This is a genomic window from Pseudomonas sp. UBA5666, assembly GCF_002420785.1.
GTDB classification, from domain to species: domain Bacteria; phylum Pseudomonadota; class Gammaproteobacteria; order Pseudomonadales; family Pseudomonadaceae; genus Aquipseudomonas; species Aquipseudomonas fulva.
This window is the reverse complement of record NZ_DIIQ01000003.1, coordinates 1-52,503: the sequence shown is the minus strand read 5'-3', so window position 1 is coordinate 52,503 and position 52,503 is coordinate 1. Positions and strand designations below refer to the sequence as shown.

General features: G+C 62.4%; 37 protein-coding genes and 1 pseudogene. 11 read left to right on the top strand and 27 right to left on the bottom strand.

Features of this window, described 5'->3' with window-relative positions; genetic code table 11:
* Window positions 1-37: 37 nt before the first annotated feature.
* Window positions 38-1,942, bottom strand: coding sequence for a molecular chaperone HtpG (gene htpG, locus B2Y33_RS03195; RefSeq protein WP_028686595.1), 1,905 nt, complete (start codon window positions 1,940-1,942; stop codon window positions 38-40).
* A gap of 432 nt (window positions 1,943-2,374) precedes the next feature.
* On the opposite strand from htpG, the gene B2Y33_RS03190 reads away from it, so the two are divergent.
* Window positions 2,375-2,650 (top strand): hypothetical protein, encoded by a 276-nt coding sequence (locus B2Y33_RS03190; RefSeq protein WP_027916291.1) that lies wholly within the window; start codon window positions 2,375-2,377, stop codon window positions 2,648-2,650.
* 66 nt (window positions 2,651-2,716) lie between these two features.
* On the opposite strand, the gene B2Y33_RS03185 is transcribed toward B2Y33_RS03190, so the two are convergent.
* From B2Y33_RS03185 to sdhC, 11 genes are all read right to left on the bottom strand, one after another.
* Window positions 2,717-3,466 carry a DUF599 domain-containing protein gene (locus B2Y33_RS03185; RefSeq protein ID WP_028686596.1) on the bottom strand — a complete coding sequence of 250 codons (750 nt, stop codon included), beginning with the start codon at window positions 3,464-3,466 and terminating at the stop codon, window positions 2,717-2,719.
* Window positions 3,467-3,702: 236 nt separating this feature from the next.
* A complete protein-coding gene (gene brnQ, locus B2Y33_RS03180) occupies window positions 3,703-5,016 on the bottom strand; it encodes a branched-chain amino acid transport system II carrier protein (RefSeq protein WP_027916293.1) in 1,314 nt (437 codons plus the stop codon).
* A gap of 406 nt (window positions 5,017-5,422) precedes the next feature.
* Complete coding sequence (gene sucD / locus B2Y33_RS03175) at window positions 5,423-6,307, bottom strand: succinate--CoA ligase subunit alpha (RefSeq protein ID WP_206406005.1); 885 nt, start codon at window positions 6,305-6,307, stop codon at window positions 5,423-5,425.
* A complete protein-coding gene (sucC, locus tag B2Y33_RS03170) occupies window positions 6,307-7,473 on the bottom strand; it encodes an ADP-forming succinate--CoA ligase subunit beta (protein WP_023533614.1) in 1,167 nt (388 codons plus the stop codon). Before sucC ends, sucD begins: the two co-directional genes overlap by 1 nt.
* Window positions 7,474-7,645: 172 nt before the next feature.
* Window positions 7,646-9,082 (bottom strand): dihydrolipoyl dehydrogenase, encoded by a 1,437-nt coding sequence (gene lpdA / locus B2Y33_RS03165; RefSeq protein WP_027916294.1) that lies wholly within the window; start codon window positions 9,080-9,082, stop codon window positions 7,646-7,648.
* A gap of 94 nt (window positions 9,083-9,176) precedes the next feature.
* Window positions 9,177-10,397, bottom strand: coding sequence for a 2-oxoglutarate dehydrogenase complex dihydrolipoyllysine-residue succinyltransferase (gene odhB, locus B2Y33_RS03160; RefSeq protein WP_027916295.1), 1,221 nt, complete (start codon window positions 10,395-10,397; stop codon window positions 9,177-9,179).
* A gap of 42 nt (window positions 10,398-10,439) precedes the next feature.
* The gene (locus tag B2Y33_RS03155; protein WP_023533567.1) at window positions 10,440-13,271 is read right to left on the bottom strand and encodes a 2-oxoglutarate dehydrogenase E1 component; all 2,832 of its coding nucleotides are present in this window, start codon (window positions 13,269-13,271) and stop codon (window positions 10,440-10,442) included.
* A 238-nt stretch (window positions 13,272-13,509) separates the two neighbouring features.
* A complete protein-coding gene (locus B2Y33_RS03150) occupies window positions 13,510-14,214 on the bottom strand; it encodes a succinate dehydrogenase iron-sulfur subunit (protein WP_023533615.1) in 705 nt (234 codons plus the stop codon).
* Window positions 14,215-14,225: 11 nt separating this feature from the next.
* Window positions 14,226-15,998, bottom strand: a complete 1,773-nt coding sequence (gene sdhA / locus B2Y33_RS03145) for a succinate dehydrogenase flavoprotein subunit (RefSeq protein WP_023533625.1) — start codon at window positions 15,996-15,998, stop codon at window positions 14,226-14,228.
* 3 nt (window positions 15,999-16,001) lie between these two features.
* Window positions 16,002-16,370: a succinate dehydrogenase, hydrophobic membrane anchor protein gene (gene sdhD / locus B2Y33_RS03140; protein ID WP_023533603.1), complete on the bottom strand. Its 369-nt coding sequence runs from the start codon at window positions 16,368-16,370 to the stop codon at window positions 16,002-16,004.
* Entirely contained in the window at window positions 16,364-16,750 is a 387-nt protein-coding gene (sdhC, locus tag B2Y33_RS03135; protein WP_088523617.1) for a succinate dehydrogenase, cytochrome b556 subunit, read from the bottom strand. Before sdhC ends, sdhD begins: the two co-directional genes overlap by 7 nt.
* Window positions 16,751-17,102: 352 nt before the next feature.
* Between sdhC and gltA the strand changes: the two genes are divergently transcribed.
* Window positions 17,103-18,392, top strand: a complete 1,290-nt coding sequence (gene gltA, locus B2Y33_RS03130; protein ID WP_023533602.1) for a citrate synthase — start codon at window positions 17,103-17,105, stop codon at window positions 18,390-18,392.
* Between the two features lie 108 nt (window positions 18,393-18,500).
* Here the strand turns inward: gltA and B2Y33_RS03125 are convergent, their stop codons facing one another.
* The 9 genes from B2Y33_RS03125 to B2Y33_RS03085 all read right to left on the bottom strand — a co-directional run bounded on the left by B2Y33_RS03125 (window position 18,501) and on the right by B2Y33_RS03085 (window position 25,532).
* Window positions 18,501-19,106: an START domain-containing protein gene (locus B2Y33_RS03125; protein WP_027916296.1), complete on the bottom strand. Its 606-nt coding sequence runs from the start codon at window positions 19,104-19,106 to the stop codon at window positions 18,501-18,503.
* 33 nt (window positions 19,107-19,139) lie between these two features.
* On the bottom strand, window positions 19,140-19,394 hold the full coding sequence (locus B2Y33_RS03120) for a YkgJ family cysteine cluster protein (protein ID WP_027916297.1): 255 nt from the start codon (window positions 19,392-19,394) through the stop codon (window positions 19,140-19,142).
* Window positions 19,395-19,520: 126 nt separating this feature from the next.
* On the bottom strand, window positions 19,521-19,985 hold the full coding sequence (locus tag B2Y33_RS03115) for a hypothetical protein (RefSeq protein ID WP_023533622.1): 465 nt from the start codon (window positions 19,983-19,985) through the stop codon (window positions 19,521-19,523).
* 64 nt (window positions 19,986-20,049) lie between these two features.
* Entirely contained in the window at window positions 20,050-21,492 is a 1,443-nt protein-coding gene (locus tag B2Y33_RS03110; protein WP_027916298.1) for a PLP-dependent aminotransferase family protein, read from the bottom strand.
* Between the two features lie 292 nt (window positions 21,493-21,784).
* Entirely contained in the window at window positions 21,785-22,597 is an 813-nt protein-coding gene (locus tag B2Y33_RS03105; protein ID WP_027916299.1) for an OmpA family protein, read from the bottom strand.
* On the bottom strand, window positions 22,594-22,947 hold the full coding sequence (locus B2Y33_RS03100; RefSeq protein WP_027916300.1) for a DUF4398 domain-containing protein: 354 nt from the start codon (window positions 22,945-22,947) through the stop codon (window positions 22,594-22,596). The genes B2Y33_RS03105 and B2Y33_RS03100 overlap by 4 nt, the downstream gene beginning before the upstream one ends.
* Before the next feature lie 9 nt (window positions 22,948-22,956).
* Window positions 22,957-23,778 carry a substrate-binding periplasmic protein gene (locus B2Y33_RS03095; protein ID WP_027916301.1) on the bottom strand — a complete coding sequence of 274 codons (822 nt, stop codon included), beginning with the start codon at window positions 23,776-23,778 and terminating at the stop codon, window positions 22,957-22,959.
* Between the two features lie 74 nt (window positions 23,779-23,852).
* Window positions 23,853-24,782, bottom strand: coding sequence for an electron transfer flavoprotein subunit alpha/FixB family protein (locus tag B2Y33_RS03090; protein ID WP_028686599.1), 930 nt, complete (start codon window positions 24,780-24,782; stop codon window positions 23,853-23,855).
* Window positions 24,783-25,532: an electron transfer flavoprotein subunit beta/FixA family protein gene (locus B2Y33_RS03085; protein ID WP_027916303.1), complete on the bottom strand. Its 750-nt coding sequence runs from the start codon at window positions 25,530-25,532 to the stop codon at window positions 24,783-24,785.
* Between the two features lie 574 nt (window positions 25,533-26,106).
* Here B2Y33_RS03085 and B2Y33_RS03080 point away from each other — a divergent pair.
* Window positions 26,107-27,771 (top strand): electron transfer flavoprotein-ubiquinone oxidoreductase, encoded by a 1,665-nt coding sequence (locus B2Y33_RS03080; RefSeq protein ID WP_027916304.1) that lies wholly within the window; start codon window positions 26,107-26,109, stop codon window positions 27,769-27,771.
* Window positions 27,772-27,864: 93 nt separating this feature from the next.
* Here the strand turns inward: B2Y33_RS03080 and B2Y33_RS03075 are convergent, their stop codons facing one another.
* From B2Y33_RS03075 to B2Y33_RS03065, 3 genes are all read right to left on the bottom strand, one after another.
* Window positions 27,865-29,184: an MFS transporter gene (locus B2Y33_RS03075; protein WP_049695673.1), complete on the bottom strand. Its 1,320-nt coding sequence runs from the start codon at window positions 29,182-29,184 to the stop codon at window positions 27,865-27,867.
* 73 nt (window positions 29,185-29,257) lie between these two features.
* On the bottom strand, window positions 29,258-29,731 hold the full coding sequence (locus B2Y33_RS03070) for a response regulator (RefSeq protein ID WP_028686601.1): 474 nt from the start codon (window positions 29,729-29,731) through the stop codon (window positions 29,258-29,260).
* A gap of 152 nt (window positions 29,732-29,883) precedes the next feature.
* A complete protein-coding gene (locus B2Y33_RS03065) occupies window positions 29,884-30,360 on the bottom strand; it encodes a sigma-70 family RNA polymerase sigma factor (RefSeq protein WP_023533586.1) in 477 nt (158 codons plus the stop codon).
* 211 nt (window positions 30,361-30,571) lie between these two features.
* On the opposite strand from B2Y33_RS03065, the gene B2Y33_RS03060 reads away from it, so the two are divergent.
* From B2Y33_RS03060 to B2Y33_RS03050, 3 genes are read left to right on the top strand one after another with little or no spacing between them, the layout of a single operon-like run.
* Complete coding sequence (locus tag B2Y33_RS03060; protein WP_049695671.1) at window positions 30,572-31,738, top strand: efflux RND transporter periplasmic adaptor subunit; 1,167 nt, start codon at window positions 30,572-30,574, stop codon at window positions 31,736-31,738.
* Window positions 31,739-33,703 carry a MacB family efflux pump subunit gene (locus B2Y33_RS03055; protein WP_049695670.1) on the top strand — a complete coding sequence of 655 codons (1,965 nt, stop codon included), beginning with the start codon at window positions 31,739-31,741 and terminating at the stop codon, window positions 33,701-33,703.
* Between the two features lie 3 nt (window positions 33,704-33,706).
* Entirely contained in the window at window positions 33,707-35,122 is a 1,416-nt protein-coding gene (locus B2Y33_RS03050) for an efflux transporter outer membrane subunit (protein WP_049695669.1), read from the top strand.
* A 79-nt stretch (window positions 35,123-35,201) separates the two neighbouring features.
* Here B2Y33_RS03050 and B2Y33_RS03045 read toward each other — a convergent pair whose 3' ends face one another.
* Window positions 35,202-36,830, bottom strand: a complete 1,629-nt coding sequence (locus B2Y33_RS03045; RefSeq protein ID WP_181074435.1) for a PvdJ/PvdD/PvdP-like protein — start codon at window positions 36,828-36,830, stop codon at window positions 35,202-35,204.
* A gap of 211 nt (window positions 36,831-37,041) precedes the next feature.
* Here B2Y33_RS03045 and B2Y33_RS03040 point away from each other — a divergent pair, with 211 nt between their 5' ends.
* The 5 genes from B2Y33_RS03040 (at window position 37,042) to B2Y33_RS03020 (ending at window position 44,869) form a co-directional block, all read left to right on the top strand.
* A complete protein-coding gene (locus B2Y33_RS03040; RefSeq protein WP_027916311.1) occupies window positions 37,042-38,388 on the top strand; it encodes a dipeptidase in 1,347 nt (448 codons plus the stop codon).
* A gap of 16 nt (window positions 38,389-38,404) precedes the next feature.
* A complete protein-coding gene (locus B2Y33_RS03035) occupies window positions 38,405-39,691 on the top strand; it encodes an aminotransferase class V-fold PLP-dependent enzyme (protein ID WP_049695666.1) in 1,287 nt (428 codons plus the stop codon).
* 37 nt (window positions 39,692-39,728) lie between these two features.
* Complete coding sequence (locus tag B2Y33_RS03030) at window positions 39,729-40,631, top strand: formylglycine-generating enzyme family protein (RefSeq protein WP_033736625.1); 903 nt, start codon at window positions 39,729-39,731, stop codon at window positions 40,629-40,631.
* Between the two features lie 27 nt (window positions 40,632-40,658).
* On the top strand, window positions 40,659-42,308 hold the full coding sequence (locus tag B2Y33_RS03025) for a cyclic peptide export ABC transporter (protein WP_088523612.1): 1,650 nt from the start codon (window positions 40,659-40,661) through the stop codon (window positions 42,306-42,308).
* Window positions 42,309-42,418: 110 nt separating this feature from the next.
* Window positions 42,419-44,869: a TonB-dependent siderophore receptor gene (locus B2Y33_RS03020; protein ID WP_241194998.1), complete on the top strand. Its 2,451-nt coding sequence runs from the start codon at window positions 42,419-42,421 to the stop codon at window positions 44,867-44,869.
* A gap of 448 nt (window positions 44,870-45,317) precedes the next feature.
* Here B2Y33_RS03020 and B2Y33_RS03015 read toward each other — a convergent pair whose 3' ends face one another.
* Window positions 45,318-46,286, bottom strand: a complete 969-nt coding sequence (locus B2Y33_RS03015) for an alpha/beta hydrolase (protein ID WP_027916316.1) — start codon at window positions 46,284-46,286, stop codon at window positions 45,318-45,320.
* A gap of 36 nt (window positions 46,287-46,322) precedes the next feature.
* Window positions 46,323-52,448, bottom strand: a pseudogene (locus tag B2Y33_RS03010) (amino acid adenylation domain-containing protein); the annotation flags it as partial.
* Window positions 52,449-52,503 lie beyond the last annotated feature (55 nt).

The window sequence follows — 52,503 nt, the reverse complement described above, 5'->3', positions numbered from 1 at the left end:
AAAAGCCCGCCGAAGCGGGCTTTAGCCATACGTCAATTCAAGCAGACAACTCGACCAACAGCTTGTTCAGGCGCCGCACATAGGCTGCTGGATCCTTCAGGCTATCACCGGCTGCCAGCGCGGCCTGGTCGAACAGGATGTGCGACAGCTCGGCGAAGCGGTCCTCACTCTGTTCGTGATCGAGCTTCTCGATCAGCGGGTGGGTTGGGTTGAACTCGAAGATAGGCTTGGAATCGGGCACTTTCTGGCCGCTGGCTTCCAGAATCTGGCGCATCTGCAACCCCAGGTCCTGCTCGCCGATGGCCAGGATGGCTGGCGAATCAGTCAGGCGATGGGAGACACGCACTTCGGCGACGTTTTCGCCCAGTGCGGTTTTCAGGCGCTCGACCAAGCCTTCCTTATCCTTGGCGACTTCTTCCTGGGCCTTCTTGTCCTCTTCGGTATCAAGTTTGCCCAGGTCCAGATCGCCACGGGCCACATCCACGAACGCCTTGCCGTCAAATTCGTTCAGGTAGCTCATCAGCCACTCGTCGATGCGGTCGGTCAACAGCAACACTTCGATGCCTTTCTTGCGGAAGACTTCGAGGTGCGGGCTGTTCTTGACCTGCGCGTAGGACTCGCCGGTGAGGTAGTAGATCTTGTCCTGCCCTTCCTTGGCGCGGGCCAGGTAGTCAGCCAGCGACACACTCTGCTCGCCGCTTTCGTCCTGGGTGGACGCGAAGCGCAACAGGCCAGCGATCTTTTCCTTGTTGGCAAAGTCTTCGGCCGGGCCCTCTTTCAATACCTGACCGAAGTTTTTCCAGAAACTCTTGTACTGCTCGGGTTCGTTCTTGGACAGTTTTTCGAGCATGTCCAGCACGCGCTTGGTCAACGCGGTCTTCATCGAATCGATGATCGGGTCTTTCTGCAGGATTTCCCGCGACACGTTCAGCGACAGGTCGTTGGAGTCCACGACACCCTTGATGAAGCGCAGGTAAAGCGGCAGGAACGACTCGGCCTGATCCATGATGAATACGCGCTGCACGTACAGCTTCAAGCCGCGCGGGGCTTCGCGCTGGTACAGGTCGAACGGTGCACGGGCAGGCACGTACAGCAGCGAGTTGTATTCGAGCTTGCCTTCGACCTTGTTATGGCTCCAGGCCAACGGGTTTTCGAAGTCATGGCCGATGTGCTTGTAGAACTCCTGGTATTCCTCGTCCTTGATCTCGGTACGCGGACGGGTCCACAGGGCGCTTGCACGGTTGACGGTTTCCCACTCTTCGGCTGGCTGCTCTTCGCCTTCGGCGGCTGCCTGCTCCTTGGGCAACTGGATTGGCAGGGCAATGTGATCGGAATACTTTTTGACCACGTTGCGCAGGCGCCAGCCATCGGCGAATTCCAGCTCGTCTTTTTTCAGGTGCAGGACAATGCGGGTACCGCGCTCAGGCTTGTCGACGGTCGCAACTTCGAACTCGCCCTCGCCCTTGGACGACCAGTGCACGCCTTCGCTGGCAGGCTGGCCTGCACGACGGCTGTAGACATCGACCTGATCGGCCACGATGAATGCCGAGTAGAAGCCCACGCCGAACTGACCGATCAGGTGCGAGTCTTTCTTCTGATCGCCGGTGAGGTTCTTCATGAAGTCGGCAGTGCCGGATTTGGCAATGGTGCCCAAGTGAGCGATGACGTCATCGCGGGTCATACCGATGCCGTTATCCTCGAGGGTGACCGTACCGGCCTCCTTGTCGAAGCTCAGGCGAATCTTCAGGTCGGCATCGCCTTCGAGCAGTTCAGGCTTAGCCAGCGCCTCGAAGCGCAGCTTATCGGAGGCGTCGGAGGCGTTGGAGATCAGTTCGCGCAGGAAGATCTCCTTGTTCGAGTACAAGGAATGGATCATGAGGTGCAGCAGTTGCTTTACCTCGGTCTGGAAGCCCAGCGTTTCTTTTTGAGTCTCCACGCTCATGTTCTTCAAACTCCGATCAGATGACAGTGGTCGCCAAGCGGCGCAATGGCTGCGTTGGCGGCGGATGTCATGCAGATGGGGGCTGCCAAATCGATTTCAAGGGCCTGCATGGTTCGATCTTCAAATCCGAGCGGGTCATGGCGAGCCGCTGTGCCGCCCTGCTTGCCGCGGGCGGTGTAACGTTTCCGGGTTAGGACGGGCGTCGATACAGACACAGCAAAGAGCCATGCATGTTCGTACCTCGCGTACATTGTGATACCGGCTAAGTGGCAGTTGCCCGCAACGGATAACCCACCTTAGTGCGAAACACTCGCCAGGGCCGGAAGTTCAGTTTCAAGATATTTAATATCTGTGTACTGACGGTGGAACTAATCCAGCAGGCCCCGACTCGAAGCATCAAGTCAACTTATTCCACCAAGGAGAGACACCCTCATGCGTAAACCATTTGCTTTTGCTCTGATGCTGGCTGCTGCCATGGGCCTGGCTGCTTGCGATAAAGCGAGCGAAGACAAAGCCCAGGACGCACAAGAACACCGTGAAGAAGCCCAGGAGAAGATGGGTGACGCACAGGACAAGATGAACGACGCTGCCAAGGAAAACGCCGAAGCTGCCCAAGACCAGGCCGAAGCCAATCGTAAGGCTGCCGAAGAGGCTTCCCCAGCCACTCCAGCAACCACCACGACTCCGGCCGATCCTGCCAAGCAGTAATCGAACCGATCAAAAAACCCGACAATGTCGGGTTTTTTTATGCCTGTCATTCATGGACTAATCGTTTCAGTTAGGCACAGTGGACTGGGAGGCATGCACCTCACCTGTCGAACTTTCGGTGGGGGTGAATACCATGACGTCAAGCACGTCCGAGTGGAACTCGCGGCGATAAAGAATCAGCACAACCCCTACACTTACCGCCATGAACAACCAGGGGTTGATAAACCAGCTCAACATGGCCATGCCGAAGTAATAGGCGCGCAGCCCGAAGTTGAATTGGTTGGCAGCCAACGACAACACCCTGGCCGCCCTCAAGGCAAAGGCCTTGCGTTCTAGTTCGCTGACCTGGCGCTCGCCGATCATGGGCGCCGAGCCCACCAAGACAGCAGCGAAGTTGTATTGACGCATGCACCAGCTGAACGTGAAGAAGGCATACACGAACACCGTGGCCAGGCACAGCAACTTGATCTCCGACATCCCTTGGGAGGCCTGCTGTACCAACGGCAGGTCGGCCAGCAACGACAACGCGCGGTCGGAAGCTCCCAGCACCGTCAGGATACCGGCGAGAATGATCAGGGTGCTGGAGGCAAAAAACGAGGCGTTGCGTTCCAGGTTGCCGATCACGCTGGCATCGGCAATGCGGTTGTCACGCAGCAGCATCCTGCGCATCCAGTCCTCGCGATACAAATGCAGCACGCTGGCCAGGCATGCAGTGTCCCGCCCCTTCCAGATGGCATAGCGCGTATAACCGCCCCAGCACAGCACGAACCAGCATGCCGCTATGAGGTTATTGAGATTACTCAGGATGAAGTTCATGCAGAGATCCGTAGGTGCCATGTGCCGAAAGCATAAAGACCGTCTTTCGTCGCTGGCAAGCCGCAAAAGGCACGCAAACTCCGAAGAATAATTTCCAGGGCGGTTCGCTTGCGGCGTTTGGCAGGGTGCATGCGAACAAAAGCCCCGCATCCTTGCGAATGCGGGGCTTGCGCTGCCAAGCGGTGGGTCCAGCATCCCATGGCTTGTGGCCAATGCCGGACCTTGTGCTTAGCGACTCATGCCATGGCCTGACGGGGCTTGCCGAGCATGCGATCGCATACCACTGCACCCACCAAGGTCACCACCGACGGCACCAGCCAGGCAAGGCCCTGATCGCTCAACGGCAAGTGCGCCATGAAGTCCGGGAGCACGTGGGCAATGCTGCTGCCTTTAACGGCATCGACCATGCCGAACAGCAACGAAACCAGCATTACCGGGCCAAGGATGCGCGTTGGCGAGTTCCACAGGTCGTTCACGAAGCTCAACCCCACCACGACGATGCACGGCGGGTAGATGGCGGTAAGCACAGGGATCGAGAACATGATCAGCTTGGTAAGCCCCAGATTGGACACCAGAAGCGAGAAGCCCGCCAGGATCACGACCAGTGCGCGGTAGGACAACGGCAGGATCTGGCTGAAGTACTCGGCACACGCGCAGGTCAGGCCCACGGCAGTCACCAGGCAGGCCAGCGCGATCAACACGGCCAGGAAGCCGCTGCCCAGCGAGCCGAAGGTATGTTGCACATAGGCGTGCAGCACGGCCGCACCGTTGCTGGCCCCTGCCGCGATTTCGTGACTACCGGCGCCCAGGCGGAACAGGCTGATGTACACCAGCGCCAGACCAACACCGGCAATCAGCCCGGCAATGATGGCATAGCGGGTGATCAACTTGGGCGACTCAACGCCGCGCGAGCGGATGGCGTTGACGATGACGATGCCAAATACCAGCGCCCCGAGCGTATCCATGGTCAGGTAGCCGTCGGAGAAGCCCTTGGAGAACGCAGCAGCAGCATAGGCAGGCTGCGCCTCGCCAATGGTGCCCGCTGGCAATGCGAATGCCGCGATGCCAAGCACGGCCAGCGCGATGATTTTGAGCGGTGCCAGGAACCGACCCACGGTGTCCAGCAGCTTGCCAGGGTACATCGACACCGCCAGCACCACGATGAAGTAGACCAGGCTGTAGATGAACAACGCCAGCGGGCTTTCACCCGTCAACGGCGCCACACCCACTTCAAACGATACCGTCGCGGTACGCGGTGTTGCGAACAAGGGGCCGACCGACAGGTAGCAAACGGCTGCCAGCAGGCCACCGAAGAACTTGCCAATCGGGCTGCTCAGCGCATCCATGCCGCCGCCTACCTTGGCCAGGGCGACCACGGTGATCACAGGCAGCCCTACCGCCGTGACCAAAAAGCCCAGCGCAGCCATCCATACATGCGGGCCGGATTGCAGGCCGACGATGGGCGGGAAGATGATGTTGCCAGCGCCTACGAAAAGCGCGAACGTCATAAAGCCAAGCGCCAGGATATCCTGGCCTTTAAGAACTTTCATTTGAGGTAGTACCACACTGCTGAAATCGGGATTCGTGAGGGGATTTCCCCATGGGTGAGGGAAATGCTGCCCGGCTTGGTAGGCCAGACCCGTTTAGCGTGTCGTTCCCTTTTGGGGCACGGGCACAAAATAGTCGCGTAGATTAACCGGTTTACCCTTCAAACGCACTGGCACAGTGCGTGTTGTCCGATGTGCGTACGCCATTGTCGTCTGCGTGAACGGAACGATCGGTATTATCCGCTGGCTGAACACGGCGTATGTACGAAAATTCCTATCACAGCCATCGAAAAAACCTAATCGCTTTACCCCTACCCTGCCGCGCAAATCTTCGTCAGATGAAGCAGCCCCCTGATACGACAAAGGCCACCCGAAGGTGGCCTTTGTGCGCGTGGGGGGTGCAGCGGTATTACTTCTTCACTTCCCAACCGGTCAGCTCGGCCAAGGCCTTGCCGATGTCGGCCAGCGAACGCACGGTTTTGACACCTGCGTCCTGCAGGGCTGCGAACTTCTCGTCTGCAGTGCCCTTGCCGCCGGAAATGATGGCGCCAGCGTGGCCCATGCGCTTGCCCGCAGGTGCGGTAACACCGGCGATGTAGGAAACGACAGGCTTGGTGACGTTGGCCTTGATGTAGGCTGCGGCCTCTTCTTCAGCCGAACCGCCGATCTCACCGATCATGACGATCGCTTCGGTCTTCGGGTCTTCCTGGAACAGCTTCAGGGTGTCGATGAAGTTGGAGCCCGGGATCGGGTCACCGCCGATGCCGACACAGGTCGACTGACCGAAGCCGGCGTCGGTGGTCTGCTTGACAGCTTCGTAGGTCAGGGTGCCGGAGCGCGACACGATACCGACCTTGCCTGGCAAGTGAATGTGGCCAGGCATGATGCCGATCTTGCATTCGCCTGGCGTGATGACGCCTGGGCAGTTAGGGCCGATCAGGGTCACGCCCAGCTCGTCGCACTTGACCTTGGCGTCCAGCATGTCCAGGGTCGGGATGCCTTCGGTGATGCACACGATCAGCTTGATGCCGCCGAACGCCGCTTCAAGGATGGAGTCCTTGCAGAATGGCGCTGGTACGTAGATGACCGAAGCATCGGCGCCGGTCGCCTCGACGGCTTCCTTGACGGTGTTGAACACCGGCAGGCCCAGGTGGGTGGTGCCACCCTTGCCTGGGGTGACGCCACCGACCATCTTGGTGCCGTAGGCGATGGCTTGTTCGGAGTGGAAAGTACCTTGCGAGCCGGTGAAGCCCTGGCAGATGACTTTGGTGTCTTTATTGATCAGGACGCTCATTACTTGCCCTCCGCAGCTTTGACAACTTGTTGAGCAGCGTCGGTCAGGCTGGTTGCAGCAATGATGTTCAAACCGCTTTCTGCCAGTACTTTAGCGCCCAGTTCGGCATTGTTGCCTTCAAGGCGAACGACGACCGGAACCTTGACGCCGACTTCCTTCACCGCACCGATGATGCCTTCGGCAATCATGTCGCAGCGAACGATGCCGCCGAAGATGTTGACCAGAACGGCCGCGACATTGCTGTCGGACAGAATGATCTTGAACGCTTCGGTAACGCGCTCCTTGGTAGCACCGCCGCCCACGTCGAGGAAGTTGGCTGGCTTGCCGCCATGCAGGTTGACGATGTCCATGGTACCCATGGCCAGGCCAGCACCGTTGACCATGCAGCCGATGTTGCCTTCCAGGGCAACGTAGTTCAGTTCGAACTTGGCAGCGTGGGCTTCACGGGCATCGTCCTGGGACGGGTCGTGGAAGGTTTTCAGCTTCGGCTGACGGTACATGGCGTTGGCATCGATGTTGATCTTGGCATCGAGGCAGTGCAGGTCGCCGTCGGCCTTGATCACCAGCGGGTTCACTTCCAGCAGGGCCAGGTCGTGATCCTTGAACAGCTTGGCCAAGCCCACGAAGATCTTGGCGAACTGTTGAACTTGCTTGCCTTCCAGACCCAGCTGGAACGCCAGCTCACGACCTTGGAACGGCTGAGCGCCGACCAGTGGATCGATAGTGGCCTTGAGGATTTTTTCAGGCGTGTCGTGCGCGACTTTCTCGATGTCCACACCACCTTCGGTGGAGGCCATGAACACGATGCGGCGGCTCGAACGATCGACCACAGCGCCCAGGTACAGCTCTTTGGCGATGTCGGTGCAGGATTCGACCAGAATCTTGGAGACGGGCTGACCGTTGGCATCGGTCTGGTAGGTGACCAGATTCTTGCCCAACCACTGTGCAGCGAACGCCTTGGCGTCTTCCTTGCTGCGAACCAGCTTGACGCCGCCCGCTTTACCGCGACCGCCAGCGTGAACCTGGGCTTTGACGACCCACTCGTTCCCGCCGATCTTGTCGCAGGCTTCTGCCGCTTCTTCAGGGGTGTCGACCGCGAAACCCTTGGAAACTGGCAGGCCGTACTCAGCGAACAGCTGCTTACCCTGATACTCGTGAAGATTCATGCTTTTTACCGTCTTCGTTAGGTACTGCGCTTCGGCGCTGCGCCATCACTGGCGCCGCACCACCTGTGACCGTTGACCCCGGGTTATCCCATGTGATCCGGTCCGGCGGACTTTCCGCGGTGAGTCATGCACGCAAGACTCACGACGGGCAGCCCGCCGTGGTTTCTTATGATTAACGCTTCTTACGGTTGGCGACGTGAATGGCACCGCCATTCACCGCCAGCGCTGCTTCATGCAACGCTTCGGACAGGGTTGGATGGCTGAAGACCATCATGCCCAGGTCCTCGGCACTGGTGCCGAATTCCATTGCGATTGCGCCTTGCTGTACCAGTTCGGCAGCCGATGGGCCAATCACGTGCACACCCAGTACGCGGTCGGTCTTGGCATCGGCGATGACCTTGACGAAACCACCGGTGTCGTTGGCTGCCATCGCACGGCCGCTGGCCGCGAACGGGAAGGTGCCCACGTTAACCTCAACACCCTCGGCCTTCAAGGACTGTTCGGTCTTGCCAACCCACGCGATTTCCGGGTGGGTGTAGATGACCGATGGGATCAGATCGTAGTTCATCTGGGCCTTGTGACCCTTGATGCGCTCGACGACCATGATGCCCTCTTCCGAGGCCTTGTGCGCCAGCATCAGGCCACGCACCACGTCACCGATGGCGTAGACGCCCGGCACGCTGGTTGCGCACTGGTCATCGACGTAGATGTAGCCACGCTCGTCAATGTTCACACCGCTGTCGGCAGCCAGCAGGTCGGTGGTCACTGGACGACGGCCCACGGCAACGATCAGCTTGTCGAAGGTGATCTTCTGCTCGCCTTCGGCGTTGGTGTAGGTCACCTCGACTTCGTCGCCGTTCACCTTGGAACCGGTGACGCGCGCACCCAGCTTGATGTCCAGGCCCTGCTTGGTCAGGACCTTCTGGGCTTCCTTGGAGACGGCGCTGTCGGCAGCCATCAGGAAGGTGTCCAGGGCTTCGAGCACGGTCACTTCCGCGCCCAGACGCGCCCATACCGAACCCAGTTCCAGGCCGATCACGCCAGCGCCGATCACGCCAAGGCGCTTGGGCACGGCTTGGAATTCCAGGGCGCCGGTGGAGTCTACGATCACGTTCTGGTCGACCGGAGCCGGCGGAATGTCGATCGGGCGCGAGCCGGAAGCCAGGATGACGTTATCCGCTTCGATGACTTCGCTGGTGCCGTCGGCCTTGGTCACTTCGACCTTCTTGCCCGCCAGCAGCTTGCCGTGGCCCTGGATGGAGGTCACGCCGTTGGCCTTGAACAGGGTAGCGACACCGCCGGTCAGGTTCTTGACGATGCCTGCCTTGCGGCCAACCATCGCCGGTACGTCCATCTTCACTTCGCCAGTGGAGATACCGTGGACATTGAAGCTCTCTTTGGCTTCCTTGTATTTCCAGGAGCTGTCCAGCAGCGCCTTGGAAGGAATGCAGCCTACGTTGAGGCAAGTGCCGCCCAGGGCCAGCTTGCCCTCGGCGTCGGTGTACTTCTCGATACAGGCAGTCTTCAGACCGAGTTGGGCGGCCTTGATAGCAGCTACATAGCCGCCAGGACCGGCACCAATCACTACCACGTCGAATTTCTGGGTCATAAAAGATTCCTTGTTAGCTCAAGCGGCCGCTGCAAGCCGCAAGACAGACAGGCTTCGATCTGAAGCCTGTCGCTCGCAGCTTACAGCCGCGCGATTAGATGTCCAGCAGCAGGCGGGACGGATCTTCCAGCAGGTTCTTGATGGTCACCAGGAAGGTTACCGCTTCCTTGCCGTCGATCAGGCGGTGATCGTAGGACAGTGCCAGGTACATCATCGGGCGAATCACCACTTGGCCATTGATGGCCATTGGGCGCTGGATGATGTTGTGCATGCCCAGGATCGCGGCTTGCGGTGGGTTGACGATCGGCGTCGACATCATCGAACCGAAGGTACCACCGTTGGTGATGGTGAAGGTGCCGCCGGTCATTTCTTCGATGGCCAGCTTGCCGTCACGGGCTTTCTTGCCGAAGGTGGCGATGCCGTTCTCGATTTCGGCCAGGCTCATGGACTCGGCGTTGCGCAGTACCGGAACCACCAGACCACGGTCGCTGGAGACAGCCACACCGACGTCCGCGTAACCATGGTAGACGATGTCGTTGCCGTCGATCGAGGCATTGACTGCAGGGAAGCGCTTGAGCGCTTCGGTCGCAGCCTTGACGAAGAACGACATGAAGCCCAGGCGCACGCCGTTGTGGGTCTTCTCGAACAGGTCCTTGTACTTCGAACGCAGGGCCATGACTTCGGTCATGTCGACTTCGTTGAAGGTGGTCAGCATGGCCATGTTGGACTGGGCTTCGACCAGGCGCTCGGCGATCTTGGCGCGCAGACGGGTCATCGGCACACGTTTCTCGGTACGATCGCCAGCGGCGGTCACGACCGGTGCCGCTGCAGCTGCGGCAGGCTTGGCCGCCGGGGCAGGCGCCGACTTCTTGTTGGCAACGGCAGCGACCACATCTTCCTTGGTCACGCGACCGCCTTTACCGGTACCCGAGACGCTGGCCAGGTCAATGCCATTTTCTTCTGCCAGCTTGCGGGCAGCAGGGGCAGCGACCGGGTCGTCTTCACCGGCGTCGGCAGCAGCGGCAGCCGGTGCGGCGGCCTGGGCAGGCGCAGCAGCCGGTGCAGCGGCAGCAGCGCCGCCTTCCACGATCGAACCCAGCACTTCGTCGGACAGGACGGTGTCGCCCTCGCCCTTGACGATGTCACCCAACACGCCGTCGGCAGTGGCCAGCACTTCCAGGACGACCTTGTCGGTCTCGATGTCGACGATCAGCTCGTCCCGCTTGACGGCGTCGCCTGGCTGCTTGTGCCAGGTGGCAACGGTGCCGTCGGCAACCGATTCCGGGAAGGTTGGGGCTTTGATCTCGATAGCCATTATCAGTGTTTCCTTAAATTCGGTTTCAGATGCGCGAAGGCGTTAAACGGTGAACGCGTCTTGCAGCAGTCGTTCCTGCTGCTCGGCGTGCTTGGAAGCGTAACCACAGGCTGGCGCGGCAGAAGCCTCGCGACCGGCGTATTCCAGGTTCAGCGCCTTGTTGTGGCGGCCCAGGATACGGCGCATGTGGTGCTGGCTGCTGTACCAGGCACCCTGGTTCATTGGCTCTTCCTGACACCAGACCGCATGCTTGAGGTTGGTGTACGGTGCCAGGATTTCGACCAGGTCGTCTTCCGGGAACGGATACAACTGCTCGATACGCACGATCGCAATGTCTTCGCGGCCTTCGGCACGACGTTTTTCCAGCAGGTCGTAGTAGACCTTGCCACCGCACAGCACCAGGCGCTCGACCTTGGCTGGATCGAGGGTGTCGATCTCCGGAATGACGGTCTGGAACGAACCTTCCGCCAGATCTTCCAGCGTCGAGACGGCCAGCTTGTGACGCAGCAGCGACTTGGGCGTGAGCACGATCAGCGGCTTGCGCAGCGGGCGAATGACCTGACGACGCAGCAGGTGGTAGATCTGCGCCGGCGTGGTCGGCACGCACACCTGAATGTTCTGCTCTGCACACAGCTGCAGGTAACGCTCCAGGCGTGCCGAGGAGTGCTCGGGGCCCTGCCCTTCATAACCGTGAGGCAACAGCATGGTCAGGCCGCACAAACGGCCCCACTTGTGCTCGCCACTGGTGATGAACTGGTCGATGACCACTTGCGCACCGTTGGCGAAGTCGCCGAACTGGGCTTCCCAGATCACCAACGCGTTGGGCGTGGTGGTGGAGTAGCCGTACTCGAATGCCAGTACCGCTTCTTCGGACAGGAAGGAGTCGTACAGTTCGAAGCGTGGCTGGCCCGGGTACAGGTTCATCAGCGGTACGTAGGTGCTGGCGTCCTTCTGGTTGTGCAGCACCGCGTGACGGTGGGAGAAGGTACCGCGGCCGATGTCCTGGCCGGTCATGCGGATCGGGTGCCCTTCGAACTGCAGCGTGGCGTAAGCCATGGTCTCGGCGTAGCCCCAGTTGATCGGCAGGCCACCGGCTTGCATCTTCTGGCGATCTTCGTAGATCTTGGCGACCTGACGCTGGACCACGAAACCTTCGGGCAGCTCCAGCAGTTTGGCCGACAGCTCCTGCAGGGTCTTGAGGTCGAAGCGGGTGTCGTGGCGAGCCGTCCAGGCGTGACCCAGGTAGGGGCGCCAGTCCACGAACAGCTCGCGGTTCGGCTCCTTGACCAGGCTCTTGACCACATGCAGACCGTTGTCCAGCGCGCTGCGATAGTCGTCGATCTTGGACTGGGCGCGCTCGGCATCGATGCGGCCTGCCTGGATCAAGGCTTCTGCGTACAGCTCGCGGGTGGTGCGCTGCTTGGTGATCTGCTGGTACATCAGCGGCTGGGTGCCGTTGGGCTCGTCGGCCTCGTTGTGACCGCGGCGACGGTAGCAGACCAGGTCGATGACCACGTCACGCTTGAACTGCATGCGGTAGTCGACGGCCAGCTGGGTGACGAACAACACGGCTTCCGGGTCGTCGCCATTGACGTGCAGGATCGGCGCCTGAATCATCTTGGCCACGTCGGTGGCGTACTCGGTCGAGCGCGCATCGAGCGGGTTACTGATGGTGAAGCCGACCTGGTTGTTGATCACGATGTGCACGGTACCGCCGGTCTTGAAACCGCGGGTCTGCGACATTTGGAAGGTTTCCATCACCACGCCCTGGCCTGCGAAGGCCGCATCGCCGTGGATGGAGATAGGCAGCACCTTGTCGCCGACGCTGTCGTTGCGGCGGTCCTGACGGGCGCGCACCGAGCCTTCGACCACAGGCGACACGATTTCAAGGTGGGACGGGTTGAACGCCATGGCCAGGTGGACTTCGCCACCCGGGGTCATCACGTTCGAAGAGAAGCCCTGGTGATACTTCACGTCACCGGAGCCCAGCTCGTTCATCTTCTTGCCTTCGAACTCGTCGAACAGCTCGCGCGGGTTCTTGCCGAAGGTATTGACCAGCACGTTCAGGCGACCACGGTGGGCCATCCCGATGACGACTTCCTTGGTGCCGTAGGAGCCGGAGCGCTGAATCATCTCGTCCAGCATCGGGATCAGGCTTTCGCCACCTTCCAGGCCGAAACGCTTGGTGCCTGGGTACTTGGTGCCCAGGTATTTCTCCAGACCTTCGCCTGCGGTGACGCGCTCGAGCAGGTGGGACTGCACGTCGGCGGAGAATTCAGGACGGCCACGCACGCTTTCCAGGCGCTGCTGGAACCAGCTGCGCTGCTCGGAATCGACGATGTGGGTGAACTCGGCGCCAATGGTGCGACAATATGTCTTCTGGAGCGCATCGAGGATGTCGCGTAGGCTCGCCTCCTCTTTGCCGATGAACAGGTCGCCGGCACGGAAGGTCGTATCAAGATCGGCATTGGTCAAGCCGTAGTGATTGATCGACAGGTCTACGGGCGCAGGGCGCTGCCACAACCCCAAGGGGTCAAGCTTGGCAGCCTGATGGCCGCGCATACGATAGGCCTGGATCAGTCGCAGCACTTCAACCTGCTTCTTCTCGTGTTCACTGCTCACGCTCCCGGCAGATACCGGCTGGGCGCGGCGCTGGTTCTTTGCCAGCAGTACGAAATGATCGCGGATCGTGGAGTGCGATACGTCGGTAGCGGTGCTGCCGTCGGCGGGCAACTTCTGGAAGTAGGTGCGCCACTCTTCTGGCACAGCGTTAGGGTCGTGCAGGTAGAGTTCGTAGAGCTCTTCCACATATGCAGCGTTACCACCTGAAAGGTGGGCGCTTTCCCACATGCGCTGCATCACGCTTTCTTGCATGCTTGGTCACCCTCGATTAGGGGACTGATCGGCGAGAGCCATGAAACCTGGAACGGTCCGAAAACAGCGACTGAACCACGCCACCTGGATCCTGCTGATTTTCCGGGTACCAGCCCGGAAAGCCCCTGCTGGTCTCATCTTCATAGGTAATGAACAGGGGCTTTGTGAGCCCCGTTCGGGTTTTACCTCGGCGCGGGCGTTACACCCGCGCGTCGGCGTACTGCAGGTACAACGTCTATCAGGTGCCGCTTTGCAGCAGCATGTTACGTACGTGGCCGATTGCCTTGGTCGGATTGAGACCTTTAGGGCAAACGTTGACGCAGTTCATGATCCCGCGGCAGCGGAATACGCTGAACGGGTCATCCAGGGACGCCAGGCGCTCCTGGGTCTTGGTGTCACGGCTGTCGGCCAGGAAGCGGTAGGCTTGCAACAGCGCGGCGGGGCCCAGGAACTTGTCCGGGTTCCACCAGAACGACGGGCAGGACGTGGAGCAGCACGCGCACAGGATGCACTCGTACAGGCCGTCCAGCTTGTCACGGTCTTCCGGCGACTGCAGACGTTCGATGGCCGGAGGCGGCGTATCGTTCTGCAGGAACGGCTTCACCTTCTCGTACTGCTTGTAGAAGATGCTCATGTCCACGACCAGGTCACGAATGACCGGCAGACCAGGCAACGGACGCAGTACCAGCTTGTTGCCCTTGACCACGCCCGACAACGGAGTGATGCAGGCCAGGCCGTTCTTGCCGTTCATGTTCATGCCATCGGAGCCGCACACGCCTTCACGGCAGGAGCGACGGTACGAGAAGCCCTCGTCCTTTTCCTTGATCAGCGCCAATACATCCAGAACCATCAGGTCCTTGCCGCCGGTATCGACGTCGAACGACTCCATCTTGGGGGCCGCGTCGGTGTCGGGGTTGTAGCGATAAACTTCGACTTTCAACATAGCAGCCACCCTTAGTAGGTCCGGATTTTTGGTTCGAAGGCCGGCACGGTCTTCGGCGCAAAGTTGACGCCACGCTTGGCAACGCGCTTGACACCCGGGTAGTACAGGGTGTGGCACAGCCAGTTCTCGTCGTCACGGTCTTCGAAGTCTTCACGGGCGTGAGCGCCGCGCGACTCTTTACGGGCTTCGGCCGCGATGGCGGTAGCTTCGGCAACTTCCAGCAGGTTCTGCAGCTCCAGCGCTTCGATACGCGCGGTGTTGAAGGCCTGGGACTTGTCGTTGATCTTGACGTTGGCGATACGCTCACGCAGGCCAGCCAGCTGCTCGATACCCTTGAGCATGTACTCGCCGGTACGGAATACGCCGAAGTAGTTCTGCATGCAGCTCTGCAATTCGCGCTTGAGGCTGGCAACGTCTTCGCCGGTGGAGCGCTCGTTGAGCTTGTTCAGGCGATTGAGGGCAACGTCGATGTCGGTGTCGCTGGCGTCGAGGTGCTCGATGCCGTCGCTCAGTGCCTTCTCCAGGTGCAGGCCGGCAGCACGGCCGAACACCACCAGGTCGAGCAGGGAGTTGCCACCCAGGCGGTTGGCACCGTGAACCGATACGCACGCCACTTCACCTACGGCGAACAGGCCAGGGATGATGTGATCCTTGCCTTCTTCGTCCATGGTGATGGCTTGGCCATGAATGTTGGTGGCAACGCCGCCCATCATGTAGTGGCAGGTTGGAACGACCGGCACTGGCGCGACGACCGGATCGACATGGGCGAAGGTCTTGGACAGTTCGCAGATGCCTGGCAGGCGACTGTGCAGCACCTCCTCGCCCAGGTGGTCCAGCTTCAGCAGCACGTGGTCCTTGTTCGGGCCCACGCCGTTGCCGGCGATGATTTCCTTGACCATGGAACGGGCAACCACGTCGCGGCCGGCCAAGTCTTTGGCGTTCGGCGCGTAGCGCTCCATGAAGCGCTCGCCATGGGCGTTGATCAGGTAACCACCCTCACCGCGGCAACCCTCGGTGACCAGTACGCCGGCACCGGCGATACCGGTCGGGTGGAACTGCCACATCTCGATGTCCTGCACCGGAACACCAGCGCGCAGCGCCATGCCGATGCCGTCACCGGTATTGATCAGGGCGTTGGTGGTGGAGGCGTAGATTCGGCCAGCACCGCCAGTGGCCAGAACGGTGGCCTTGGACTTGATGTACATGGTTTCGCCGGTTTCGATGCAGATCGCAATCACGCCGACGAAGGCGCCTTCCTGGTTCTTCACCAGGTCAACGGCATAGTACTCGTTGAGGAAGGTGGTACCGGCTTTCAGGTTGCCCTGGTACAGAGTGTGCAGCAGCGCGTGACCGGTACGGTCGGAAGCGGCACAGGTACGGGCAGCCTGGCCACCCTTGCCGAAGTCCTTGGACTGGCCACCGAACGGACGCTGGTAGATACGGCCGGTTTCGGTGCGCGAGAACGGCAGGCCCATGTGGTCCAGCTCGAAGACCGCAGCCGGGCCTTCCTGGCACATGTATTCGATAGCGTCCTGGTCACCGATGTAGTCCGAGCCCTTGACGGTATCGTACATGTGCCAGCGCCAGTCGTCGTTCGGGTCGGCCGAAGCGATGGCGCAGGTGATGCCGCCCTGGGCGGACACGGTGTGCGAACGGGTCGGGAAGACCTTGGTGACCACGGCAGTCTTGTGACCGCCCTGGGCCAGTTGCAGCGCTGCGCGCATGCCGGCGCCGCCGCCACCGATGATGATGGCGTCGAAGGAAATGGTTGGAATGCTAGCCATGGATCAGATACCCCAGAGAATCTGCACACCCCAGACGAAGTAAGCGAACATCGCAACGCCGCATACCGCCTGGAACAGGAAACGAATCGCAGTTGCCGACTTGCCGAACGACATAGGCGTCAGGTAGTCGGTAGCAATGGTCCACATGCCGACCCAGGCGTGAGCGCCGAGGGCAACGAGGGCCAGCAGACTGAAGATCCGCATCGCGTTGTTGGAGAACAGGGCATGCCACTGGGCATAGTCGATGCCTGGGTGGGCGACCACGTAGCCGATCAGGAAGATGAAGTAAGCCGCGAGAACGACCGCCGAGACGCGCTGCGCCATCCAGTCATAGAGGCCCGAACGCGACAGGTTCGTGACGTTGGTTACCATACCCAAACTCCCACCAGAACGATCAGCACCACGGAGATGACGATCACGATTTTCGAGCCCAGCTTGCCGCCTTCCAGCGTCTCGCCGACACCCATGTCCATGATCAGGTGACGAACACCTGCCACGAGGTGATAAAGCAGGGCGGACAACAGGCCCCAGGTCACGAACTTGGCCAGCGGGCTGGTCAGACACGCCTTCACTTCACCGAAACCTTCCTCGGAACCCAGCGACTTGCCCAGTGCATACAGCATGATGGCAAGGCCGATGAACAGGATGACGCCGGAGATACGGTGCAGGATGGACGTGTACGCAGTGACAGGAAGCTTGATGGTCCTTAGGTCTAGGTTTACAGGTCGTTGGCTTTTCACGGCTTTTTTCACACTGAAGAGCCCCTAGCGAATCAGGGCAAAGTTGTTGGTAAGTGTACTGGTCAGGTACCCACCACCCAGGGAACGGCGACCCCCAGCAGGTCGGGCTTGCAAGCCCCTGGCGGTCGGGTGCCGAGTATAGACAGTTAGGCTGCTCATGACAACGTGAGGGGGTAGCCCGAATAGCGCATTGCCTTTAACGATCAAAAGGCGTAAACGGGCGAGAATTTCGGGAAAAATCAGGCTTGAACAGCTGATTCAACAAGCCTTTAGGCAAATTGACATCTGAATTTATCCCTCTATAGTGGTGCGGGCCCTGCGTGGGGGGTCTGTCTGATGATTTCAAGCATTAATAGGAGGCCACATGGCTGACAAAAAAGCGCAGTTGGTCATCGAGGGCACTGCCCCCGTCGAGCTGCCCATTTTAACCGGCACGGTTGGTCCTGATGTAATCGACGTCCGCGGGTTGGGGGCCACTGGTCACTTCACCTTCGACCCTGGTTTCATGGCAACGGCCTCGTGCGAGTCGAAGATCACCTACATCGACGGCGACAAGGGTATCTTGCTGCACCGCGGCTACCCCATCGAGCAACTGGCCGAGCAGTCCGACTACCTCGAGACCTGCTACCTGCTGCTCAACGGCGAACTGCCCAATGCCGAGCAGAAAGCCCAGTTCGTCAGCACCGTCAAGAACCACACGATGGTTCACGAACAGCTCAAGACGTTCTTCAACGGCTTCCGCCGCGACGCTCACCCGATGGCGGTGATGTGCGGTGTGGTCGGCGCCCTGTCGGCCTTCTACCACGACTCCCTGGACATCAATAACCCGCAACACCGCGAAATCTCCGCGGTGCGCCTGGTCGCCAAGATGCCGACCCTGGCCGCGATGGTGTACAAGTACTCCATGGGCCAGCCCATGATGTACCCGCGCAACGACCTGTCATATGCGGAAAACTTCCTGCACATGATGTTCAACACCCCGTGCGAGATCAAACCGATCAGCCCGGTGCTGGCAAAGGCGATGGACCGGATCTTCATCCTCCACGCCGACCACGAGCAGAACGCCTCCACCTCCACCGTGCGCCTGGCAGGCTCGTCGGGTGCCAACCCGTTCGCCTGCATCGCTGCCGGCATCGCGGCACTCTGGGGCCCGGCCCACGGCGGCGCCAACGAAGCGGTACTGACCATGCTCGATGAGATTGGCGATGTGTCCAACATCGACACCTTCATCGCCAAGGCCAAGGACAAGAACGATCCGTTCAAGCTCATGGGCTTCGGTCATCGCGTCTACAAGAACCGCGACCCGCGCGCCACTGTGATGAAGCAGACCTGCGACGAAGTTCTGCGCGAACTGGGCATCAAGAACGATCCACAGCTCGAGCTGGCCATGCGCCTGGAAGAGATCGCCCTCACCGATCCTTACTTCATCGAGCGCTCGCTGTACCCGAACGTCGACTTCTACTCGGGCATCATCCTGAAGGCCATCGGCATTCCAACCAGCATGTTCACCGTGATCTTTGCCCTGGCGCGCACCGTCGGCTGGATCTCGCACTGGAAGGAAATGCTCTCCAGCCCGTACAAGATCGGCCGCCCGCGCCAGCTGTACACCGGCGAGGCGAAGCGCGATATCGTGGCACTGACCGACCGCAAGTAAGCGTTCACCGTCAAATGCCAAAAGGCTGCCCTAGGGCAGCCTTTTTCGTAGGTCCTGTGCTGACCGCCTCTCAAGTCAGGCGGCCTTCACCAATGCAGTAGAAAAACCTCAGTTTTTCTCGGCGCGCGCGCGAAGCGCCTTGAGCGTATTGAACGGGGCTTCCACGACGAACTTGTTGGCAATCATCGCCGGCACACTCCCGCCTGGCTCGGTATGCACTTGGTACGTCACCTCCGTGCTGTCACCCTTGGGCACCAGCTTCCAGAAACCGTCTACCATAGCCACTCGAACAAAGCCCTTCTCTTCGGGCACGTAGGCAGGCTCTTCGACGAGGTTACGTGTAAGGCTGCCATCGGCACCCTTGACCGTGGTGACACGCAGCACGGAGTCGCGCGGCGTTACAGGCCAGGGCGTATTGAACTGGGTATAGGTCCAGCTCTGATCACCCTCATGCTTGAGTAGTTTCTGCAACTTGCACTCGTGAATCCAGGCACAAGCCCCGGCCACATCCTCCTGCAACGCCTGGACTTTGGCCAACGGCGCCTTGATGACGGTCACGCCTCGGTACGCCTTGTATTTGGAGCCCGGCACTTCACTGAGGGACACCTTGATGCCCTCCTCGTCCTTGGCCACCTGCCAGTTTTCAGCCAAGGCAACAGGTGCAAACAGAACACTGACGCTACACAGCAGCGCTATACGCTTGAACGATCTCATCATGTTTATCCTTGTTGTCGAAGATCCAGCCTGTCACGCCGCCGTTACCCGCTCCCACCAGCCAAGAATCCTGATCGCCTCTTCATTGTCAGCACCGCACACCTCGGGATCGGCCTTGAACCCACCACAGACCGCCGGCCGCTCGGGTTTGCCGAACAGGTCGCACAGATTCGCAGGCGTCAGGTGCAGGCACCTCACACCTGCCGGCTTGCCCTCGGGCATCAGCGGCATGGCTGAAGTAATGGATGGCGCGATGCAACAGGCGCCGCAGCCTTCGCGGCATTTCATGGCATTCAAGTGAATCAGGACTCCAGAGTACGGGATAGGGCGGCACACACGGATAGTAACCGCTCAAACAGACGTTTGAAATTGCCGCCCTGATGAAAATCCACTGACCGGCCGGTCAGCTCCCATCTACTGACGGTACTCGAAATCGATGGCGGCGCCTTCGACATCCCGGCGGCTGTCATTGCGAAGCTGCAGTTGCATTTCGTTGCTGATCAAGCGGCCATTGAGTTGAAACGGGCTGTCGGCTTCGGACTTTTCGACGAACAGCGGCGGTAGCAACGGTTTGCGCTTCCTGATGGGCGAGGGTTCACCAACGTTCGGCTGCAGGTTATCGACCAGCTCGGTGGGCAAGCTCAGGTCGAGGTTGGTTTTCGGCAACGGCTTGGCCACTTGCTTGCTGACCTTTTTGTGCGTCGACTTGGCACGCTTGCTGGCTGCTTTGCGAGCACTTTGCTGTGCCTTCGGCTTGACTTGCGCTTTACCTGAAGCGGACTGTGCCTGGCTTGCTGGCTGGGCAGCCTGAGCTGGGCTGCCCGGCAAAGCCACAGGCAGCAGACACAAGACCAACAGATACCGGCGCAGTGCGTTCATGGCAAATGGACAGAACCCCATGGAAAATGCGTATGCTCCCTGTTCCGCAGCCGCCTGGCAAGCCTCACAAAAGTGGGATGGCAGGCTCCCTGCACAATTGTTGTGCCAGTAGTCCCAAGGTGATGACTGCGCGCTCGGCCTCCTTGTTCCATGGAATCCCGCAGTTCAGGCGGATACAGTGGTTGAACTGTTCGGTATTGCTGAAAATCAGCCCCGGCGCGATGCTGATCCCCTGTTCGAGCGCTCGCACGTGCAGCTCCTGGGTATTGACCCGGCCAGGCAAGCTCACCCAGAGAATGAAGCCGCCCGTTGGGCGAGTCATCTGAGTGCCCTCTGGAAAGTGCTGCTGCACGGCCAACTGATAAGCGCTGAGGTTCTTGCGGTATTCCTGGCGAATGAAGCGAAGGTGGCGATCATAACCCCCGTTTTCCAGGTATGCCGCCACCGCCATCTGGGTCACGCTGCACGCCGAGTGGGTGGTGAAGGTCTGCAAGCGCTGGATCTCGTCCTGGTAACGGCCAGCAATCATCCAACCCACACGCACGCCTGGCGACAGCGTCTTGGAGAAGCTTGAGCAGTAGATGACCCTGTCCAGCCGGTCGAAGGCCTTCAAGGCCTTGGTCTTGCCCTGCTCGAACATCAACTCGCCATAGATGTCATCTTCGACGATCTGGATGTCGTAGTCCGATGCCAGGCGCAGCAACTGCTTTTGCCGCTCTTCGGGAATGGTACCCCCTAGCGGGTTGCTCAACCGTGCGGTCAACACCAATGCCTTGATGGACCATTGATTGGCGGCCAGTTGCAAGGCCTCGAGGCTGATGCCGGTCGAGGGGTCGCTGGGGATCTCGATCACTTTCAATCCGAGCAAGTCCGCCAGCTGCAACAGACCGTAGTAGGTCGGCGACTCGGCCGCAATCAGGTCGCCGGGCTTGGTGAGCACGCGCAGCGACATTTGCAAGGCATCGACACAGCCATGGGTGACGATTACCTCCTGCGGGTCGACCAGCACACCAGCGTCGCGCATGCGAATGGCGATCTGCCGACGCAGAGGTTCGAAGCCTGGGCTGAACATGTAGCTGAAAGCACGCGGGCTGTGAAAGCGCGTCACTTTGGCCAGTTGCTGGTGCAGGGCACGCACCGGCAGATAGTCGACGTGCGGTACGGCCGCGCCGAAGGCGAATACGCCATCGCGGCGCGCTTCGGTCAGTACCTGCTGGATGATGCTGGCCCGGGTCACCAGACCGGGACGCTCCACGCGCGCGATGTCCGGCGTGGGCGCCGTGAGCGCCGGAGTCTGGTGCACATAGTAGCCAGACTGGGGACGCGCGCGAATCAACCCCTGGTCTTCCAGGTTGGCATACGCTTGCAGGACGGTGGCATGGCTGACATTGAGCTGGGCACTCATCTTGCGCACCGAAGGCACCCGCTCCCCGGGCTGGTAGACACCGCGCCGGATGTCTTCGGCCAGTTGCTGGGCGATACGCTGGTACAACAGCAGATTGGTCATGGCTGGATCTCGACGCGCGGACAGGCTCATTATTCTTGTGTCGCTCACTGCGGCTCAGGATACCGGAACAGTTGCAAAGTGTACTGGGACAGATGACAGGATAGTCAACGGTACACTTGCTTGGAAGCGATTTGCAGCGCCCGCGTGCGTGCGGTGCACAGGTAGGCTGATCTTGAACCTACCCAACAGGTGGCGAGTGCCCATGAGTCACTCAGGCGCAGAGGCAGCAGCTGCCATGCACCGCCCGTTTCGACGGCCAGCATGGGCCACTGCCCGAGCCTGCTATCAGCCGTCAGCGTGCCGGCGCAAGCTTGCCCTTGTCGTCGGAAAACACGATCTCGACCCGTCGATTTTGCGCCCTGCCCCGCTCCGAGGCGTTGACTTCAACCGGGTACTGGTCACCGTAGCCCTCCACCTGCATTCGCTTTTCATCGATGCCCAAGTCGGCCAGCATATCGGCCACGGCCTGCGCCCGGTCGCGGGACAGCTTGAGATTCTCTTCGGGCGTCCCCGTGCTGTCGGTATAGCCTTCGATGCGCACTATCCGGCGGGGGTTGAGCTGGAGGAACTGCACGAGCTTGAGCACCGTCCGGCTGGCCGAGTTCTTGAGATCGGCGCTGCCGGTATCGAACAATACATCACCCAGCGTCATGACCAGACCACGGTCGGGCTGCTCAGACGCCAGGGCGACGATCTGCGACTCGACCCATTTGCCCTGCTGCTGCACGCTGGCCAGCTTGGCCTCGCGCAGCGCCAGTTGCAGCCGTTGGCGTTCCAGGTCGAGCTTGGCCTGGCGCTCCTGATTCAGCGCAAGCTTGGCGTGCTCACTGGCGATTTCGCTGTAGCGTTGACTGAGGTAGGCGTAATGGCGTACATCGGCACCGGTACCCATGTAGCTGGACAAACGCTCTGCACGGGACAGCGACTCGCCGGCGCGAATCACATCACGCGGCGCGCTGCGCAGCACATCCGAGTCATCCTTGACCTTCTGGAAGCTGGCAGCGGCTTGATCCAGCGCGGCCGTGCTGCGCTGGCTGGCGCAACCGGTCAGGCCTGCTGCAAGGGCCAGCACTGTCAGTGCCGTGATAGAACCACGCGCCATCATGGCTGCACCTCCAGCTGCTTGCGCAAGCGCTTGATCCTCGATTGCAGCAATTGCAACTGCTCATCACTCTTTTGGTTCAACACCTGGGCCTCGGCCAGCCGAGCATCGAGCTCAGCCTGTTCGGCGCGCATGCGAGCGTCGCGAAAGTCTTGTGTGAGCATGTTTGTACGAGCACGTCCCAGTTTGTCTTCGGCCAGCTTGAACGCTTCGACCTGGTCGGTAGCACCAACCGCTTTCGCTTGTTCCAGGGCCTGCTCGGAAAGGCGCATCTGCTCATCCGGGGCAGGGTCATTGGCGCAGCCAGCCAGGGCAAACATGGCCATGGCAAGGATCAAAGGTTGGGTTTTCACGCGATCTTCCTAGTGTTTGGGGGCGTCGCCCTGCACCTGCAATTGGGCCTTCCAGCGCTCGAGATTGGCCTGCAGCACAGCATCGGACGTACCGGAGATGGGCAATTCTGTCAGCTTTTTCGCCAAATGCCCACGCAGCCAACTGTCATTGCACGCCGAGTCATGGGACAGCGCCAAGTACAGCCCAGGTCGGTCCACGGGTAGGCCGCGGGCAATCAGGGCATCGTTCATGCCCAGGCTCTGGACCATGGCCATGCCCGAATAGCGACCGGCCAGCACATAGTCCACCTGGCCGAGTACCAACTTTTGAAAGGCCTGGGTCAGGTTCTGCGCCATCACCGGTTTCAACTGGTCTTTGGCGAACGCGGTAAAGGCAGGGGTCAAGCGCGCCCGTTCCGACAGACTGCCCCGATAACGCGCAAGGTCAGCTGGGCCATCGAAGGTCAACTCGGCATCGTGCCGCGTCCATACCAGGTACTCGTTGAGCTGCAGCGGCGGGTGGATGTAGTCCAGTGACGTCAATTGCTCCACTTGCAGCGGCGCATCGAGCAGCAGGTCCATGCGACCGCTGCGCACTTCCTCAAGGGCCTGGTCGCGCCTACCCGCGTTGAGCACTTCCACCTTGATTCCCAGCTCGCTCGCCACGTGGCGCAGCAGGTCGACGTTGGCGCCAATCAAGTGCTTGGGGTCTTTGGGGTCCTGCCACGAGTAAGGCGGCGCGTCGGGGCTGCCGGTGGCCACCAGGCGTTCGCACTTGCCTGCCGCCATCGCCAGCGGCGATACCAGAACTGTCATGCAGGCCAGCACCCTGCCCATTGCACGCAACCTCATCCCACACTCCTCGACCATAAAAAAACCCGGCCCTCAACGAGAGGGCCGGGTTCTTTATAAGTGAAGCCAGCGGATCAGACCAGCTTTTCCAGCTCCGGCACGGCTTCGAACAGGTCGGCAACCAGGCCGTAGTCGGCCACCTGGAAAATCGGTGCCTCTTCGTCCTTGTTGATCGCCACGATCACCTTGGAATCCTTCATCCCGGCCAGGTGCTGGATGGCGCCCGAGATACCCACGGCGATGTACAACTGCGGGGCGACGATCTTGCCGGTCTGGCCGACCTGCATGTCGTTGGGCACAAAGCCCGCATCGACGGCCGCACGGGATGCGCCAACAGCGGCGCCAAGCTTGTCGGCCAAGCTATACAGGTGGCTGAAGTTATCGCCGTTACCCATGCCGCGACCGCCGGAAACTACGATTTTGGCAGCGGTCAGCTCAGGACGATCGGACTTGGCCAGCTCTTCGGAAACGAACGCCGAAATGCCAGCATCGTGGGCAGCACCCACCGCCTCGACAGCGGCAGTGCCACCTTCGGCGGCCACGGCATCGAAGCCGGTGGTGCGCACGGTGATGACCTTCACGCTGGCGCTCGATTGCACGGTAGCGATGGCGTTACCCGCGTAGATCGGGCGCTTGAAGGTGTCGGCAGATTCGACCGAGATGATTTCGGAGATCTGATCGACGTCCAGCAGCGCTGCAACGCGCGGCAGGGTGTTCTTGCCATTGGTAGTGGCCGGGGCCAGCACGTGGCTGTAGCCCTGGGCAAGCTCGACGATCAACGGCGCAACGTTTTCGGGCAGCGCATGGGCGTAGGCGGCATTATCGGCGACCAGCACCTTGGCCACGCCAGCGATCTTGGCGGCGGATTCGCCAATGGCACCTACGTTCTGACCGGCGACCAGTACGTGCACGTCACCACCGATCTTGGCGGCGGCAGCAACGGTATTGAGGGTGGACGGTGCTACGGCACCGTTCTCGTATTCAGCGACAACCAGGATAGTCATTTAGATTACCTTCGCTTCGTTCTTCAGCTTCTCGACCAGTTCGGCCACCGATTTGACCTTGATACCAGCGCCACGGGCAGCGGGTGCTTCGACTTTCAGGGTCTTGTTGGTAGAGACCAGGGAAACGCCCAGCGCATCTGGCGTCAGGGTCTCGAGCGGCTTCTTCTTGGCCTTCATGATGTTGGGCAACGACGCGTAGCGCGGCTCGTTCAGGCGCAAGTCGGTGGTGACGATGGCCGGCAGGTTGAGCGCGACGGTTTGCAGGCCGCCGTCGATTTCACGGGTGACGTTGAGCTTGTCGCCAGCGACTTCGACCTTGGACGCGAAGGTGCCCTGGGCGTAACCGGTCAGTGCGGCGAGCATCTGGCCGGTCTGGTTGTTGTCACTGTCGATGGCCTGCTTGCCGAGAATGACCAGCTGCGGCTGCTCCTTGTCGACCACGGCCTTGAGCGCCTTGGCCACTGCAAGGGAGTTCAGCTCGTCGGCTGCTTCGACCAGGATGGCGCGATCGGCACCCAGCGCCAGGGCGGTACGCAACTGCTCCTGGGCGGTAGTCGGGCCGACGGATACGACCACGATCTCGGTCGCAACGCCTTTTTCCTTCAGGCGAACGGCCTCTTCCACGGCAATTTCGCAGAAGGGGTTCATGGACATCTTGACGTTAGCAAGGTCGACGCCGGAGTTGTCCGCCTTGACGCGAACCTTGACGTTGTAGTCGACCACTCGTTTGACAGCTACAAGAACCTTCATGGATTCCTCGTTACTCTCCGGTGAATAGATAGTCGCCTGGGACTAGGCCCTGCGATACGCGTGGGTACAAGGGCACCTCTGGAAACGAGCCGCAGACGAAGTTTTCATGGTGACCGCAACCAAGCGCGCCCCGACCCATCAGTCCTGTGCACATGCCTGGGGCAAAAATGCACGCGGGCCATTTGCTGTCGTGGCGTGTAGACTTCACTACAAACCGCTTGAACGCTTGAAAACCCTGCTCCACACCTGGTCTTTAGAGGTGTACCTGCGCCCGGCTGCATGCCTACGGCGAACGTAAAACCGCTCGTATCTTGACCGTATCACCCCATCCGGTCAATACGGCAAATCGGTCACCTTCCAGCCGCGTACCTTTGATTTTACTGGGCTGCGGCAAATTCAAACAAACGTTTGTATTGGACCGGTCAAGTGGTGTAGATATAATGCGCGTCCAAGACAAAACGGTGTAGTTCGTCATTTGCCCAGCTACAACCTGGTGGCTCGCCACCGCTGCGAATGCCCGCGCACCCATAAGACAAAGCAACAGCTATGAGCCTTGATGAGTAGGAGAGAACCTGTGGAACGCGAATACATGGAATTCGACGTGGTCATCGTCGGCGCCGGCCCGGCGGGTCTGTCCGCCGCCTGCCGCCTGAAGCAGAAGGCCGCCGAAGCCGGTAGCGAAATCAGCGTCTGCGTGGTGGAAAAAGGCTCCGAAGTCGGTGCCCATATTCTCTCCGGCGCCGTGTTCGAGCCACGCGCCCTGAACGAGCTGTTCCCGGACTGGAAGGCGCTGGGCGCGCCGCTGAACACCGAGGTCAAGCGTGACGACATCTACGTGCTCAAGGATGCCGGCAGCGCCACCAAGGTGCCTGACCTGTTCGTGCCCAAGACCATGCACAACCAGGGCAACTACATCATCTCGCTGGGCAACCTGTGCCGCTGGCTGGCCCAGCAGGCCGAGAACCTGGGTGTCGAGATCTACCCAGGCTTCGCAGCCCAGGAAGCGCTGTTCGACGAGGACGGCGTCGTACGCGGCATCGTCACAGGCGACTTGGGTGTCGATCGCGAAGGCCAGCCCAAAGACGGTTTGTACACGCCGGGCATGGAACTGCGCGCCAAATACACCTTGTTCGCCGAAGGCTGCCGTGGCCATATCGGCAAGCAACTGATCAAGCGCTTCAAGCTTGATAGCGATTCGGACGTACAGCACTACGGCATCGGGCTCAAGGAGCTGTGGGAAATCGACCCAGCCAAGCACCAGCAAGGCCTGGTGGTGCACACCGCCGGCTGGCCGCTGGACGTCATGGCCAAAGACAACACCGGTGGCTCGTTCCTCTACCACCTGGAGAACAACCAGGTGGTCGTTGGGCTGATCGTCGACCTGTCCTACGCCAACCCCTACCTGTCGCCCTTCGACGAGTTCCAGCGCCTGAAACACCACCCGGTGATCAGCCAGTACCTCGAAGGCGGCAAGCGCATCAGCTACGGTGCCCGCGCCCTGGCCAAGGGCGGCATCAACTCGCTGCCCAAGATGGTGTTCAAGGGCGGCGCCCTGATCGGTTGCGACCTGGGTACCATGAACGTGGCCAAGATCAAGGGCAGCCATACGGCCATGAAGTCGGGCATGCTCGCCGCAGAGGCCGTCGCTGACGCCCTGATCGCCGGCAGTGAGGGCGGTGACCAGCTCGACAGCTATGTCAGTGCCTTCAAGGCCAGCTGGCTGCATGAGGAGCTGTTCGCCAGCCGCAACTTCGGCCCGGCCATGCACAAGTTCGGCCCGTTGCTCGGTGCTGCGTTCAACTACATCGACCAGAACTGGTTCGCCGGCAAGCTGCCCTTCACGCTGCGCGACACCAAGCCCGACTATGCCTGCCTGAAGCTGGCCGCGGACTCGCAAAAAATCGAGTACCCCAAGCCCGACGGCAAGCTCAGCTTCGACAAGCTCAGCTCGGTCTTCCTGTCCAGCACCAACCATGAAGAAGAGCAACCCTGCCACCTGAAGCTGGCCGACCCGAGCATTCCGATCGCCAGCAACCTGCCGCTTTATGACGAACCTGCCCAGCGCTATTGCCCGGCAGGCGTCTACGAAGTGGTCACCCAGGAAGATGGCAGCAAGCGCTTCCAGATCAACGCGCAGAACTGCGTGCACTGCAAGACGTGCGACATCAAGGACCCGGCCCAGAACATCACTTGGGTCACGCCTGAAGGCGCTGGCGGGCCCAACTACCCGAACATGTAGTCACCTCGCTCTGCACGATACAAAAAGCCCCCGGTTCGAAAGAACCGGGGGCTTTTTTGCAGGGTCTGCTCCGAAACGGTGTGATTGTGAGTGTCAGGCCGTGCGCGGGAGCTCAAGCCCCGCTTCACCCGCCGCCATGGGCTCTCGTCGCCCGAAGTACACCGAGGTCATTACCCCTACCCCGCCCATCACCAGACAGAACCCGACACACACCCAAGGGCTCCATGGCATCAGTGCGATAAGCGCCAAGGGCGTGATACTGGCCCACAGCGCATAGGCCACGTTGTAGGTGAACGAAATGCCCGATACGCGAATCTGCGCAGGGAACAGCCCGACCATGACCGATGGCACCACGCCCACCACACCGCACGACAAGCCCGCCAGGGCATAGGCCACCCAGGTCATGCCCCAGTGCCCGATCAGGCTGGCATAGAGCACGCCGACCCCGAGGGGTAGCAGCACGCTGTACAACAGCAGCGCCCGCCACGCGCCCACGCGGTCGACCAGCAACCCGGCAAGCACACAGCCCAGGTTCAGAAACACGATGCCCACGCTGCTCAGGGCAAAGGTAGCTCCCGCGCTCATGCCAAAGCGCTGCTGCATGACCGTCGGGGTGATCACCACCAGCACCACCACCGCCGAGGTCAGCACGCAGGTCAGCAGCGCCGCGGGTGCCAAAGCGCGTTTATGTTCGCCAAGCACCTGTCGCAAAGGAAACTTCACCGGCGCCTGTTGACTACGCAACGCCAGGAAAACCGGTGTTTCACTCAGCCAGCGGCGCAACCACACGCCGATGACCCCGAACACGCCCCCCAGCAGGAACGGATAACGCCAGGCGTAGCTGAGTATTTCCTCGGGCGAGAACACATGGGCCAGCAAGGTTGCCGTCAGTGCGCCCAGCAGATAGCCGAACGTGAGCCCGGCCTGCAGAAAGCCCAAGGCATAGCCGCGTCGCCCGGGCGGCGCATGTTCGGCAACGAAGGTCCAGGCACTGGGCACTTCACCACCGACCGCGGCCCCTTGCAGGATGCGCAGCGCCAGCAACAACAACGGCGCCGCGTACCCAATGTCGGCATACGTCGGCATGACGCCGATGAGCAGGCACGGCAGCGCCATCATCAAAATGCTCAGGCTGAACACGCGCTTGCGGCCCAGATGATCAGCGAAATGCGCCATCAGGATGCCACCCAGTGGTCGGGCCAGGTAACCGGTGACGAAGATGCCGAAGCTTTGCAGCAGCCGTAGCCATTGAGGCATCTCAGGCGGGAAGAACAGCTGGCTGAGGGTCAGGGCGAAGAAGACGAAGATGATGAAATCGTAGATTTCCAGCGCGCCGCCCAGCGCAGCCAGGCCCAGCGTCCGGTGGTCACGGCGGGTGAACCGGGGTGGACGAGCGGTATCGGTGGCAGTCATGGCAGGTTTCGCAGCAATGGTCAAAGGCCGGAGGATAGCAAATAGCGACCCGATTGCCCCTACCCTGCCTGGATCAGCGATGAAAGACCGTCTGGGCCAAGTTGCCGGGTGCTCTGGGGCCTCCCCTGCGCAACCCGTCCGGCATCCGTAGGGTGCCCACCACCAGGGGTGCGTCGACGATCGACATGAAGGACGCCAGGGCGGCATCGTCAGGCACGTGCGGCAGGCTCAGGCTGACCGCCTGGCGCTCGGCCTGGGGTACCGCAGGCACCTTCAGTTGGGCGCAATGGTAAAGCAGGGCATGCTGGATCTGCGTGCTGACCCGGCAAAACCGGGCCAGGTCCACGCCTGCGTGGCTGGCCAACTCGATATTGCCCAACAGCAGGTGGAAGGGCTGGAGGGCACCCAGCACCAGCCGCTGTAGCTCCTCGAAACTGTCGACGGGGGCAATACGGTAATACCCCAGGCCATTGAGCATACGCTCCAGTTGCAGGCGTTGGTGCGGGTGAGCATCGGCAATCAGGATACGCAAGGACTTGTTGGCCATGGTCGAACCTGGACAGTGGAGAGGCCGCCAAGACTTGGTCGAGCCCGTCAAGCCCTGGCCAAGTCCAGCATTGATACCCCTAGATACAAGCCGGGAAACCCTCGAAAAGCAAGCGGTGGCCCGACAGAATGTGCAGTTTGCGCGGCGTGCCGTCAGGACTCCCACTGGCGCATGCGTTGCCGGCAGTGCTTCATGGCATTGACGATGTGCTTTTCCACCAGGCTGCGCGACAAGCCCAGCCGTTCGGCAATCTGCGGATGGGACAAGCCTTCGAGCTTGCGCAGCAGAAAGCTGTCACGGCATGGCTTGGGCAGTTCGTCCAAGGCACGCTTGAGCAGGTCCAGGCGCTGGGCGTGGTGCATGTCCTGGGACCAGAGCGTGTGCTGCCACTGAACGCCCTCATCGAGCACTTCCAGCGGTTCGGTCTGGCGAATCAAGTGACGCCGGTGTCGATCCACCACCAGGTTGAGCGCAGTGCGATAAAGAAACGCGCGGGGGTGCTCGATCACTTGCGCATCGACACGCTCCAGCACCCGAACGTAGGCGTCATGGGCCACATCTTCAGCAGCCTGGCGGCTACCGAGGCGTGCGCTCAGGAAATTGACCAACTCGCGATAATAGTGTTCCACGGCGGCACCCTGAATCGCCCGATGACGGCCCCGCGCAGCCCAGACGGGCGCAGGTGATATCAAATTGGAATCTTACAAATTATCATTACCCGCAGCAACCGACGTCGGTCGCCTGGCAAACCTAAATTAGCCGCCATGACCTTCGTTTAACGGGGACCTGCCTGCGCACAGGCACCGCCTGCGTTCAGGCCCAATTCGGCTGGAAGTCCCCATGAGACGTGCACCCGCTATTCGCCACCGCCTGCTTCTGGGCGGCTTAGCCCTGCTGAGCCTGGGCAGTCTTCTGGCCTGGCGTACCCTACCCTTGGGCGCGGTACCGACCAACACCGTCAGCGTGACGCGTGCAGACATCGAAAGCAGCGTCACCGCGCTGGGCACGCTGCAACCCAGGCGCTATGTGGATGTTGGCGCACAAGCGTCCGGGCAGATTCGCACGCTCCATGTCGAAGCCGGCGATACCGTGCGCAAGGGACAACTGCTGGTGGAGATTGACCCGTCCACACAGCAGGCGCGCGTGGATGCCGGGCGCTTCTCCATCGACAACCTCAAGGCGCAGCTCGCCGAGCAGCGCGCCCAGTTCAAACTGGCCAGGCAGCAGCTCGCCCGCCAGCGCAGCCTAGCCGATGCCGGCGCCACCCGCGAAGAGGATGTGCAGGCGGCCGATGCGCAGCTCAGCGTCACCCAGGCGCGTATCGACATGTACCAAGCGCAAATCCGCCAGGCCCAGGCGAGCCTGCGCAGTGACGAAGCCGAGTTGGGCTATACCCGTATCTACGCCCCGATGGATGGCACCGTGGTGGCGGTGGATGCCCGTGAAGGCCAGACCCTCAATGCCCAGCAACAAACCCCATTGATTCTGCGCATCGCCAAGCTCTCGCCGATGACGGTGTGGGCGCAGGTGTCGGAGGCCGATATCGGCAAGGTCAAGCCCGGCATGACGGCCTATTTCACGACACTGGCCGGCGGCAAGCGCCGCTGGAGCAGCCGCGTCAGGCAGATCCTGCCGATTCCACCCAAACCGCTGGAGCAAACCAGCAGCGGTGGCGGCAGCCCGGCGAGCGCGACCAATGGCGCCACCGGTACTCAGGTGGTGCAGTACACCGTCTTGCTGGATGTGGAGAACCCTGACGGTGCGCTGATGGCCGAAATGACCACGCAAGTGTTCTTCGTCGCCGGGCAGGCCAGCGGTGTACTGACCGTACCCCTGGCTGCGCTGGACGAACAGGATGGCGTGCACATTGCACAGGTGCTCGCCCCCGATGGCCAGGTGCGACCGCGTCAGGTACGAACAGGGCTGAGCGATCGCCTGCGTGTGCAGGTGCTCGATGGCCTGGGCGAAGGTGAGCGGTTGCTGATCGGCCAAGGCAGTGGAGGCTGAATGACCACGCCCCTGATCGAACTGCGCGACATCTGCAAGGCTTACGGCGGCTTCGGCACCCCCAAGGTGGACGTGCTGCGAGGTATCAGCCTGCGCATTCATCCCGGTGAGTTCGTTGCGATCGTTGGCGCTTCGGGCTCCGGAAAATCGACCCTGATGAACATCCTCGGTTGCCTGGACCGCCCCACCAGCGGCAGCTATCACTTCGCGGGGATGGACGTGGCCGAGCTGGGCAACGATGAGCTGGCTTGGCTGCGCCGTGAGGCGTTCGGATTCGTCTTTCAAGGCTATCACCTGATCCCCTCCGGCTCTGCGCTGGAAAACGTAGAGATGCCGGCCATCTATGCCGGCATCCCGGCCCAGGAGCGCCACGCCCGCGCCGCGGCCCTGCTGGAGCGGCTAGGCTTGGCAAGCCGCACCGCCAACCGCCCGCATCAACTGTCGGGCGGTCAGCAGCAGCGGGTGTCGATTGCCCGCGCCTTGATGAACGGTGGCCACATCATCCTCGCCGACGAGCCTACCGGCGCCCTGGACAGCCACAGCGGCAAGGAAGTCATGGCGTTGCTGGACGAATTGGCCAGCCAAGGTCATGTGATCATCCTGATCACCCACGACCGAGATGTCGCGGCCCGCGCGCACCGGGTCATCGAGATCCGCGACGGCCTCATGATCAGCGACTCGGCCGATGAGCGCGACGGCACAGCCCGCCACCCAGGCCTGCAGGCCGATGCTCTGCGTCAGCGCCTGGACCAGGGGGCGCAGTTGCGCGGCGCCTGGAAAGGCGAGCTGGTCGAAGCACTCCAGGCAGCCTGGCGCATCATGTGGATCAATCGCTTTCGCACGGCGCTCACCTTGCTGGGTATCGTCATCGGGGTAGCCTCGGTTGTGGTCATGCTGGCCGTGGGCGAAGGCAGCAAGCGCCAGGTGATGGCGCAGATGGCCGCGTTCGGCTCGAACATCCTTTATCTCAACGGCAAGCCGGCGACACTCGGCGAGCCGGCAGGCACCGTCACCCTGGACGATGTCGCGGCCATCGGCGAATTGCCGCAGGTCAAGCACGTCATGCCCGTGATCGGGGAAAAGCTGATGGTGCGCCAGAACAACACCAGCCAGGTGTTTTACGTGGGCGGCAACAACACTTGGTTCGAGGACATTTTCAACTGGCCCGTGGTGGAAGGCTCATTCTTCAGCCAGGCCGACGAAGCCGCCGCGGCGGCGGTCGCCGTGATTGGCCAGAAAGTGCGGGAAAAGATGCTGGGCGACCATGCCAACCCGATCGGTCAATACCTGCTGATCGGCAACGTGCCATTCCAGGTGATCGGCATACTGGCGGGAAAAGGCGCCAGCTCCGGCGACCAGGACAGCGACGGGCGTATCGTGGTGCCGTACTCGGCCGCCGCCATCCGCCTGTTCGGTCATCGCGACCCCGACTACATCACCATTGCGGCGCGCGATTCGACCCAGGTCAACGCGACCGAGGCGGCCATCGATCACCTGTTGCGCCAACGCCACCAGGGCCGCCACGATTTCGAACTGACCAACGATGCGGCGTTGATCCAGGCCGAGGCACGCACCCAGAGCAGCCTATCGCTGATGCTAGGCGCCATCGCGGCCATCTCGCTACTGGTGGGCGGCATTGGGGTGATGAACATCATGCTGATGACCGTGCGCGAGCGTACCCGCGAAATTGGTATCCGCATGGCCACCGGAGCCCGCCAGCGCGACATCATGCGCCAGTTCCTCAGTGAGGCGGTCATGCTCTCGATGGTGGGCGGGCTCAGTGGCATCGTCCTGGCCTTGGTCGTCGGCGCCGGCTTGATGCTGGCCGATATCGCGGTGGCCTTCGCGCTGCCAGCCATGCTTGGCGCTTTTACCTGCGCTGTGATCACCGGCATCGTGTTCGGCTTCATGCCCGCACGCAAAGCCGCCCGACTCGACCCGGTCAAAGCCCTTACCAGCGAATAAGCCATGCCCTTGCCAAGCCGCATCAGCCTGTTGACCCTTTGCCTGGCGTTCGCCGGGTGCAGCCCACCCACCCTGCCCCAGGCAGCGGTCGATATGCCGCGTACCTGGCAGGGCCCGACACACGCTTTCGGTGAGGCCGACCGACCGGCGCGTCAGTGGTGGCAGTCCTTCAACAGCCCCGAGCTGGACAGCCTGGTGCAACGCGCCCTGCTTAACAGCCACGATCTGGCGGCCGCCACCGCACGCATCCGGCAGGCCAGAGCGCGAGCCGCCATCGCCAACGCACCCCTGCTGCCAGCGGTCGAGCTGGGCGTGGATGCCAGCCGCCAGCGGCTGCTCAAGGGTGAGGGTTATAACGACCTCGATGCCACCCGTAGCGAGCGCACCAGTACCGCGTTCGATACCCAGCTCAGTGCCAGCTATGAAATCGATTTCTGGGGCGGCCTGCGGGCTAGCCGCGACAACGCCCTGCGCACATTGCAAGCCAGCCGCTTTGACCGGCAGACGGTGCAGTTGACCCTGCTCAGCGACATCGCCGACACGTATCTGCAGGGCCTGGCCTTAGCCGAACAACTGCGCATCGCCCAACTGAACCTGGACAATGCACGGGGCATTTTGCGCCTGGTCCAGGCACGCCAGCGCGCAGGCTCGGCAACACACCTGGAGCTTGCCCAGCAGCGCAGCCTGGTCGCGGCCCAGGAGCGTCAGGTCCCCCTGATGGCGCAACGCGTGCAAGACACCCGCATCACCCTTGCAACATTGCTCGGCGACCCAGTACAGCAACTGCCGACCAGCCGCCAGCCGTTCGCCAGCGTGGCCTGGCCGACGGTTGACAGCGGCCTGCCCAGCGACCTGCTGACCCGTCGCCCCGATATCGCCGCCGCCGAGGCCCGCCTGGCAGCGGCCAACGCCAACGTGCAAGTGGCCCGGGCGGCCATGCTGCCCAAGGTAACCCTTGGCGCCACCCTGGGCAGCGGCGCGCGCACCTTCGCCCAGACGCTGGAAAGCCCCTATTACACCCTGACCTCTGGTCTGCTTGCGCCGATTTTCGACAACGGCAGGCTCAGGGCTTCCCGCGATCTGGCCGAGGCCGAGCAGGCCGAACTGCTGGAGCAGTATCGCAGCAGCATTCTCGCTGGCCTGAGCGATGTGGAGAAGGCGCTCAATGCCCTGGACGGTGTCGACCGCCAACGCCACTGGCAGGACGAAGAAGTGCGACAAGCTCAACTGGCCTTTGACCTGGCCGAACAGCGCTATGGGGCAGGCGCCGAGACCGTACTGACCGTGCTGGAAACCCAGCGCACGCTGTATGTAGCCCAGGATCAGCAGGCAACGCTTCGCCTGGCCCGCTTGCAAGCGAGCGTGGCGCTTTACAAGGCGCTCGGTGGTGGGTGGCAGGTGGGCGGTGATGCCCCTTAGGCGCAACGCTGGGCTGGAAAAACGCCAGGGTCGCCGAGGCCGCTGCGCGGCCTATCGCGGCATGAATCTCCATGAACCCTCACCGCAATGGCCGCGTCACCTTGATATGCCGGGCATACCATGGCCGCTGCGGCACCTTGGGCCGTAACGCGGCGAAACGATCATCCTCGGCATAGATGATGCGCAGGGCCAGCTTCATGGTCTCCGGGTCCATCTCCACACTCCGCCCTGGGCGCAGCCCAGGCACTGTGGAGCATCCATGGGTATCAGGCCCCAGCCAGGGGTCGGCAACTTCCACCCATCGCCCCGGCGCGAACCAGGGCACGCCGTTGACGTCCAGGCGCCGCACTTCACCAGGATGAAGCCGTTCATGGGCCTGGAACCAGTCCTCGATGCGGTCGTCGATCCAGCCATGAAAGCGCCAGAACACCGGGTTCACATGGGATGAAAAAGGGTCGCCGAGAAAATCGTTCTCGGCGCCATACCAGCGTTGGGCATAGTCGTCGGGCGTGCGCGCCATCGGCACCGGCATGCCGTTGGCCGGATCGCGCGGCACCGAGGCCCAGCGCATGTGCAGCCAGTCATGCAAGCCCAGCTCCAGTTCTGAGCCAAACTGCCCCAAGGTCAAGGTACTGAGGTAATGCGGATCGCTGTAGCGCGACTCCCAGACCTGGAAGTTGCCGTAGAACGTGTCCGGGCTCTTGATGTCACGCACCCACTGGGTGTACTCCTCGTCATCATCGGCCAGCCATGTCGGCGGCAAGGCGTTGCCGTCATGGTTGTCGAAGTAGGCTGCGAACCCTACGCGGTCGCGCTCGAGCGCTGGCTGGGGCAAAGGAAAACGCGGCCACGACGGTAACGGCTCAATGGCCCTGGCGTTGCCCAGCATGTGCCGATGCATGAACAGAAAGTCCTCGCCGGAGCCGTTGCGGTCCTTGTGCCGGCCCCGTGCATCACGCTCGCGCGCCCTCGGCCCTGGCTGCCAGCCAAGCCCGCGCAACGCACCGCGCTTTTCGTCATCGAGCTTGTGCCACTTGTCCCGCGACGCATGCCAGAGCTGGTGAAACAGCCGGTGTTCCGGCGCGATCAGCTTCGCCAGTAACGGCGCCGACAATGGCGTGCGCTCCCGCGCTTCGGGGAACGTTCTTTTCAGCGCCAGGAAACGGTTGTCCTGCACGGGCAGCGCCAGTGGCCGCTCAAGCGCCACCACGTGCCCGCTCAAGGTCGCAGGTCCTGCGTTGCCGTACGCCCCCCAGACCTCGTCAAGCACAACCTGGCACTCGTAGCGTGCCCCCAGGGGGTTGGCGTCCGTGGCCAACAGCCGCCAGCGCAGTGTCCCTGGTCGGTCGAGCAACAAGTCAGCCACCACCCGATAGCGTGGCTCCAGGGTGCTGCGCAAACGTTCAGGGGTGTCGAGGTAGCCGCGCAACCCCCGCCCGCTCGAGGCCACATCCAGGAAAAGCTCAAGCTCCCCTGACGGCATACCGGCGAGCCCGGCCTCGCGGCCTTGAGGTGTCCAGCGCCAGATACCGCGCAAGGTGTCGCCCAGCTGCCTGACAGGCGTATCGGCAAGTTCCACCACCGCCTCGCCGGGGGTCTCAGGGTATTGCTCTTCACTGGCTCGCCGCCGCTGCAGGTACCGCGCGCCTGGCACTGCCATACCCGTCAATGCCACACCGGCGATGAACCCGCGTCGAGAAATCGTCATTGCCCTACCTGTGCTTTCACTTCGGCCATGGAGCACGGCCCATCCAAGGCTAGGACGTGGCTCGGCGGGCGAAATTTAGCGCTGCAGTGCGCCCTGGCACCTGTCTTCAGTCAACGGGCGGGCGCTTAAATTTCCGCTATCGCAGCTCGTTCCCTCCAGGTAGCGGCGGCATCCAAGCCCATCCCTCGACGGTGAACCTACTGAGACCAAGATGACGACACCACGCTGGAAAAAAGCCTTGTATATCAGCCTGGCCGCGGCCGTGACCGCCGGTGCCGGGTGGGCGGCCTGGGACTATCTCGACACGCCGTCAGGCTACCCCAGGGACGTCATGCGCCAGGCCAATGACCTGCAGGAACGCCTGCTTTCGTTCGACAGCCACATCACACTGCCGCTGACCTTCGGCACCGAAGGCAGCGAAGCCGACCAAGACGGTGCTGGTCGCTTCGACCTGAACAAAGCGGCGCGCGGGCGCCTGTCTGCCGCTGCCCTGACCATTTTCGCCTGGCCCGAATCCTGGACCGGCGACGATGGCCCACACCGCCCTACCCCCGGCTTCGTCGAGGCCGCCCGCCACACGCAAGAGGTGCGCTACAACGCCATCATGGGCATGGTCCGCGACTTTCCCGAACGGGTGGGCGTTGCCTATACCCCGCAGGACATGCGCAGGTTGCACGGCGAAGGCAAGTTTGCGGTGTTGCTCAGCATGCTCAATGCCTACGCACTGGGCGACGACCTGGACCAGCTGGACCGTTGGGCTGCGCGCGGCGTGCGCCTGTTCGGCTTCAGCTACGTGGGCAACAACAGCTGGGCCGACTCCTCGCGCCCGCTGCCCTTTTTCAATGACACCGTCGATGCACTCGAAGGCCTGTCATCCATCGGCAAGCAGGCAGTACAGCGCCTGAACGATCTGGGGGTGATCATCGACGTGTCGCAGATGTCCAGCCAGGCCCTGGCCCAGGTCGTGGCGCTCAGCCGGGCACCGGTGGTGGCGTCGCATTCGGCGCCCCGGGCGATGGTCGACATCCGCCGCAACCTGTCGGACAAGGAAATGCAACTGATCAAGGACAGCGGCGGTGTCATCCAGATCGTCGCCTTCTCCACCTACCTCAAGCCCTTGAGCAACAAAACCCAGGAGCGCCTCAACGCGCTGCGCAGCGACTATGCCCTGCCGCCCCTGGCTGACCTGAACTACGCCCTCATGCCGGGCGACCCCGTTATCGCGGGCTGGCCGGAACAGAAAGTGGGCCAGTACGCCAATGCGTTGTACGCCATTCTCGACGAAGAACCGCCAGCCACGCTCAAGGACTACGGCGACGCCATCGACTACGCGGTGCGCAAGGTCGGCATCGACCATGTAGGCCTGAGTTCGGACTTCAACGAGGGCGGTGGCATTGACGGCTGGCAGGACGCCAGCGAGGCCCGCAACGTCACGGCCGAACTGATTACACGAGGTTACTCCGAAGCTGACATCAGCAAGCTGTGGGGCGGCAATTTCCTGCGTGTCTGGCAGCAGGTGCAGGCGGCAGCGGCCCCTGGCGCCACCCCCTCACGATGATGATGCGAGCCCTCAGATGAACGACCGTCGCGCCTTTCTCAAGCAGGCCAGCCTGCTCGCTGCCAGCCTGCCACTGGCAAGCCATTTGATACCCGCCGCCCAGGCAGCGCCCACACGGGCCGCAGGCTCTGACGCCTGGGCGGGCTTTCGCAGCTTGTTCGACCTCGACCCAGCCTACGCCCACTTCGCCAACTTTCTGATCACCTCGCACCCAAAACCGGTACGCGACGCCATCGAGGCTCTGCGCGCGCAATTCGATCGGCACCCGGCCCGGCTGGTGGACTGGGATAGCCAGTCGGAATGGAAGCACGAAGCGCAGGTCCGCGAAGCGGCGGCCCGTTACCTGCAAGTCGCACCACGGCAAATTGCCCTGACCGGCAGCACGACAGAGGGCTTGGGCCTAATCTACGGCGGGCTCAAGATAGCACCCGGGCAAGAGATCCTGACGACGGTGCACGAGCACTCGGCAGCGCGCCACACGTTGGACTTTCGCACCGCCCGCGATGGCACCCCGGTACGCCGGCTGCGCCTGTTCGACGAGCCGTGGAACCTGTCCACCGACCAAGTGCTGAGCACCATCAAGGCGGCCATCAACCCCAAGACCCGCGTGCTGGGCATGACCTGGGTGCACTCGGGCAGTGGCGTGAAGCTGCCGGTGGGCGCCATCGGCGAACTGGTGCGCGAGGCCAACCGGGACCGCGCCGAGCATGAGCGCATCCTGTACGTCGTCGACGGCGTGCATGGCTTTGGTGTAGAGGACATGCACTTTGCCGAGCTCAACTGCGACTACTTCATTGCCGGCACGCACAAGTGGATGTTCGGCCCGCGCGGCACAGGGATCATCTGCGCGGCCAGCACCGCACTCGACAACCTGAACCCCCTCATCGCGACTTTTTCCGAAGATGAGGATTTCGCCACCACCTTCACCCCAGGCGGCTATCACGCCTTCGAGCACCGATGGGCGCTGGGCGCAGCCTTCGACTTGCACCTGCGGCACGGCAAGGCCGCCATACAGGCACGCATTCACGGCCTCAACGACTACCTCAAACAGCGGCTCGAAACGATGCCGGGCGTGCAACTGGTCACGCCGCGCAGCACTCGCCAATCGGCAGGTTTCACCTTCTTTCGGGTAGCCGACCAGGATGCCGACGAGGTCGCCGCCTACCTCAACAGCCAGCGCATCGTCGTCGATGCGGTGTCGCGCGACGTGGGTCCGGTGGTACGCACTGCACCGGGCCTGCTCAACACCGAAGCCGAAATCGACCGGCTGATCGCTGTGCTCACTCCACGCTTGCGCCGCTGAACCCCTCATGCAGACCATCGATCACGGACTTTTCACCATGCCCAACCTGCCTTGCGTTTCATTCAAGCCATTGTCCAGCACCCTGTACAGGCTCGGCACTGCCGTGCTGCTCGGCCTGCTGGCCAGCCCTGCCGTACACGCGGGCGAAGCGATCAAACCCGGTAGCGTTTTCAAGGACTGCCCACATTGCCCGGAAATGGTAGTGCTGCCCGCCGGCAGTTACCTGATGGGTACCCCGGAGGATGAAGTGGGTCGCGAATACGATGAGGGCCCGCAGCATACCGTGACCTTCGCCAAACCGTTCGCGGTGGGCCGCTTCCCGGTCACCGCAGGCGAGCTGGATGCGTACATCCGTGAAACCGGGGTCAAGATCGCCGATGGCGACACCCGTCCTGGCCGCTTCTGCAAGGCCAGCAAACCCACCTACAAGCAGGGCCCTCGCCAGCCGGCGGTGTGCATCAGCTGGTTCGACGCCGATGCGTATGCTCAATGGCTGACGAAAAAAACCGGGCACACTTACCGCCTGATCAGCGAGGCGCAGCGCGAATACGCCGCCCGGGCCGGCTCCACTGGCTCTTTCCCGTTCCCCTTCGACAACAACGACGAGAAGGCCTACAGCATCAGCCAGCACGCCAATACCTATGGCCCTGCCGATGGCTACTCCTACACCGCGCCCGTGGGCAGCTACCCGGCCAACGCCTTTGGCGTGTACGACATGCACGGCAATGTCTACGAGTGGACGGCCGACTGCCTGAACCCAGACTACGAAGGTGCGCCTGCCGATGGCAGCGCCTGGAAAACCGGCAACTGCGAGAAACGCGTCATGCGCGGCAACGACTGGGGCGAGGCCCCGGTGTTCTCGCGCTCGGGCAACCGCAACAACCGCTCGCCCGAGGTTCGCGGCGATTTCCTTGGTTTCCGAGTCGTCCGCGAACTCTGACAGCCCCACGCGATTGAGGAGAAACACATGACCCATCAACCTCGTGGCGCCGTCAGGGAACTGTTCGGCCTGCTCAAGCCGTTCTGGCCTCTGGTCACGGTTTGCATCGTCCTGGGCATGATCGGTGGCCTGAGCGTCACCGCTTTGCTGGCCACCATCAACAGCAGCTTGCACAGCGACGCCGGCCTGACACAGGGCGTGGTACTGGGCTTCGCTGGCCTGTGCCTGCTGGCCCTGCTCAGCTCGATTCTGTCCGACATGGGCACCAACTACGTAGGCCAACACGTCATCGCCACCTTGCGTCGTCAGCTGGGTGAGAAGGTGCTGGCCGCGCCCATCGACCAGATCGAGCGCTACCGCAGCCATCGGCTGATCCCGGTACTGACCCATGACGTGGACACCATCAGCGACTTCGCCTACGTCTTCGCCCCGCTGGCCATCTCGCTCACCGTGACGCTGGGGTGCCTGGGCTACCTGGCGCACCTGTCCTGGCAGATGTTCCTGGTGATCCTGGTGGCCATCGGTGTGGGCACCGTGCTGCAGTTCATCGCCCAGGCCAAAGGCATGCGGGGCTTCGAAGCCGCGCGGGAAGCCGAGGACGACTTGCAAAAACACTACAGTGCCATCGCCGAAGGGGCCAAGGAACTGCGCATTCACCGGCCGCGCCGCCAACGGATGTTCAGCCACGGCATCCGCGACACGGCCAATCGGATCTGCGCCACCCAGGTCCGCTCGATCAACACCTTCGTGATCGCCAAGACCCTGGGCTCGATGTTGTTCTTCGTGGTGATTGCGGTGGCGCTGGCCCTGCAATCGTACTGGCCCTCGGCGGACAAGAGCGTTACCAGCGGTTTCGTGCTGGTGCTGCTGTACATGAAAGGCCCGCTGGAGCACCTGATCAGCACCCTGCCAATCATCGGCAAGGCCCAGATCGCCTTTCGCCGTATTGCTGCGCTGTCGACGCAGTTCTCCTCGCCCGAACCACACCTGCTGCTGGACGACGCACGCAAACCAGCCATGGCCATGAACTTGCTAGAACTCAAGGACGTTCGCTACACCTTCCCTGCCGTGGAGGGCGCCGAGCCCTTCCAGTTCGGGCCGGTGAGCCTGCAGGTCCAGCAAGGCGACATCGTGTTCATCGTCGGTGAAAACGGCTGCGGCAAGACCACCCTGATCAAGCTGCTGCTGGGCCTGTATGCCCCGCAAGCCGGGAGCATCGTGCTCAACGGCCAGCCCGTGACGGCCCAGACCCGTGATGACTACCGCCAGCTGTTTACCACCATCTTCGCTGACTACTACCTGTTCGACGACGTGATCCAAGGCGATCAACCGCTACCCGATGACGCCGGGCGCTACCTCAGGCGCCTGGAGATCGACCACAAGGTGAGCATCCGCGACGGGGTGTTCAGCACCACCGACCTGTCCACCGGCCAGCGCAAGCGCCTGGCGCTGGTCAGCGCCTGGCTGGAGGAGCGTCCCGTATTGGTGTTCGATGAATGGGCCGCCGACCAGGATCCGACCTTCAGGCGGATCTTCTACACCGAGCTGCTGCCGGACCTGAAGCGGCTGGGCAAGACCATCATCGTGATCTCCCACGACGATCGCTACTTCGATATGGCCGACCACTTGGTGCGCCTGCACCGCGGCAAGATCGCGCCAGCACTCCATCCCGCCTGAAGCGTTGTAACCGGACTGAAATTTTTCTTTCCGGTTTTCCTGTGCTGGTGCGTCTCACTGAGCAACTAATACAAATCATTATCATTTAAATCTCCACCAGAGAGGATGTAATGCCAGCCCTTAGCACGCTCAACCCGATCACCCAAGCCTTCAGGCTTCACCGTGTCTTCCAGACGACGCTGCTCGGCTCGAGCCTGGGCATGGCGCTGTGCCTGCCGCTGTCGGCCCAGGTGATGGCCCAGGAAGTGGACGTGGACATTGCCGCCATGCCGCTCTCCGCTTCGCTGCAGGCGTTCGGTCGCCAGGCCGACCAGCAGGTGCTGTTCAGCCCCGATGATGTGCAAGGGCTCAACGGTCGAGCCGTCAAGGGCCACCTCACCGCGCAGCAGGCCCTGGCAACCTTGCTGGCAGGCACGGGGCTTGCGTACGACATCCAGGGCAACAGCGTGACCATTCACCGTCGTGGCAACGACACCAGCTCGCTGCAGCTGGACGCCACCACCGTGCAAAGCAACCTGGACGGTTCGAGCGAAGCCAGCCGTTCGTACACCGTCAACAGCAGCAGTGCGTCCACCAAGCTGCCCATGTCCCTGCGCGAAACCCCCCAGTCGGTCAGCGTCATGACCCGTCAACGCCTGCAAGACCAACAGCTGACCACCCTGAGTGACGTGCTCAAGCAGGCGCCGGGCCTGTCGGTGCAGAACATCGACAGTGAGCGGGTGAACATCTATTCGCGCGGCTATTCGATCGACAGCTACCAGTTCGACGGTATCCCCACGACCCTGATCGTGCAGACCAGTGCCAGCCCACAAAGCCTGATCGACACCTCGATTTATGATCGCGTCGAAATCGTGCGCGGCGCTACCGGCCTGATGACAGGCGCCGGTGACCCCTCGGGCAGCATCAACCTGGTCCGCAAGCGCCCGACCTCCACCTTCCAGGGCTCGATCACCGCCGGGGCGGGTTCCTGGGACACCTACCGCACCGAGGTGGACGTGTCCGGCCCCCTGACCGACGATGCCCGCCTGCGCGGTCGCACGGTCGTGGCGTACAAGCAGGGCAACAGCTACATCGACCACTACCAGCAGGAAAAACAGACCTACTACGGCATCCTCGAAGCCGACCTCACCGACAGCACCCTGTTGAGCGTGGGCGTGGACTACCAGAAGAACAACCCGCGTGGCGTATCGTTCGCCAGCTTCCCGCTGTTCTACAGCAATGGCGAACAGACCGACTTTTCCCGTTCGATCAACGCAGGTTCGCGCTGGAGCTACCGTAAGCAGAACACCCTTACCACCTTCGCCAACCTTGAGCAGAGCCTGGTCAACGACTGGAAGCTCAAGGTGGCGGTCAACAACATGTACAGTTCGCGCGACTATTCCCTGGCCTCGCTCAGCGGCGACTTCCCCGACAAGCAAACCGGCGAAGGGGCCTACCTGTACGGCGGCGACGGCTCAGGCTCGCAGCGCCAACTGGGCATCGACGCCTTGGTCCAGGGCCCCTTCCAGCTGTTGGGCCGCGAGCATGAGCTGGTGATCGGCTTGAGCGGTTCGGAATTCCACGACTACAGCGACCCGGCCGACGACGACCTGGAAGGCCGTCCGGCCAACATCTACACCTGGGACAACGACACCGAGCGCCCCCTTTCCGTGGGCAAGCTGATGAACGACGACACCACCGTGCGTCAGAACGCCGCGTACATGGTGGCGCGTTTCAAACCCACCGATGACCTGTCGCTGATCCTGGGCGCACGGGTGGGCGACTACAGCTACAAGAAAAAAACCGTGGCCAACCCGTCCTATCCGGGCCTGAACAGCCGCGCCTCCACCCGCGAGAGCGGTTTCGTCACCCCTTATGCAGGGGTGGTGTACGACCTTACCGACATCCACTCGCTTTACGCGAGCTACACCAAGATCTACAAGCCGCAGTCGATCCGCGATCAGGCAGGCAAGACCCTGGAATCGCGCGAAGGTGACAACTACGAAATTGGCCTGAAAAGCGAATTTCTGGATGGGCGGGTCAACACCGCCGTCGCCCTTTACGAAATCAAGCAGGACAACCTGGGCGTGGCCACCGGCGAAACCGTCGAAGGGACCATTCGTGAGTCGGCGTACCGCGCGGTGTCCGGCGCCAAGACCCGCGGCATCGACATGGAAATCTACGGCGAAGTCATGCCCGACTGGAACGTCAGCGCCAGCTACAGCCACAGCCTGACCAAGGACTCGGACCGCGAGCGCATCATGACCGAAGCGCCTGCCAACCTGGTCAAGCTCTGGACCACATACCGCCTGCCCGGCGATCTCAACCAGCTGACCGTGGGCGGCGGCATGAACTGGCAGAGCGGCCTGAGCCTGACCACCAGCCAGGGCAAGGCGACCCAGCAGCAATACGCTGTGTTCGACCTGATGGCACGCTACGACATCACCAAGGAACTGAGCGCCACCGTCAACGTGAACAACGTGTTCGACAAGAAGTACTTCAGCGCATTGGACCCCACGTTCTTCACCGGTTACTACGGTGAGCCCCGCAACGTGATGTTCACCACCCGGTACAGCTTCTAAAGCCCCTGTCTGTGACGACAAGCCGGCTCGGCGACTGAGCCGGCTTGCCTGCGAAGTGCAGGGAGGCAGCGCGACTCGAACGCTATCAAGCATCCAGTCACCTCCCCACGTATAAGATCGGTGATGCCGAAAAACTGCATTCACTGGTCATCGAGCGTGGGTTCAAGGTCTGGTGGCTACTGATCTACTTCATCGCCTCATTGCTCGCAGCTTCACCCTTGATTTCGACCGGCCCTAGGGCTTTCCTGCTCGGTTTATGTGGTTGGCTGCAGTCACCACTCCCTGTGGCGGCTTGTATGCCTACCTGGCATTGCGGGATTTCATCAAGATCACCCGCGCGCAAGCCTTAGTTAAGAATCAGAAAAAGCACACACCTACTCTCCAAGTTGGTCGCACTACATAGGCCTGGATGTGTGTGCTCTGTTACGGTAACGGCACGCGAGGACTATTACGCTCGTCCCCCAACCGCGCTCAACCACGCCCCCACATCCCGATAAATCCCCCCGACCTGCCCCACCAACCCCGACATCCGCAAAAAGTCATGGCTAAGCCCCTGCGCCCGCACAAAGGTCACCGGCGTCCCGCTTGCCTGCAACCTGTCGCGATACGCTAGGCCTTCATCGTGCAATGGGTCGTACTCCGCTACCCACAGGTAGGCCGGCGCCAGCGGCGTGTCCACTTGGGCCAGCAGCGGTGAAGCGCGCCAGTCCAGGCGTTGTTCGGGCAGCGGTGCGTAATGCTGGTAGAACCACGCCAGCGTCTCGGTCTCCAGCAAATAGCCTTCGGCATGCTGGCGGTGGGAGTCGCGCAGGCACGACAGGTCGGTGACCGGGTAGAACAGTAACTGCGCCAACGGCTTGATCGCCAGCGTTTCAGGGGCCTTGACCGCAGTGATGGCCAGGACGGTCGCAAGGCTTGCGCCGACGCTGTCGCCGGCAAACACCACCCGGCGGTTGTCCAGCCCAAGGGCCAGGGCGTGCTCGGCCAGCCAGTTGGCGGCATCGAGCGCGTCGTTCACAGGGACCGGAAAACGGTGCTCCGGCGCCAGTCGGTAATCCGGGGCGAGCACTGCGAAGTCGCCCATGCTCGCCAGGCGCCGGCACACCGAGTCGTGCGAGTCGAGGCTGCCGACCACATAGCCGCCGCCGTGCAGGTAGAGGATCACCGGTTGCGGTGCAGCTGCAGGCTGCCCGTTGCGGTAGAGCCGAGCGGGCAGCTGGGCGCCGTCGCGGGTCGGGATGCTCAGTTCGCTGACACTCAGGTCACCGGGCGGGCTGGGGTCGAGCACTTGCGAGCTGGCGGCGAATTCGGCGCGGGCCTGGGCCACGTCCATCGCGTGCATGGGCTGGCTCTTGCCGGTCAGCCTGCCGAATTCGACCAGTTCCAGAAACGCTGCCAGGTCAGGGTGCAATGCCATGTTCGATCCTTACTTGAAAATCAGTGACAGGGCGCGTCACGCGCGCCCTTGGGTTTCGGTGGTCGTGTCCAGGCACTCGCACACCTCGCGCAGCAGCTGGGGCTGCTTGAGGATCTCGAAGTGCGACGCGTGGATGAGCGTTGCATCGTCCTGGCTGAACCGCCGTTGATAAGCTTGAGCCGGTGCGCGGTACCCGTCCTCTGCCCACCAGAAGCTGGCCGGGCACTCGATGGCGGGCAGCGGCGCAAGGCGTCGCGACAGCGCCTTCAGGCGCAGCGCCACCGTAAAGGCATGCACCAGTTCCTCGGCAGCGAAGCGCGGTGAATCACCGCTGCCCAGCACGTGGGCCTGCACTTGCGCTACCAGCGCTTCAAGGGCCGGGTGGGAGCCGTCGTCAGACAGGTCGAACGCCGGCAGGCTTTCGGGCGGCTGGTCGAGGATGATGGACAAGAAGTTGCGCAGCTCTTCAGTCAGGTCGTCTTCCGGCCCGTGGTCACCGGGCACGAAGCTGTCCACCAGCCCAACGAAGTGCACGCACTGGCCCTGCCCTTCCAGCACACGGGCCACCAGCAGCGCCAACGGCCCGCCCAGCGACCAGCCCAGCAAGTGGTACGGCCCTTGTGGTTGCTGTTCGCGGATGAACCCTGCGTAGTCCTGGGCCATGGCTTCCAGCGAGCTGTCCTGCCAGTGCTTGTCCAGCAGCATCCTGCACTGCACGCCGATGACCTGGCGCACCCCGTCCAGCCGTCGCGCCAGAGGCTCATAGTCGAACACGGTGCCGAACCCTGCGTGAAGACAGAACAGGGGCTCGCACTGCGCGACCGGACCATTGAGCGGCAGCAGCGGTGAAAGCACTGCCACGGCGTCGTCCACGTAACCGGACAACTCGGCGATGGTGGGTTTGCTCATCATGTCGCGCAGCTTCAGCTCAACGCCCAACGCCGGTTGATTGCGCACCTTGGACAGCACCTTCAGGGTGCGCAAGGAATCGCCGCCCAGCTCGAAGAAGTTGTCCGTCACCCCAACCTGCTCCAGCTCCAGCACCTCTTGCCAGATCGCGGCAAGGCCGGCTTCGAGGGCGTTGCGCGGCGCCACGTACTCGCGACCCTTGAAGGACGGGTCTGGCAGCGCCTTGCGGTCAACCTTGCCGTTGGGGCTCAGCGGCAGGTGCTCCAGCACCAGGATCTGGCTGGGCACCATGTAGTCAGGCAAGCCCTGTTGCAATGCCATGCGCAGCGCCTCGCCTTGTAGTGCCGGGCTGCTGGTGGCCACATAACCGATCAGTTGCTTGCCGCCTTCGGTGTCACGGGCCACGACGACCGCATCGCGCACCTGGGGTTGGCTGCGCAAGCGGGCCTCGATTTCGCCCAGCTCGATACGAAAGCCCCGGATCTTGACCTGATGATCCAGGCGGCCAAGGAAGTCGATCACCCCGTCTGCCCGGCGGCGCACCAGGTCGCCGGTGCGGTACAGGCGCGCACCCTTGCCACTGGGGTCGGCCACGAATCGCTCGGCCGTCAGGCCTGGTCGAGCATGGTAGCCCCGCGCAAGCCCTTGCCCGCCGATGTACAACTCACCTGGCACGCCGTCCGGCAATGGGTTCAGGCAGGCATCGAGAATGTGCAGGGTACGCTCACCCACCCGTGTGCCAATCGGCGCATAGGCCGCCTCGCAGCGCTGGTCGGTATCGACCACCCACAGCAACGGTGTGACCACCGTCTCGGTGGGGCCGTAGCCATTGGTCAGCAGCCTTGGACGCAGGGTGCGCTTGACCAATTCGAAGTTGGCATCGGCCACGGCGTCGCCGCCAAAGCAGTAGATCTGCACCGGTGGCGGGTTATCGAAGGCCTGGCCGTATTCGGCCAACTGTTGCAGGTACGCAGGCGGGAAACAGGCGATGGTGATGGCCTGCTCATGCAGCACCTGCCAGGTTTCCTCGGGCGTCCACAGACGGTTGTCGCGCACCACCAGCTGACCACCGGCCGCCAGGGTGGACAGCCACCGCTCCTGGGCGCCATCGAAGGCGAACGACATGAACAGCAACTCGCGGGTCGCCTCGCTCATCCCATAGCGCTCGATGATGGCCTGGCAGTGCATGGCCAGCGGCCCGCGGGCGACCGCAACGCCCTTGGGCTTGCCCAACGAACCGGAGGTGTAGATCAGGTACGCCAGGTTGTCTTCGTCGATCACCACCGCCGGCAGGGCGACCTGCGCCTGCACCGGCGCGAGCGATTCGAGCAGCAGCGTGTCGACACCTTCGGCGCTTGGCAAACGTTCGCTGACGCTGGCCTGGCTGATGAGCAGCCGCATGGCTGAGTCCTCGATGATCCACTGCACCCGCTCGCGCGGGTAATCGATGTCGACAGGCACATACGCAGCGCCGGTCTTGAGCACCGCATAGAAGGCCACGATCATGTCTACCGAGCGCTCCAGCGCCACCCCGACACGCACCTCCGGGGCAGCACCGGCGTCGATCAGGGCCACGGCCAGGCGGTTGGCGCGCGCTTCAAGCTCGGCATACGTCAGGGACTGCCCGGCGCAGCTGACCGCTACCTGCTGACCACGGGCCTGTACATGCCCGGCGATGCGCTGCAGCAGCGGCGTGCGGGTCGGGTTGGCGACCAGCCGGTTGGCCTCGGCCTGCTGCCGCTCAGCGTCGGCATCGAGCATGGGCAGGCTGCCGATGGCGGCCAGTGGGTCGCCCAGCAGCGCTTGGAGCAAGCGCTCGAAGCTGCGCCTAATGCCCTGGCAGGCAGCGTGGCTGAAGCGGCTGCGCCAGTACAGGAACTCGATGCTCAAGGTGTCATCCAGGTGCACGGCAAGGTCCATGGCATAGTTGGTCACGTCGCGGCCTTCGCTGGCGCCGAAGCGCAAGCCGTCTTCGCCGGCGTCTTGCAGGCGCTCGTCCAGGGGATAGTTCTCGAACACCACGATGCTGTCGAATAACGCCTGTCCGCTTTGCCCGGACCAACGCTGTACATCGGCCAAAGACACGTGCTCGTAGTCGCGCACCTGCACGTTGTAGTCCTGCAGGGTCTGCAACCACTGCCCCACCGGCTGTTCGGGCAGAGGCGCCTGGATGATCGGCAGCGTGTTGATGAACAAGCCCAGCATGTCTTCAGCACCCGGCAGGTTTGCCGGACGACCGGCGACGGTTGCGCCGAAGCACACGCGCGCTTGCCCGGTGTAGCGTTGCAGCAGCAGCAGCCAGGCTGCCTGGATCAGCGTGTTGGGTGTGACCCGCAGGCGCTGGGCCTGATCACGCAGTTGCCGGGTTTGCGCGGCGTCCCAGTTCAAGTACAGCGCGTCGTAGCCGTCGGCCTCGGCGACGGGCGCTGGATGCAACCCGGTGGCCAGCAGGGTGGGCCCTTCGAGCCCGGCCAGCTTGTCTTTCCAGAAGTGTTCCATCTGCGCCTGGGGCTGGGCGGCCAGCCAGGCGATGTAGTCGCGGTAGCTGCCGCGTTTGCCGGGCAGTGCTTGTCCACCGTACACGGCGAACACCTCACCCAGCAGGCGTGAGTGGCTCCAGCCGTCCATGAGGATGTGGTGGCTGCTCCAGATCAGTTGCTGGCGCCCCTCATCCAGGCGCACCAGGGTCAGGCCCATCAAGGGCGGCTGCAGCAGATCGAAGCCGCGGGCGTAGTCCTGCTCGGCGAGGCCTTGCAGGTCGGCGGCGCTGACCGGGCGGCCCCGCCAGTCGAGCTCGCGCACACGCAGGTCGGCACGCTTGGCCACCCATTGCAATGGCTCGTTGAGGTGGCTTTCGGTCCAGAACCCGGTGCGCAGAATTTCATGGCGATCGACCATGTGCTGCCAGGCCGCGAGGAAGCGGGCGTTATCCAACCCTTGTACCTGCACGCTGGTTTGGCTGACGTACAGCCCCTGCTGAGCGGCTTCGAGGGTGTGGAACAGGATGCCCTGCTGCATCGGCGACAGCGGGTACAGGTCTTCGACAGCCTCGGCCGGTACCGGCAAACGGTCCAGCTGTGCTTGGCTCAGCCCCGCGAGCGGGAAGTCGGACGGGGTCAGGCAGAGGTGTTCCAAGGCCAGGCAGTGCTCAACGACCGTACGCAGCTCGCTCACGTAGGCATGCGCCAGGTGCTCGATGATGCCCGCGGCGAACCGCTGGCGGCTGAAGGTGAAGTCTAGCTTCAGGGCGCCGTCGAACACCTGCCCGTTGATGGTCAGGGCATTGCCCAGCGGCGCCTGATCACTGACCTGGCGCCCGCCGCTTTCCGCGGCCGGGGCGAACAGCGCATCGTCCTCACCGGCGGCGCTGGCGCTGAACTGGCCCAGGTAGTTGAAGGTGATGCGTGGCTGCGACAGACCGGTCAATGCCTGGCGGGTAGCCGCATCGCCCAGATAACGCAGCACACCAAAGCCAATGCCTTTGTCCGGGATGGCGCGCAGGTGTTCCTTGACCTGCTTGATGGTGTCCCCCACTGGCCCCGCCACCGGCAGTCTCACCGGGAACAGGCTGGTGAACCAGCCTACGGTACGGGTGAGGTCGACGTCGTCGAACAGCGCCTCGCGGCCGTGGCCTTCCAGCTCGATCAATGCCGCGTGCTCGCCCGTCCAGTGGCAGATCACCCGCGCCAGGGCGGTCAGCAGCAGGTCGTTGACCTGGGTGCGGTAAGCGGCCGGGGCCTGCTGAAGCAGTTGCCGAGTCAACGCTGCATCCAGTTCAACCTGCACGGTCTGGGCGTCGCCCACCTGCTGGCTGCCTTGGGCATCTTCGCCAGGCAGCGTCTGGGCAAAGCCCTGCAGTTGGGCCTGCCAATAGCCCAGTTGCTGGCGCAGGGTTTCGCTTTGGGCGTGGGCTTGCAGGCGTTCGGCCCAGGCCTTGTAGGCGCTGGTCTTGGCCGGCAGGCTGAGCGGCTGCCCGGTCAGGCACTGCTGGTAAGCCTGCTGCAGGTCCTCGAACAGAATGCGCCACGACACGCCATCGACCACCAGGTGATGGATCACCAGCAGCAAGCGCTGGCTGCCGTCGGCCAAGGTGGCCAGCACCGCGCGCAGCAGCGGGCCCTCGGCCAGGTCCAGGCTGCGCTGGGCATCGTCGCACAGGGCAGTGAGTGCCTGGACATCGGTCACCTCGCGTTGCCACAGCAGCGGCTGGGCGTTGTCGCCGTGGCAGGCCTGCCAACCCTGATCGCCTTCACTGAAGCGCAGGCGCAGGGCATCGTGATGGTGCACCAACGCCTGCAACGCTTGCTCGAGCGCAGCCCCGTGAAGCGGCGCGCTCGGCACCAGCAGCACCGACTGGTTCCAGTGGTGACGCTGGGCGATGGCTTCGCTGAAGAAGCTGTGCTGCACCGGCAACAACGGCGTGGTGCCGGTGACCGCACCCTGATCGATCTGCAAGGCTGTGCCTGCCGTGCCAACGACCTGGGCCAAGGCCCGGAGGGTCTGGTGCTGGAACAACGCTTTCGGGGTCAGGTGCAGCCCCAGCTGCCGCGCTCGGCTGACCACCTGGATAGAGATGATCGAGTCACCGCCCAGCTCGAAGAAGTTGTCGTCCACCCCGACCCGCTCAAGCTTCAGCACATCTTGCCAGACTGTGGCCAACTGCTGTTCGAGCGCTGTCTGCGGGGCGACGAAAGCATGGCTGCTGGCAGCCTCGGGCTGGGGCAGCGCCTTGCGGTCGATCTTGCCGCTCGGGCTCAATGGCAGGCCGTCGAGCACCATCAGGTGAGCCGGCACCATATAGTCCGGCAGGCTCGCCTTGAGCGCTTCGCGCAGCGTGGCCACGTCCACCTGCGTGACCACATAGCCCACCAGTTGCGGCCCACTGGGGCCAGGCTGCGCCATGACCAGCGCCTCGCTGACACCGGCCTGGGCCAGCAGGCAAGTCTCGATCTCGCCCAGCTCGATGCGGAAGCCACGGATCTTCACCTGATGGTCCACCCGGCCAACGTAGTCGATCACGCCATCGGCGCGGTAGCGCGCCAGGTCGCCCGTGCGGTACAAGCGCCCGCCGTTGCCGGCGAACGGGTCGGGCAGGAAGCGCTCGGCGGTCAGCGCGCTGCGGCCGAAGTAGCCACGGGCCAGCAACTCGCCCCCGATCACCAGCTCACCCACGACACCGGTCGGTACCGGTTGCCCGGCATCGTCCAGCAGGTAGATCTCCCGACCAGGCAAGGCCGTGCCGATCGGCAAGGTGTGAGGTACGGGTTGTTCGCCCAGCACGTACGGGGTGCAGTCGAGCGTGGTGGAG

Coding starts and splice junctions, on each gene's coding strand:
- htpG (WP_028686595.1), bottom strand. CDS start 1,942: ATGAGCGTGGAGACTCAAAAAGAAACGCTGGGCTTCCAGACCGAGGTA.
- B2Y33_RS03190 (WP_027916291.1), top strand. CDS start 2,375: ATGCGTAAACCATTTGCTTTTGCTCTGATGCTGGCTGCTGCCATGGGC.
- B2Y33_RS03185 (WP_028686596.1), bottom strand. CDS start 3,466: ATGAACTTCATCCTGAGTAATCTCAATAACCTCATAGCGGCATGCTGG.
- brnQ (WP_027916293.1), bottom strand. CDS start 5,016: ATGAAAGTTCTTAAAGGCCAGGATATCCTGGCGCTTGGCTTTATGACG.
- sucD (WP_206406005.1), bottom strand. CDS start 6,307: ATGAGCGTCCTGATCAATAAAGACACCAAAGTCATCTGCCAGGGCTTC.
- sucC (WP_023533614.1), bottom strand. CDS start 7,473: ATGAATCTTCACGAGTATCAGGGTAAGCAGCTGTTCGCTGAGTACGGC.
- lpdA (WP_027916294.1), bottom strand. CDS start 9,082: ATGACCCAGAAATTCGACGTGGTAGTGATTGGTGCCGGTCCTGGCGGC.
- odhB (WP_027916295.1), bottom strand. CDS start 10,397: ATGGCTATCGAGATCAAAGCCCCAACCTTCCCGGAATCGGTTGCCGAC.
- B2Y33_RS03155 (WP_023533567.1), bottom strand. CDS start 13,271: ATGCAAGAAAGCGTGATGCAGCGCATGTGGGAAAGCGCCCACCTTTCA.
- B2Y33_RS03150 (WP_023533615.1), bottom strand. CDS start 14,214: ATGTTGAAAGTCGAAGTTTATCGCTACAACCCCGACACCGACGCGGCC.
- sdhA (WP_023533625.1), bottom strand. CDS start 15,998: ATGGCTAGCATTCCAACCATTTCCTTCGACGCCATCATCATCGGTGGC.
- sdhD (WP_023533603.1), bottom strand. CDS start 16,370: ATGGTAACCAACGTCACGAACCTGTCGCGTTCGGGCCTCTATGACTGG.
- gltA (WP_023533602.1), top strand. CDS start 17,103: ATGGCTGACAAAAAAGCGCAGTTGGTCATCGAGGGCACTGCCCCCGTC.
- B2Y33_RS03125 (WP_027916296.1), bottom strand. CDS start 19,106: ATGAGATCGTTCAAGCGTATAGCGCTGCTGTGTAGCGTCAGTGTTCTG.
- B2Y33_RS03120 (WP_027916297.1), bottom strand. CDS start 19,394: ATGAAATGCCGCGAAGGCTGCGGCGCCTGTTGCATCGCGCCATCCATT.
- B2Y33_RS03115 (WP_023533622.1), bottom strand. CDS start 19,985: ATGAACGCACTGCGCCGGTATCTGTTGGTCTTGTGTCTGCTGCCTGTG.
- B2Y33_RS03110 (WP_027916298.1), bottom strand. CDS start 21,492: ATGACCAATCTGCTGTTGTACCAGCGTATCGCCCAGCAACTGGCCGAA.
- B2Y33_RS03105 (WP_027916299.1), bottom strand. CDS start 22,597: ATGATGGCGCGTGGTTCTATCACGGCACTGACAGTGCTGGCCCTTGCA.
- B2Y33_RS03095 (WP_027916301.1), bottom strand. CDS start 23,778: ATGAGGTTGCGTGCAATGGGCAGGGTGCTGGCCTGCATGACAGTTCTG.
- B2Y33_RS03090 (WP_028686599.1), bottom strand. CDS start 24,782: ATGACTATCCTGGTTGTCGCTGAATACGAGAACGGTGCCGTAGCACCG.
- B2Y33_RS03085 (WP_027916303.1), bottom strand. CDS start 25,532: ATGAAGGTTCTTGTAGCTGTCAAACGAGTGGTCGACTACAACGTCAAG.
- B2Y33_RS03075 (WP_049695673.1), bottom strand. CDS start 29,184: ATGACTGCCACCGATACCGCTCGTCCACCCCGGTTCACCCGCCGTGAC.
- B2Y33_RS03070 (WP_028686601.1), bottom strand. CDS start 29,731: ATGGCCAACAAGTCCTTGCGTATCCTGATTGCCGATGCTCACCCGCAC.
- B2Y33_RS03060 (WP_049695671.1), top strand. CDS start 30,572: ATGAGACGTGCACCCGCTATTCGCCACCGCCTGCTTCTGGGCGGCTTA.
- B2Y33_RS03055 (WP_049695670.1), top strand. CDS start 31,739: ATGACCACGCCCCTGATCGAACTGCGCGACATCTGCAAGGCTTACGGC.
- B2Y33_RS03050 (WP_049695669.1), top strand. CDS start 33,707: ATGCCCTTGCCAAGCCGCATCAGCCTGTTGACCCTTTGCCTGGCGTTC.
- B2Y33_RS03045 (WP_181074435.1), bottom strand. CDS start 36,830: ATGACGATTTCTCGACGCGGGTTCATCGCCGGTGTGGCATTGACGGGT.
- B2Y33_RS03040 (WP_027916311.1), top strand. CDS start 37,042: ATGACGACACCACGCTGGAAAAAAGCCTTGTATATCAGCCTGGCCGCG.
- B2Y33_RS03035 (WP_049695666.1), top strand. CDS start 38,405: ATGAACGACCGTCGCGCCTTTCTCAAGCAGGCCAGCCTGCTCGCTGCC.
- B2Y33_RS03030 (WP_033736625.1), top strand. CDS start 39,729: ATGCCCAACCTGCCTTGCGTTTCATTCAAGCCATTGTCCAGCACCCTG.
- B2Y33_RS03025 (WP_088523612.1), top strand. CDS start 40,659: ATGACCCATCAACCTCGTGGCGCCGTCAGGGAACTGTTCGGCCTGCTC.
- B2Y33_RS03020 (WP_241194998.1), top strand. CDS start 42,419: ATGCCAGCCCTTAGCACGCTCAACCCGATCACCCAAGCCTTCAGGCTT.
- B2Y33_RS03015 (WP_027916316.1), bottom strand. CDS start 46,286: ATGGCATTGCACCCTGACCTGGCAGCGTTTCTGGAACTGGTCGAATTC.